The organism is Pseudoalteromonas sp. S327 (assembly GCF_005886415.1).
Classification (GTDB): Bacteria; Pseudomonadota; Gammaproteobacteria; order Enterobacterales; family Alteromonadaceae; genus Pseudoalteromonas; species Pseudoalteromonas atlantica.
This window is the reverse complement of the sequence record NZ_PNDP01000050.1, coordinates 57,277-113,492: the sequence shown is the minus strand read 5'-3', so window position 1 is coordinate 113,492 and position 56,216 is coordinate 57,277. Positions and strand designations below refer to the sequence as shown.

General features: G+C 41.1%; 48 protein-coding genes and 1 pseudogene (1 of these 49 running past the window's edge). 29 read left to right on the top strand and 20 right to left on the bottom strand.

What is annotated here, in order from left to right; translation table 11 throughout:
- Positions 1–164: 164 nt before the first annotated feature.
- Entirely contained in the window at positions 165–719 is a 555-nt protein-coding gene (locus tag CWB60_RS15700; protein WP_055016808.1) for a DUF1240 domain-containing protein, read from the bottom strand.
- A gap of 491 nt (positions 720–1,210) precedes the next feature.
- On the opposite strand from CWB60_RS15700, the gene CWB60_RS15695 reads away from it, so the two are divergent.
- From CWB60_RS15695 to CWB60_RS15675, 5 genes are all read left to right on the top strand, one after another.
- A complete protein-coding gene (locus CWB60_RS15695; protein WP_096739990.1) occupies positions 1,211–1,576 on the top strand; it encodes a hypothetical protein in 366 nt (121 codons plus the stop codon).
- 68 nt (positions 1,577–1,644) lie between these two features.
- Positions 1,645–2,025, top strand: a complete 381-nt coding sequence (locus CWB60_RS15690; RefSeq protein WP_096739989.1) for a hypothetical protein — start codon at positions 1,645–1,647, stop codon at positions 2,023–2,025.
- A gap of 146 nt (positions 2,026–2,171) precedes the next feature.
- Positions 2,172–2,927: a hypothetical protein gene (locus tag CWB60_RS15685; protein ID WP_096739988.1), complete on the top strand. Its 756-nt coding sequence runs from the start codon at positions 2,172–2,174 to the stop codon at positions 2,925–2,927.
- Positions 2,928–3,112: 185 nt separating this feature from the next.
- Positions 3,113–3,610, top strand: coding sequence for a (2Fe-2S)-binding protein (locus tag CWB60_RS15680; RefSeq protein ID WP_024034278.1), 498 nt, complete (start codon positions 3,113–3,115; stop codon positions 3,608–3,610).
- Positions 3,607–5,868 (top strand): xanthine dehydrogenase family protein molybdopterin-binding subunit, encoded by a 2,262-nt coding sequence (locus CWB60_RS15675; RefSeq protein WP_138577572.1) that lies wholly within the window; start codon positions 3,607–3,609, stop codon positions 5,866–5,868. The genes CWB60_RS15680 and CWB60_RS15675 overlap by 4 nt, the downstream gene beginning before the upstream one ends.
- Positions 5,869–5,934: 66 nt before the next feature.
- On the opposite strand, the gene CWB60_RS15670 is transcribed toward CWB60_RS15675, so the two are convergent.
- On the bottom strand, positions 5,935–6,132 hold the full coding sequence (locus CWB60_RS15670) for a CsbD family protein (protein ID WP_064386857.1): 198 nt from the start codon (positions 6,130–6,132) through the stop codon (positions 5,935–5,937).
- A gap of 273 nt (positions 6,133–6,405) precedes the next feature.
- Here CWB60_RS15670 and hrpB point away from each other — a divergent pair, with 273 nt between their 5' ends.
- Together hrpB and CWB60_RS15660 are read left to right on the top strand one after the other, a co-directional pair.
- The gene (hrpB, locus tag CWB60_RS15665) at positions 6,406–8,829 is read left to right on the top strand and encodes an ATP-dependent helicase HrpB (protein WP_138577570.1); all 2,424 of its coding nucleotides are present in this window, start codon (positions 6,406–6,408) and stop codon (positions 8,827–8,829) included.
- A 94-nt stretch (positions 8,830–8,923) separates the two neighbouring features.
- Entirely contained in the window at positions 8,924–9,388 is a 465-nt protein-coding gene (locus CWB60_RS15660) for a nuclear transport factor 2-like protein (protein ID WP_004587425.1), read from the top strand.
- Between the two features lie 82 nt (positions 9,389–9,470).
- On the opposite strand, the gene CWB60_RS15655 is transcribed toward CWB60_RS15660, so the two are convergent.
- Positions 9,471–9,686, bottom strand: a complete 216-nt coding sequence (locus CWB60_RS15655) for a hypothetical protein (protein WP_004587424.1) — start codon at positions 9,684–9,686, stop codon at positions 9,471–9,473.
- Between the two features lie 795 nt (positions 9,687–10,481).
- Here CWB60_RS15655 and CWB60_RS15650 point away from each other — a divergent pair.
- The 8 genes from CWB60_RS15650 to CWB60_RS15615 all read left to right on the top strand — a co-directional run bounded on the left by CWB60_RS15650 (position 10,482) and on the right by CWB60_RS15615 (position 22,453).
- Positions 10,482–12,209 (top strand): DUF4856 domain-containing protein, encoded by a 1,728-nt coding sequence (locus CWB60_RS15650; protein ID WP_138577568.1) that lies wholly within the window; start codon positions 10,482–10,484, stop codon positions 12,207–12,209.
- Between the two features lie 85 nt (positions 12,210–12,294).
- Positions 12,295–13,569, top strand: a complete 1,275-nt coding sequence (locus CWB60_RS15645; protein ID WP_138577566.1) for an imelysin family protein — start codon at positions 12,295–12,297, stop codon at positions 13,567–13,569.
- 8 nt (positions 13,570–13,577) lie between these two features.
- Positions 13,578–15,812: a TonB-dependent receptor family protein gene (locus CWB60_RS15640; RefSeq protein WP_138577564.1), complete on the top strand. Its 2,235-nt coding sequence runs from the start codon at positions 13,578–13,580 to the stop codon at positions 15,810–15,812.
- A gap of 10 nt (positions 15,813–15,822) precedes the next feature.
- Positions 15,823–16,863, top strand: a complete 1,041-nt coding sequence (locus CWB60_RS15635) for a sterol desaturase family protein (protein WP_138577562.1) — start codon at positions 15,823–15,825, stop codon at positions 16,861–16,863.
- A 110-nt stretch (positions 16,864–16,973) separates the two neighbouring features.
- Positions 16,974–18,881, top strand: coding sequence for a DUF1800 domain-containing protein (locus tag CWB60_RS15630; RefSeq protein ID WP_138577560.1), 1,908 nt, complete (start codon positions 16,974–16,976; stop codon positions 18,879–18,881).
- Between the two features lie 9 nt (positions 18,882–18,890).
- Positions 18,891–20,231, top strand: a complete 1,341-nt coding sequence (locus CWB60_RS15625) for a DUF1501 domain-containing protein (RefSeq protein ID WP_138577558.1) — start codon at positions 18,891–18,893, stop codon at positions 20,229–20,231.
- 256 nt (positions 20,232–20,487) lie between these two features.
- The gene (locus CWB60_RS15620; protein ID WP_055252973.1) at positions 20,488–21,201 is read left to right on the top strand and encodes a DUF1499 domain-containing protein; all 714 of its coding nucleotides are present in this window, start codon (positions 20,488–20,490) and stop codon (positions 21,199–21,201) included.
- A gap of 202 nt (positions 21,202–21,403) precedes the next feature.
- Positions 21,404–22,453, top strand: a complete 1,050-nt coding sequence (locus tag CWB60_RS15615; protein ID WP_096739975.1) for an NAD(P)-dependent alcohol dehydrogenase — start codon at positions 21,404–21,406, stop codon at positions 22,451–22,453.
- A gap of 69 nt (positions 22,454–22,522) precedes the next feature.
- On the opposite strand, the gene CWB60_RS15610 is transcribed toward CWB60_RS15615, so the two are convergent.
- Positions 22,523–23,725 (bottom strand): MFS transporter, encoded by a 1,203-nt coding sequence (locus tag CWB60_RS15610; protein WP_138577556.1) that lies wholly within the window; start codon positions 23,723–23,725, stop codon positions 22,523–22,525.
- Positions 23,726–24,095: 370 nt separating this feature from the next.
- Between CWB60_RS15610 and CWB60_RS21195 the strand changes: the two are divergent.
- The 3 genes and pseudogenes from CWB60_RS21195 to CWB60_RS15600 form a co-directional block, all read left to right on the top strand.
- Positions 24,096–24,866 (top strand): annotated as a pseudogene (locus CWB60_RS21195) (PAS domain-containing protein); the annotation flags it as partial.
- A 48-nt stretch (positions 24,867–24,914) separates the two neighbouring features.
- On the top strand, positions 24,915–25,397 hold the full coding sequence (locus tag CWB60_RS21190; protein ID WP_223230583.1) for a methyl-accepting chemotaxis protein: 483 nt from the start codon (positions 24,915–24,917) through the stop codon (positions 25,395–25,397).
- A gap of 98 nt (positions 25,398–25,495) precedes the next feature.
- Entirely contained in the window at positions 25,496–27,622 is a 2,127-nt protein-coding gene (locus CWB60_RS15600) for a TonB-dependent receptor (RefSeq protein WP_138577552.1), read from the top strand.
- 42 nt (positions 27,623–27,664) lie between these two features.
- On the opposite strand, the gene CWB60_RS15595 is transcribed toward CWB60_RS15600, so the two are convergent.
- Complete coding sequence (locus tag CWB60_RS15595) at positions 27,665–27,838, bottom strand: DUF2986 domain-containing protein (RefSeq protein ID WP_085065494.1); 174 nt, start codon at positions 27,836–27,838, stop codon at positions 27,665–27,667.
- Between the two features lie 215 nt (positions 27,839–28,053).
- Between CWB60_RS15595 and CWB60_RS15590 the strand changes: the two genes are divergently transcribed.
- Positions 28,054–29,541, top strand: a complete 1,488-nt coding sequence (locus CWB60_RS15590; RefSeq protein WP_138577550.1) for a dipeptidase — start codon at positions 28,054–28,056, stop codon at positions 29,539–29,541.
- Between the two features lie 74 nt (positions 29,542–29,615).
- Here the strand turns inward: CWB60_RS15590 and CWB60_RS15585 are convergent, their stop codons facing one another.
- Positions 29,616–30,401, bottom strand: coding sequence for a putative porin (locus tag CWB60_RS15585; protein ID WP_138577548.1), 786 nt, complete (start codon positions 30,399–30,401; stop codon positions 29,616–29,618).
- Between the two features lie 238 nt (positions 30,402–30,639).
- Between CWB60_RS15585 and CWB60_RS15580 the strand changes: the two genes are divergently transcribed.
- On the top strand, positions 30,640–30,828 hold the full coding sequence (locus CWB60_RS15580) for a 2TM domain-containing protein (RefSeq protein WP_138577546.1): 189 nt from the start codon (positions 30,640–30,642) through the stop codon (positions 30,826–30,828).
- A gap of 58 nt (positions 30,829–30,886) precedes the next feature.
- Here CWB60_RS15580 and CWB60_RS15575 read toward each other — a convergent pair whose 3' ends face one another.
- From CWB60_RS15575 to CWB60_RS15565, 3 genes are all read right to left on the bottom strand, one after another.
- Entirely contained in the window at positions 30,887–31,324 is a 438-nt protein-coding gene (locus CWB60_RS15575; RefSeq protein ID WP_126008718.1) for an OsmC family protein, read from the bottom strand.
- A gap of 147 nt (positions 31,325–31,471) precedes the next feature.
- Positions 31,472–31,609: a DUF2256 domain-containing protein gene (locus CWB60_RS15570; RefSeq protein WP_024034255.1), complete on the bottom strand. Its 138-nt coding sequence runs from the start codon at positions 31,607–31,609 to the stop codon at positions 31,472–31,474.
- Position 31,610: 1 nt separating this feature from the next.
- A complete protein-coding gene (locus tag CWB60_RS15565; protein ID WP_138577544.1) occupies positions 31,611–33,113 on the bottom strand; it encodes a cryptochrome/deoxyribodipyrimidine photo-lyase family protein in 1,503 nt (500 codons plus the stop codon).
- An 84-nt stretch (positions 33,114–33,197) separates the two neighbouring features.
- Here CWB60_RS15565 and CWB60_RS15560 point away from each other — a divergent pair, with 84 nt between their 5' ends.
- From CWB60_RS15560 to CWB60_RS15545, 4 genes are all read left to right on the top strand, one after another.
- A complete protein-coding gene (locus tag CWB60_RS15560) occupies positions 33,198–33,806 on the top strand; it encodes a flavin reductase family protein (protein WP_138577542.1) in 609 nt (202 codons plus the stop codon).
- 71 nt (positions 33,807–33,877) lie between these two features.
- Entirely contained in the window at positions 33,878–35,806 is a 1,929-nt protein-coding gene (locus CWB60_RS15555; RefSeq protein ID WP_138577540.1) for a S9 family peptidase, read from the top strand.
- Between the two features lie 262 nt (positions 35,807–36,068).
- Positions 36,069–37,523 (top strand): ATP-binding protein, encoded by a 1,455-nt coding sequence (locus CWB60_RS15550; RefSeq protein ID WP_004587406.1) that lies wholly within the window; start codon positions 36,069–36,071, stop codon positions 37,521–37,523.
- A gap of 9 nt (positions 37,524–37,532) precedes the next feature.
- The gene (locus tag CWB60_RS15545) at positions 37,533–38,207 is read left to right on the top strand and encodes a response regulator (protein ID WP_029773415.1); all 675 of its coding nucleotides are present in this window, start codon (positions 37,533–37,535) and stop codon (positions 38,205–38,207) included.
- Between the two features lie 18 nt (positions 38,208–38,225).
- On the opposite strand, the gene CWB60_RS15540 is transcribed toward CWB60_RS15545, so the two are convergent.
- Positions 38,226–39,080 carry a PA4780 family RIO1-like protein kinase gene (locus CWB60_RS15540; protein WP_138577538.1) on the bottom strand — a complete coding sequence of 285 codons (855 nt, stop codon included), beginning with the start codon at positions 39,078–39,080 and terminating at the stop codon, positions 38,226–38,228.
- A 254-nt stretch (positions 39,081–39,334) separates the two neighbouring features.
- Between CWB60_RS15540 and CWB60_RS15535 the strand changes: the two genes are divergently transcribed.
- Together CWB60_RS15535 and CWB60_RS15530 are read left to right on the top strand one after the other, a co-directional pair.
- Positions 39,335–39,610, top strand: a complete 276-nt coding sequence (locus tag CWB60_RS15535; protein WP_138577536.1) for an EF-hand domain-containing protein — start codon at positions 39,335–39,337, stop codon at positions 39,608–39,610.
- A gap of 11 nt (positions 39,611–39,621) precedes the next feature.
- On the top strand, positions 39,622–40,074 hold the full coding sequence (locus CWB60_RS15530) for a hypothetical protein (protein ID WP_004587402.1): 453 nt from the start codon (positions 39,622–39,624) through the stop codon (positions 40,072–40,074).
- A gap of 128 nt (positions 40,075–40,202) precedes the next feature.
- On the opposite strand, the gene CWB60_RS15525 is transcribed toward CWB60_RS15530, so the two are convergent.
- The 5 genes from CWB60_RS15525 to CWB60_RS15505 all read right to left on the bottom strand — a co-directional run bounded on the left by CWB60_RS15525 (position 40,203) and on the right by CWB60_RS15505 (position 45,895).
- Positions 40,203–41,504, bottom strand: a complete 1,302-nt coding sequence (locus CWB60_RS15525) for an MFS transporter (protein ID WP_138577534.1) — start codon at positions 41,502–41,504, stop codon at positions 40,203–40,205.
- 4 nt (positions 41,505–41,508) lie between these two features.
- The gene (locus CWB60_RS15520; RefSeq protein ID WP_138577532.1) at positions 41,509–43,449 is read right to left on the bottom strand and encodes a putative bifunctional diguanylate cyclase/phosphodiesterase; all 1,941 of its coding nucleotides are present in this window, start codon (positions 43,447–43,449) and stop codon (positions 41,509–41,511) included.
- 146 nt (positions 43,450–43,595) lie between these two features.
- Positions 43,596–44,435 carry a glutathione-dependent disulfide-bond oxidoreductase gene (gene yghU / locus CWB60_RS15515; protein ID WP_004587400.1) on the bottom strand — a complete coding sequence of 280 codons (840 nt, stop codon included), beginning with the start codon at positions 44,433–44,435 and terminating at the stop codon, positions 43,596–43,598.
- 90 nt (positions 44,436–44,525) lie between these two features.
- Positions 44,526–45,107: a rhomboid family intramembrane serine protease gene (locus CWB60_RS15510; RefSeq protein WP_024034245.1), complete on the bottom strand. Its 582-nt coding sequence runs from the start codon at positions 45,105–45,107 to the stop codon at positions 44,526–44,528.
- 104 nt (positions 45,108–45,211) lie between these two features.
- Positions 45,212–45,895: a type 1 glutamine amidotransferase domain-containing protein gene (locus tag CWB60_RS15505; protein ID WP_024034244.1), complete on the bottom strand. Its 684-nt coding sequence runs from the start codon at positions 45,893–45,895 to the stop codon at positions 45,212–45,214.
- A 164-nt stretch (positions 45,896–46,059) separates the two neighbouring features.
- On the opposite strand from CWB60_RS15505, the gene CWB60_RS15500 reads away from it, so the two are divergent.
- A complete protein-coding gene (locus CWB60_RS15500) occupies positions 46,060–46,983 on the top strand; it encodes a LysR family transcriptional regulator (RefSeq protein WP_024034243.1) in 924 nt (307 codons plus the stop codon).
- 12 nt (positions 46,984–46,995) lie between these two features.
- Here the strand turns inward: CWB60_RS15500 and CWB60_RS15495 are convergent, their stop codons facing one another.
- The 5 genes from CWB60_RS15495 to CWB60_RS15475 form a co-directional block, all read right to left on the bottom strand.
- Entirely contained in the window at positions 46,996–47,730 is a 735-nt protein-coding gene (locus CWB60_RS15495; RefSeq protein WP_138577530.1) for a dienelactone hydrolase family protein, read from the bottom strand.
- Between the two features lie 77 nt (positions 47,731–47,807).
- Positions 47,808–49,139, bottom strand: coding sequence for a glycerophosphodiester phosphodiesterase family protein (locus CWB60_RS15490; protein ID WP_138577528.1), 1,332 nt, complete (start codon positions 49,137–49,139; stop codon positions 47,808–47,810).
- Positions 49,140–49,194: 55 nt separating this feature from the next.
- Entirely contained in the window at positions 49,195–50,058 is an 864-nt protein-coding gene (locus CWB60_RS15485) for a carboxylate/amino acid/amine transporter (protein WP_138577526.1), read from the bottom strand.
- A 103-nt stretch (positions 50,059–50,161) separates the two neighbouring features.
- Entirely contained in the window at positions 50,162–52,297 is a 2,136-nt protein-coding gene (locus tag CWB60_RS15480) for a M3 family metallopeptidase (protein ID WP_096042068.1), read from the bottom strand.
- A 212-nt stretch (positions 52,298–52,509) separates the two neighbouring features.
- The gene (locus CWB60_RS15475) at positions 52,510–52,716 is read right to left on the bottom strand and encodes a hypothetical protein (RefSeq protein ID WP_004587392.1); all 207 of its coding nucleotides are present in this window, start codon (positions 52,714–52,716) and stop codon (positions 52,510–52,512) included.
- 197 nt (positions 52,717–52,913) lie between these two features.
- Between CWB60_RS15475 and CWB60_RS15470 the strand changes: the two genes are divergently transcribed.
- Both CWB60_RS15470 and CWB60_RS15465 read left to right on the top strand, forming a co-directional pair.
- A complete protein-coding gene (locus CWB60_RS15470; protein ID WP_024034237.1) occupies positions 52,914–53,777 on the top strand; it encodes a mechanosensitive ion channel family protein in 864 nt (287 codons plus the stop codon).
- Positions 53,778–54,186: 409 nt separating this feature from the next.
- Positions 54,187–56,216: the 5' portion of a TonB-dependent receptor gene (locus CWB60_RS15465; protein WP_024034236.1), read on the top strand. The gene runs 235 nt beyond the window's last position; the window shows 2,030 of its 2,265 coding nt (coding positions 1–2,030); its start codon is at positions 54,187–54,189; its stop codon lies off the right edge, out of view.

Sequence of the window (56,216 nt, the reverse complement as noted above, 5' to 3'; positions counted from 1 at the left end):
ATTGAATCTTGCACCACTTTTCTTTTAAATTCCTCTGTATGTTTACGAAACGCTTTTACTTTCATGAGAACTGACTCCTAAATAGGTGTCTACTTTTATGGAGTCAGATCAAAAACGAAAACGAGCCCAGAGAGGCTCGTTTTTGTGTGTATTTTAAAAAATCATCAAGGGCTATTAGCGAGTAGCTCATCTACTTTTTTTATAACATCTTTTGGTTTTGGTTCAGTCGTTTGTTGTTTTAACCAATCTATTATTTCTGAGCTGACTCTGTAACCTTTTTTAATGCAGTAGTGTTGAGAGGTAACCCATACATCTGGGGCTCCTCTAGTGCTGCCACTGTAAGAGTTACAAATAATATAGCCTTCACTTTTAATTTTACTTTCAATAAAGTAAGTATAAGTAGGAACTGAAACTAATAGTAAAATTAAAGTAATCCCACAGAGCTTATACCATTTAATTAGAAGCTCTGGCTCTACTTCAGTGTTTCTTACTTTTAATAATATTAGCCGGGTGAGCATAGCAAATGCTGGCGTGCCTAAAATTAAGCTCGGAGCAAAACTCTTTTCCTTAAAAATCATCGGGTGATTATTTAACGCCTCAAAGACAAATGCCACTTCATTATATGATGCAATCGGTAAAACTAAGGTGATGATAAAGAATAAAACAAATAAAAAAACACCCTTTATATTTTCACTTAATGTTACTCTGTCGTGTTTCATTAAATTCTCTTTAATCATCATTTAAACAAGGTAAAAAAAAGACGTCGCGGTTACACTTTATACGGCTTCGACATATGCATTATTGGCAACTCTTAGACTAACTACAATTTTTTAGCTATCTAATATAGTATATAAATTAAACATATAGCTACTCCTGCAGCAAGAGCCCCAATAAGAAAAAATAAGCTAGATTTCACTTCAAATCTTTTACAATGAAAAACGAAGTAGCAGGTTTTGTTTAGGTTAAAAAAGTAAAGTGTCTTAGATTGATTTTAAAAAGCACCAAGTAAGTTTGGTTTATATAAAATATTATCATAGGATCTCGCGTTGTGCTTTTTTATGATACTTCAGCCCATGGCACCCAAACTCGGTTAGCCAAAAAAAGTAAAAGCAAACTTGTTTTATTCGCAGGAACGTTATTTAATTTTCGCTTTGAGGTTAAACAAGTCAGACTAGCCTTTCAAATCAATTTTTAGGAACAGGAAGCTAAAATGCAAGGATCGCGTATTATTAAAACTCATGAAATCAGCTTGTTTAAAAGAGCGCTAAATTTAGCTTTATTATTTACTCATATAATTTTTTTATTTGGTGTAGCTGCCATCGCATTCGATCGTGAGAGTTTTGAGGCGATAAGTAACGCAAAATATGGCAATAGCGCTCCCTTAATGCAATCTAAATTAGCAGATATATTTGTATCTTCTTGGTTTGCTTATTTGTGCTTAGCTTTAATCCCCATAACTATAATGAAAGAACGCTTTATGAAAAGCTATGACGTTCGAATTTACTCAAATATACTAGCTTCGTTTATATGCGGATTAATAATCTATGTATTTATTAATAAGCTGTATAGTTTATAAGGTTTATTTAATGTGATTTTTAGCTTCTTTAAGCTGAAAATTTATAACTTAAAAGGAAAAAATATCTAATGGAAAATATTTTTTGTGGGTATTATGATGAGGAAGCGGAGCAGGATGTTCCATTACAACCAAACATTAGTGAAGCTATAACCTTTTTCAAAGGTTTTATTTGGGAGAATGAGAGTTCAGAATCCGCCATGAAAATTTTATTTTTTCAATCCTTAGGGGATAATGAGGCTTCATTGCAAATAAGTTGCCTAGAAAAAAAATTATGGTGCATTTCTGCCAGTGCTTCCATCCGAAGGCGCTTTCTAGGGCCCTTCTTTAAGCGTAGCACCTTTAAAATCTTTATAGATAAAAATGAAGATGAAACAGAAAATATAATACGTCTATTTTATGATAGTTCGCCTCACGAATTTGCTGCCTTTTTAAAAAATAGTAAAGGCTAAGCTTTAAGTGGGATTACATTCGTACTCCATTGATTTAAAACAATAATTATTTATTCTTTTAGGTTGTTAGATATACTTTGCCTAAAACTCTAATACATTTAATCTCTTTATAAATCTATTCTATTACTTTAGATAAAGGACTATTCATGAAGTATCTAAATTACATATTGCTTTGCCTATTCCTACTTTTCACATCGAACACATTTGCGCTTGAGCAGAAGTATCACGAGAGTGTTTTACCTGTTATTGCTGCTTTTAAAGCGGAGGATAAAACTGCGATTGCTGCGCATATTCGCTACCCTCTAAAAAGGCAATATCCATTGCCCGACATTAAAAATGAAGCTGAGTTTATTAACCGCTTTGATGAAGTGTTCGACGATGAACTAGTTGCCGTTATTGGCAGCTCTAATATTAATACCGATTGGGATAAAGTTGGTTGGCGCGGCATTATGCTAAATAACGGCGTGATGTGGGTTGATACTGACGGCAAAATTTTCGGTATAAATCGCGGAACATCTAAAGAGCAGGCATTTGCTAAACGCTTAATTGAACAAGACAAGCAATCACTCCATTCAAGTATTAATACGTATGAAGAGCCAGTGCTGGATTGGAAAACGGCTAGCTACCATATTCGCGTTGATGATTTAGGTGATAGAAATTACCGTTATGCAGTGTGGAGTAGTGATAAAAGGCCAAAGGACAAGCCAGATATGGTTTTATTTAACGGCGATGTGACTGTTAGTGGCACTGGCGGTAATCATAGTTATACGTTTAAAAACGGACGCTATAGTTACGTATTACACGTTACTGTAATTGGTTGCGATACATCGCCACCTGGTTGGCTTGAAGTATATAAAAATGATGAGCAGTTATTAAATGAGCCAGTTATAAGTGCTGAGTAGAGTCAATAAAGCCTTCTTATTTATACCTAATAAAGCTGCCACTAAATAACAGCTATAAGTTGGCGGTTCGCCGATAAAAATTTCAATAAACCAATCCTAAGTGGTAGGCTAAAAAAGTAGCAATTATTCAAACCGTTCTCGCGCAACAAGGCATTCCTTTAAAGCGCTTTGCCAAGGAGTTAAATATGATCACGCTTACCGTTAATGGTAATAAACATGAGTTTACAGGCGATCCGTCAACGCCGGTGCTTTGGTATCTTCGAGATGAATTAAATTTAACCGGGCCTAAGTTTGGCTGTGGTATGGCGCAATGTGGTGCGTGCACCATACATATTGATGGCGTAGCGCAGCGCTCGTGCATATTACCGGTGTCGGCTGTGGCAGGGCGTGCTATTACCTCTATTGAAGGGTTAAGCGAGCAAGGCGACCACCCCGTGCAAAAAGCCTGGGTTGAGCATAAAGTGCCGCAATGTGGGTTTTGTCAGTGCGGACAAATAATGCAAGCGGCAAGCTTATTAGCCGCTAACCCTAATCCCACTGATGATGAAATAGTGAGTAATATGTCGGGCAATATTTGTCGTTGTGGCACGTATCCGCGTATTCATAAAGCAATTAAGTCGGCGGCTAAAACTATTGCGGGCGTTGAATATTTTGACCCAAATGAACAAGGGGAAGAGGTATGAAAAACGACAATACGTACTTTGACTTAAACCGTCGCCAATTTTTAAAAACCAGCGCAATAGGCGCATTAGTATTAGGCACTTATTTTGTAGGCAGTGCACCAAAAGCGTTTGCAGGCGTGTTAGAGCAACCCTCTGAGCAAGCAAAACGTGCTAACTTATTTATAGCGCTGCGCCCCGATGGCATGGTTGAAATAACCTGCCACCGCTCTGAAATGGGCCAGCAAATTCGTACCGCCATTGCCCAAATTGTGGCAGACGAAATGGAAGCCGCGTGGGATAAAGTGGTTGTTATTCAAGGTAAGGGCGACCCTAAATACGGGGATCAAAATACTGATGGATCGCGCAGTATTCGCTACAACATGCAGCGCCTGCGCGAAATGGGCGCAAGTGTATGTTATATGATGCAGCACGCAGCCGCTAAATATTGGAAAGTTGAGCCGCAAACCTGTACAGCCAATCAACACGTGGTTACACACAGCTCAGGTAAATCGCTTACTTATAAAGATTTAATCGACTTAGCACTTACAATAACGCCACCAGAAGTTGATAAGTTAACACTTAAAACACGCAAAGAATGGCGTTATATAAATACCGGTATGGCGCATATAGATTTAACCGATTTAGTAACCGGTAAAGCCACATTTGCTGCTGATGTTCGCGAACCAAAAGCGCTGGTGGCTATTATTGAGCGCCCACCGGTAGTAGGTGGTGTGGTTAAATCGTTTGATGCCAGCGCCGCTAAAGCAATTAATGGCGTAGTTGATATTATTGAAATGCCTGTACCAAAAGGTGCGCCGCAATTTCAGCCAAAAGGCGGTATTGCTATTGTTGCTAAAAATACCTGGGCTGCATGGCAGGCGCGTAAAGTACTAAAGGTGGTGTGGGATGATGGTAAAAACGGCGATTATAATTCAAAAGAATTTAAAAAGTCGTTATTACAAACCGTTAATGAGCCGCAAGCGCATGTACGTGAAATAGGCGATACCGCCAGCGTATTGGCTAAATCGAGCAATAAGTTAGTAGCCGACTATTACGCGCCGCATTTGGCTCAAGCACCTATGGAGCCACCTTGCGCTACAGCGATGTATCATAAAGACCGCGTTGATATATGGGCTGCAACGCAAAACCCGCAAGCTGATATGAAAACCGTAGCTGCGTTACTTGATATGCAAGAGAGCCAAATTAACGTGCATGTCACCATGTTAGGTGGCGGTTTTGGGCGTAAATCAAAACCTGATTTTTCAGCAGAAGCTGCCTACATTTCAATGAAAGTAGGACAACCTATACGCGTACAGTGGACGCGAGAGGATGATATTCAGCACAGTTTTTATCATGCGGTATCGGCTCAACATATTGAAGCGTCATTAGATGAAAAAGGTAATATTGAGGCTTACTTACACCGTACGGCGTTTTCGCCAATTATGTCGACCTTTCAAGAAGGGGCAACGTCGCCTGCAGGTTTTGAGCTGCGCTTGGGCTTTACCGATAACCCTATAAATTCACCTAACTTAAAGCTAGAAAACGGCGAGGCACCCGCTAAAACAAGAGTAGGCTGGATGCGTTCGGTATCAAATATTTTTCATGCTTTTGCTATTCAGTCATTTATTGCTGAAGCTGCGCACAAAGCAGGGCGTGACCAAAAAGACTATTTACTTGAAACCATAGGCCCTGATCGCATTTTAGATGTAACCGAGCAAAATGCCTCGTACGATAACTATGGCGCCGATAAAGACGTTTACCCATTAGATATTGGTAAGTTACGTCATGTTATTGAAAAAGTAGCCGATATAAGTAAATGGGGCCGAAAGCTGCCAAAAGGTCGCGGGTTAGGCATTGCTGCGCACCGCAGCTTTCTAACGTATGTGGCTACTGTGGTTGAGGTAGAGGTATCGGACGCTGGTGATTTAAATGTGATTAAATCGTGGGTAGCTATTGATGCAGGTACGGTAGTAAACACCGATACCGTTAAAAACCAAACGCAAGGTGGCTCTATTTACGGTATTACCACTGCAATAAGCGAGGGTATTACCTTTGATAAAGGCCGCGTGCAGCAAAGTAATTTTCATGATTATCGCGTACCGCGTATGAGCGATTCACCACTAGAGGTAGAAGTAGAAATAATACAAAGCGATGCGCCACCAGCAGGTGTAGGCGAGCCCGCAACGCCTGTTTACGCCCCTGCGCTATGTAACGCTATTTTTGCCGCTTGTGGTAAGCGTATTAGGCAGCTGCCTATAGGTAGCCAATTAAAAGCGTAAATAACGTCCTTTTTTAGCCGTTAAACAAAAAAACCGCCAAATGGCGGTTTTTTTAGAAGTTAGCGATTAGTGAGTTTTTTCAAACTCGTCTACTTCGCGCTCTGCTTCTTCTTTAGATTTACCGTACTGCTGCTGTATTTTACCCACTAGCTCCTTACGGCTACCTTCAATTTTGTCTAAATCGTCGTCAGTAAGATCGCCCCATTTTTGTTGCGCCTTACCTTTAAGTTCGTTCCAATTACCTTTCATACGATCGTTGTTCATAAGTATCTCCTTACTTAGATTTAATTAACGTTCACTATAAAAGGAGCAAGGCGTGTACCAATAAGTTAAATTTAAATTTTTGTAATTATAATCAAGGTGTTATTTTTTTATTGGGGTAGTAGAAGTTAATATAGCGCGTATGTTCTTAAAAAATGTACAGAGCGGTCTGTAATTATTTCTGATTATGGATACGCGTAAACTCATCCGCTTTTGCGGCGCGTTTATTTTTGGTTTTTGTTACAATGCGCACAAAGCAATTTTGGGTAAATAGCAGTGCTGCCGGTTCAAAACATATATCAACAACTTTTAACTACATTACAAAGTAACCCCATAACGTTATTACAAGCACCGCCTGGTGCGGGAAAATCAACCTGGTTGCCGCTTCAGCTTATGCGCGACGGCCATTTTAAACGTATTGTAATGCTTGAGCCGCGCCGCTTAGCAGCACGTAATATTGCCAATTACTTAGCACAGTGCCAAAACGAAAATGTGGGGCAAAGTGTTGGCCTGCGTGTACGCGGCGAGAGTAAAGTAAGTAGCCATACGCGCCTTGAAATAGTCACTGAGGGTATGCTTACCCGCATGCTACAAAACGACCCCGAATTAAGCGATATAGACTTACTGATATTTGATGAATTTCATGAACGCTCAATTGCAGCAGACACTTCACTGGCCTTTGCTTTAGAGACCCAAAGTGCGCTGCGCGACGATTTAACCATACTACTTATGTCGGCCACCCTTGATACCGAGCGCTATACGCAGTTTTTTGATTGCCCGGTTATACAATCAAGCGGGCGTAGTTACCCCATAGACGAAGTATACATACCAATAAAAGATGAAAGCCGCTGGCTTGATGCTATTCCCTCTTTAATAAAACAAGCACTAAACGAGCAAAGCGGTAGTGCATTAGTATTTTTACCTGGGCAATTTGAAATAGTACGTGTGCAGCAGGCCCTTAATGATTTACCAAGTAACTGCTTAGTTGCCACATTATTTGGCGAGCAAGATAAAGCCAATCAGCAAGCGGCGATTGCCCCTGCGCCTAAGGGTATGCGCAAAATAGTGCTTACCACCAATGTAGCCGAAACCAGTTTAACCATTGAAGGCATTCGCATTGTTATTGATAGCGGCAAACGCCGCGCGGCGAGCTATAACTTGAAAACAGGCGTAACTGAGCTTACAACACAAAGTATATCGCGCTCCTCTGCTGTGCAGCGAGCGGGGCGTGCAGGGCGAATAGAGCCAGGGGTTGTTTACAGGCTTGGCTCTAAACAAACATTTGAGCGACGTAATAGCCACGATAGCCCGGAAATACTCACCTCAGACATAAGCCAACTTATGCTGGAGGCAAAACAGTGGGGCGCAAATATTAGCGAACTCACCTTGCTTGATACGCCAACAGCGCAGCAATGCACGCAAGCGGCAAACTTACTAACCATGCTTGAAGCCATCGATAAAGGTAAGCTCACTAAATTGGGCAGCAACATGCTGGGTTTTGGGGCGGATATTCGTTTAGCGCATATGCTTTTAAAAGCGCAAGCGCTTGAGGCAGAACTCCCTGGTATTTATCGCTTAGCACTTTATTTAGTGGCGCTGCTTGAGAGCCGAATAAACAGCGCCAACGAGCTAAGCTTGGCGCTACATAGCCAACAGCAAAGGCCACACCCAGTATTTAAACAGCAGTTAAAATACTGGCAAAGCCGTTTAAAAGTAACCGACAGTAACAGCGAGCTAAACACAGAGTATTTAGGTTTGCTAGTGGCATTAGCTTACCCCGATCGCATTGCAAAAAAACGCGGCAATGGCTACTTACTTGCCAATGGTGCGGGCGCTGATTTAAACACCGATTACTGGCATAACGATGACTACCTTGCTATTGCAAGCATGGGCGGCCATAAAGGCACGCGTATTTTTGCAGCCACCGCACTTAGCCCATTTGAGCTACAAGATTACTTACCGCATTTGTTTACTACGCTTACCCGCTGTGAGTTTGATGAAAAAACCGCGCGGTTTATCCATCAAGACGAAGTAAAGCTCGGCGCCATTACGCTTACAAGCCAACCAAGTAAGCAAAAGCTTGATAAAACCGAGCGCGCCAAAGCGTGGCTTAATTTATTTACCAAGCACGGCTTTGCATTATTTAATGAACAACCCGATGCGCAGCAATTATTAATACGCATGAGTTTAGCCAGTCAGTTTATGCCAGATACGTTCCCGGCAATAAGCGAGCAGCAACTTATCAAAACAGCTGATGATTGGTTAGGCGTATATTTACAGGATATAAAAACGCTGGAGCAGCTTAAAAAGTTTAACTACTTTGAAGCACTGCAAAATTGTTTTGACTGGACACAGCAAACAGCCCTAAAAACACTGTTACCGCTTAGGTTAACGGTACCGAGTGGCTCAAATATAAAAATTAATTACCAGCTAGATGGCCCCGCAAAACTTAGCGTGCGCATGCAAGAAGTGTATGGTTTAACAAGTACACCAATGCTTGCAAATGGCAAGCTGCCACTGCTTATGGAATTACTCTCGCCAGGTAAGCGTTCTTTACAACTTACGCAAGATCTTGCGCACTTTTGGGCTAGTAGTTATCGCGATGTACAAAAAGAAATGAAAGGACGTTATCCCAAGCATTTTTGGCCCGACGATCCAGCCAACAGCGTGGCAACCAATAGAGTAAAAAGCAAAATGTAGGTTTATTAACTTAAAAATATTTGTTTTATTTTTGAACATATGAATATAGTGTACCTATAAATAAATCAATACTTTTAACTACAAGGAAGAAGTGATGAAACGACTATTTATATTAGGTTTGCTATTAGTGAGTACCTTTTCGGTTAATGCTGAAGAGGCACTGGACTTAAACAAATTTGCACAACATTACTACAACACAATGACCGCCACGCAAGCGCCTAACGCAAGTGAAAAAGAGCTTGAAGCCTACCTTAATTTATTAACAGACGATGTAGGCAGCCAGCACATACCGTATCAAGTAGATGACTCTCGCACTGCAGAGGGTAAAAAACTAATGCGTAAGGGCATGCGTTTTTATTTAGGCGCGCATACCTTATACGAAAGCGAGCTGCTAAATACCTTTGTATTTAACGATAGCGGCTTTGCGATTCGTTATAAAAACCACGCTAAGGGCATTCATCCGCAAAGTAAGCAGCCAATCGAGTACACATCAGTAATGATGGAAGTAATAGAAGTTGAAAACGGTAAAGTGGCGATGATCCGTAAATATCACGAATAAAACGTAAAGTGATAAAACGCGCTAGCCATTAAAGCAAAGTTAATGGCTAATTGGGCTGTAATAGCTTTTTGTTGTTAAGTGCTTAAACTTCTTTTCCACCGTGTTGCTCTGCTAAATCATCTAGCTCGGCAGAGGTGTAATCAAACCCGCTTTCATCATACTCGTAAGTGACTTTTACACTGTCGCCGCCATTAAATAGGCGAGTTTTAACTTGGTTTACGGGCCAATCTTTTAGTACATGCACAAAGCGGTTAGCAACTTGCGAGGTTTCAAAGCGGTAGCGAATTTCTGTTTTCATAAAAAGGCTCTGTTATTGTATGGCTTAGCTAAAAGTGAGTAGTAAAATTACACTATTTAATGCATTACCACCTCTCATAATCTCTTGGGTGTGTTGATTTTTAATGGTTGAATTTGCAGCCAAACATGGGCTGCCCATTGGGTTCTTTCTAGGGTGATAAGCTCCTGTTTATTGGTTTTTACTTATTCTTACATGGATGTAAGTCATTAAAATAACGCAGGAGCCGTTATCGAGCCTACTAAGTTACAAACCACGCGCTGCGATTTAATCGCCCCTAGATTGAACAGATTTCTATCCGCCAAGGTCAACACGCCCTAGTATACCTTTAATCAATACGCTGATATAAGCCTCTAAAACAGTAAGTGAAGCAAAAAACCACACTTAAACGCTATAAGTGATGCGTTTTTAAAATAAATAATAATTATTACAAATAGCTTTTATATCTAAAAAGTTAATGTGATTTTATTATTACGTAATGTTCGCACTTAGCTTTAAGGCGCAGTGTGTCTTTCTAAAAATACTTATCTAGTACAAACAAAGCGTTATTATAAGTTATTGATAGTTAGTTGCTTTAATGAGTGGATTTACTTTGTACAACGAATGTTTTGCTAAGCAATTTACGCGCTGTTTAGCTATGTTAAAAAGTATTTTTGCCGATCTTTCTTTGTTCTAAAAACTAAAACTATTTTAAAAATAAAACAAAAAAGCAACATTTAGGTTGATTGTTAGGTATTTGTAATTAGAATAGTCGCTATTACAAATAAGAATGATTCACATACAATATTAGGATTCAACATGAATTTGCGTAAATCTCTCCTTGCTAGTGCAGTAATTACTGCAACTATGGGTTTAACTGCGTGTGGCGGCTCAAGCTCCAGCGATAGCACCGAAACACCAACCACTCCAACTGTGACTAATTCGGCACCTACCGCTATTAGCTTATCAACAGCGGCTGTAACAGAAGATGAAGTAGGCGCAGTAGTCGGTACTTTAAGTGCAACCGATGACGATGCAACAGGCATGGTATTTACACTTTCTGATGATGAACAGTATTTTGAAATTAATGACAGCAATGAGCTAACGCTTAAAAGCACGTTAGCGCTTAATGCTGAGCAAGTAGAAACAGTTGATGTAACAGTTACTGCAACCGATGCTGGCGATTTAAGTTTTACACAAACACTGAGCGTATCTGTAACTGATATTGAAGCACAAGAAGGCGTAAACGTTTACGAATTTGCCTCAACAGTTAATGCTAGTAATTCTGCGGTAAGTTACACAGGCCAAGTGGCTCGTCATGCACTTTCGGCGCAAATTAAAGCTTACATAAGCTTATTAAGTGTTGATTACATTGAAAGCGAAGGCTTAACGGGCGATGCCGTTAAAGCGCAGTTAATGGCTTATTGGAGCGATTACGAAGCCGTAAAAGATAACAGCTTTTTGTTTATTGATGGCGCAACTACGTTGCAACAGTCGTTTGCAGAAATTTCGAATTCAGGCAAAACCTTAACAGGTAAAATTGCTGGTAACGATGCGTCTAAAATGGAAGAAGATTGGCTAACAGAAGGTACATTTGAAGGCTGGAGTGACTTTGGCACTCAAGCAAAAACACCAGAAGGGCTTATTTTTCATTACTTTGATTTACTTGCCGCGAATGTAGATGCAATTGCAAGCGGTACGCAGTCTGAGGATGTAAACGGTAATGACATTACTGCGGCATACATCACAACAAGTGGCCTTGATTTAAACCAGCTTATTCAAAAGCACACGCTAGGTGCGTTAATGTTCTCGCAAGGTACTGACGATTACCTAGACGAAGGGCTTGATGAAGATAACACCGATGCAGCAGCCGATGGTACTTACAGTACTTTAGAGCATCAATACGATGAAGGTTTTGGTTACTTTGGCGCTGCTCGTCATTATTTAGAATTTAGCGACGAGGCTATTTCTGATGGTAGCGCAAGCGCTGATATTGATGGCGATGGCAAAATTGACTTAGCGAGTGAATACAATTGGGGTAACTCTACCAATGCAGCTAAACGTGATAAAGGCGCGGTAGTAGCAACTGACTTTAGCAGCGCAGCAATGACGGCGTTTATTGCGGGTCGTAAAATTATTAACGATGCTGCACCAAGTGCATTAACCGATGATCAAAAAACGCAGTTATTAGCACAGCGTGATATTGCAGTAGCCAACTGGGAAAACGCAATTGCAGCCACTGTTGTACATTACATCAACGACACACTAGCCGACATTGATACAGTACAAGGTACAGAGGCAAGTGCTGACGATTTTGCTAATTTAGCTAAACACTATAGTGAAATGAAAGGCTTTGCACTGAACTTTCAATTTAACCCATTTTCACCTTTTTACAGCGACGATAACGCAGGTAAATTTGCTGAGCTACATACATTGCTCGGTGAAGCGCCACTGTTAACAGATGCATACAAAGCGCAGTTAGTAGAGGCACGTGATTTGATGCAGGAAGTTTACGGCTTTGATGCTCAAAACGTTGAAAACTGGTAATAACCACCCGTTTTAGCACCAAGGAAGGTCAGCCCACGGGCTGGCCTTTTGCCGTTTAATTTTCAAAGTTTTTAGGGTTGAAATAATGATCAATTATGCAAAAAAAGGGGTTGTGGTTGCAGCTACTGTATTAACCCTTAGTGGGTGTGGTGAAAGTAGCTCAAGTAGCACAGGTAGTGATTTTCAAAGTAGTGATAGCGGGCAAACTACTACGCCTGCGGTTACAGAGTTTGATGAAGCACAACTCGTTGCTAACTTAGTCGATAATGTAATAACACCTACGTTTGTTTTGTTTAATCAACAAGCACAAACACAAACACAGGCCGTTGCAAATTACTGCCAAGCTGAAATACAAAGCGTACAAGAAAGCTCAGAAGAGGCCATTGCGCTGCGTGCTCAAGCACAACAAGCCTGGCTAGATACCATGGCGGGTTGGCAACAAGCCGAAATGATGCAAATGGGGCCGCTTCTTGATAACGCAGGGCAGTTACGTAACCAAATATATTCATGGCCTACTTCTAGCCGTTGTGGGATAGACCAAGACGTGGTGTATAACCAAGACGGTGTTATTAACCAAGATCAAAATCGCCCGTATGCCATTAGCGAAAGAACAGCAACACGCCGTGGCTTATTTGCAATTGGGCATGTGTTGTTTAACGAGCAATTAGCGCATCACTGTAGTGTGGCAAATGATGCCCTTGCAGATTGGAATAACCGTACAGATTTAGCGCGTCGTCAGGCTCGTTGTGAGTTTGCTGTGGTGGCAAGTGAAGATGTTTTAAGTTCGTCAGAGCAGTTATTACAAGCTTGGCAAGGGGATAGCGGTTTTGCTAACGAATTAAAAAATACCGGCCAAAGTGGCTCTCGTTTTAGCACAACTCACGAAGCACTTAATCATATTAGCGATGCACTGTTTTATATCGACACAATAGTAAAAGATAAAAAATTAGCAGAGCCGATTGGTATTTTTTCAAATTCGTGTGGCGCATCGGCGTGCCCTGAAGATGTAGAAAGCCTAGATGCGAAAAGCTCTTTAGATAATATTCGTAATAACTTAGCGGCGTTTGAAGCGTTAATTATGGGTAATTTAGACGCTGAGCAAGCAGGCACTGGCTTTGATGACTTTTTAGATGCAGAGCAAGCACAGGCTACTAAAACACGTTTAGTTGAAGGAATAGCAGCCCTTAAAGCCACTTTAAATAGCATAGATAGCTCGCTGGCCGATTTGCTAATTGATAACGAGCAACAGGTGCGTGATGTACATGGGCAAGTGAAAGTGCTGACCGATGAGCTAAAAAATGACTTTATTAATGAGCTAGCACTTGAGCTACCTACCACCTCTGCAGGCGATAACGACTAAGGGCGACAATGAAATACAATAAACTTACAATTGCATTGCTTATGGCCGTAAGTTGCCAAGCAGTGGCAGAGCAAAAAAACGAATTAGAACATATTCAAATTATTAGCCATAACGATAAATTGCGCACCGAAGCAGGCTCGGCAACTTTAATTGGCGAAGCGCAACTTGAACAATTTGAGTTTGATGATATTCATCGTATTTTATCGCAGGTGCCTGGGGTAAACATACGCGAAGAAGATGGCTTTGGGCTAAGGCCTAACATTGGTTTTAGGGGCGTAACCCCTGAACGTAGTAAAAAAATAACCATTTTAGAAGACGGTGTTTTAATTGGCCCTGCGCCGTATTCGGCACCGGCGGCTTATTATTTTCCGCTTACTACACGCATGACCGCAGTTGAAGTGTTTAAAGGCCCAGCAGCCATACATTATGGCCCGCAAACGGTGGCGGGTACGCTTAATTTAGTTTCGCGCCAAGTGCCTGATGATGCCAGCGGTATGCTTGATATTTCAGCAGGCTCCGATGGCTACAAAAAAGCGCACGCGTATTATGGTAACCGTCAAGGGCAGTTTGGCTTTTTAGTTGAAGGCGTTCACCTAGAAAGTGACGGTTTTAAAGAGCTTGATGGTGGGCAAGACACAGGCTTTGAAAAAGACGATTTATTAGTTAAATTAGATTACACACTTAATAGCGAGCAGTTTAAGCAACGCTTTGAGTTAAAGCTGGCCTATTCAGATGAGCTTTCTAACGAAACCTACCTTGGGTTAACCGAAGAAGATTACCAGCAAACACCGTATCGCCGCTATGCCGTCAGCGGCCCTGCAAATATGGATACTAAGCATACGCAAGTGATGTTTACCCACCAACTTAGCAGCGACAATTTTGCCCTTACAACCCGCGCCTATCGCAACGATTTTGAACGTGCATGGCTTAAACTCAACGCGGTTACTAACAGCAGTGGTAGTTTGTCGGATATTTTGGCAGACCCAACACGCTTTGAGCGTGAATACAGCGTTATTAGTGGCCAAGCCGATTCGGTTCAAAGTGGTGAAAGCAATGTGTTTTTAACCATGGGAACTAACGACAGAGCCTTTTTCTCGCAGGGCATACAGTTTGATGGTGATTGGCAAGTAGCTGCGTTTGGGCTAGAGCACTCACTCTCATTTGGGGTGCGTTTTCATCAAGATGAAATAGAGCGCGATCACTTTGAAGACACATACGCCATGGTTAACGCGGTTAACACCCGTACAGACACCGCGAGTGTATTTACCACACAAAATACCGAATCTACCGATGCGTGGTCGTTATATATTGAAGACAAAGTAACCTTCGATAAGCTAACACTTGGTTTAGGCGTGCGCGGCGAGTTAATGGATATGTCGTATCAAAATGACGGCCCTGGCCAAGCAAACGATTGGCAAGATAAATCGAGCCGTATTTGGTTACCTGGTTTAAGTGGCTTTTACCAATTATCGGCCAACGCAGGGTTACTTTTTGGTGTACACCAAGGGTTTGTGCCCTCAAGCCCATCTAGCCCTGTACGTGAAGGAGATGAAGAGTTTGAAAAAAGCGTAAACTATGAATTTGGTGGCCGTTACAACAACGGTAACAGCCAAGTGGAAGTAGTGAGCTTTTTTAATGATTATTCAAACTTAGTAGAAAGCTGTGGCCAGTCAAACTGTGGAATCGAAAACGAAATTGACCGCGAGTTTAGTGGTGGGGAAGTGGATGTATGGGGCGTTGAGTCTCAATTTGCACACACTTACGCATTAAATAAGCACATTGATGTGCCGGTACGCTTAACTTATACCTACACGCAAAGTGAGTTTAAAGAAGAGCTATTTAGCGAATTTACGCAGTGGGGGCATATTCGCCCGGGCGATCATTTACCGTACTTGCCTAATCATCAAGCTGCGCTGAGCTTAGGCCTTGCACATAACGATTGGTCGGTTGATGTATTAATAAAATACACCTCAGAAATGCCAGAGGCCGCTGGCGTAGCTTATACCGCTGGTGAGCTTGGTAACACCACAGGGAATGATTTTTCATTACCGTTAGCAGGTGTCGATGTACCCGCTACAACAGTACTAGATATTGCTGCGCGCTACGAGCTTGATCAATATGGGCATATTTACGCTAAGGTAGATAATCTGTTTGACCAAGATAACATTGTTAGTCGTCGGCCATATGGCGCGCGCCCGGGTAAACCGCGTAGCGTAGCCGTGGGTTACAAATATCAATTTTAAGAGGTAAGTTATGCTCGAGACTATATGGCAAACGCTTCTTCAAACGCCAAATTATTTGTTTGATGCCAATAAACGTATTTTTATTGGCTATAGCATTGCGGCGATAGTGATTGCTATGTTGCTGTATTTCTCGGGCCGTGCGCAGCAAAAAAAGCGCACGTGGCGTGGGCTGGGGCGCTATTTATTTAGTAAGCGTATTTGGCTGAGTAAAAGTGCCAAGCTCGACTACCAATTATTAATTATAAACCGTTTACTTAAAGCCGCGCTGTGGGTGCCTATAGTGTTAACTATGGTGCCTGTTGCTATTGGCGTAAGTGATGCCCTGCAATGGCTTTTTGGTGAGCGCGCAGTATGGCAGCTGCCAAGTACTGTGGTGTTAGTTATTTTTACCGTTTTATTGTTTATATTTGATGATTTAACACGGTTTTTATTACATTTAGCACTGCATAAAGTGCCGTTTTTGTGGCATTTTCATAAGGTACATCATAGTGCGTTAGTGCTCACCCCAATGACCATTTATCGCAGCCACCCGTTTGAAAGCTATTTATATGCCTGTCGAATGGCGTTAGCCCAAGGTTTTGTAGTGGGCGTTTGTGTGTATTGCTTTGGCCGAAATTTATCAATGTTAGATATTTTGGGGGCTAATGTATTTGTATTTGCCTTTAATGCGTTAGGCGCTAATTTACGCCACTCACATGTGTGGTGGAGCTTTGGTAAAAAAATAGAAAATTGGTTAATTAGCCCAGCTCAGCACCAAATTCATCACAGCGATAACCCAAAACATTTTGACCGTAACTTAGGCTCAGCGTTAGCCATTTGGGATAGAGCCTGTGGCACACTGATAAAAGCGCATCAAGTAGGTAAAATTACTGTAGGCGTTGGCAATAACGACCGCGGGCACAACAGTGTAATGGATGCGTATTGGCGGCCAATTTACGAGAACCTACATACGCCTTGGCAACGTGTGGCTAAAGCCGCTAATAAGGTGAATGTTTTTAATAAAAAAAAGCCCATTATTGAGGTTAATATTAACGACAAAACAGTTAAATAGCGCTCGGTTACAAAAAATAAAAGGTTAAATTGTAAATTTTGTGTTTCAATAATCGTATCAAACTCGGTACATACACGCGTACCTTCTTTAATTTACGATGACGATTTAACATGCATTACAAATCAGTTTTATTAGCAAGTTGTGCTTTATTGCTAAGCGCCTGTGGTGGCTCAGGCGGCGATGACACGCCCACCGTCAATTCAAATAAAATTCCTACATTGTCGGTTGCCGACATACCCAGCGAATTAACGAAAGGCCAAACCATTGAGCTAATTGCAACAGCAAGCGATGAAGACGGCACAATAAGCAGTGTGGTTTGGCAACAAACTGCGGGCACCACGTTATTGAATGAACCATTAGATGCGTTAAGTACCCGCCTTACTATACCCGCTGCGCAAAGTTATGAGCCTATAACGTATTCATTTAGCGTAACAGCCACCGATAATGAAGGGGCAACAAACACGCAAACCGTTACATTTGTAGCCAAAAACAGCATGGACATACACAGCGCCGCTAGGTTATTACACCAAGCTAGCATGGGCCCAACGCTTGCTGAAATAAACAGTGCTCAAGGTTTAAGTGAGCAACAATGGCTCGATGACCAAATAGCACTGCCAGTTAGCTACCATCGAAACTACTTGGTAAAACTTGAAGATGACGAAGACTTTAAATATATAAGCCGAATAGATGCATGGTGGAAAGCGGTGCTACAAAGTGACGATCAACTACGCCAACGCGTTGCATTTGCACTGAGTGAAATATTGGTCGTATCGGATGAAAATAGCGATTTGCGAGCACAACCAGAGGGCATGATCACTTACTACGATTTATTGCTCAAACATGCGTTTGGCAATTTTAGAGAGTTACTCGAAGAGGTAACGCTTTCGCCAATTATGGGCACGTACCTAAGCCATTTAGGGAACGAAAAAGCTGATGAAGCACTTAATATTCGCCCAGATGAAAATTACGCCCGTGAGGTTATGCAATTATTTACCATTGGCCTAGATGAGTTAAACCTTGATGGCACCGCTAAGCTAGATGCAAACGGTAATAGCATAGCAACTTACGGACAGGCTCAAATACAGGGGTTTGCGCGTGTATTTACAGGCTGGACACTTGCCGGCAGCGAAACCTTTAAACGCAAAAGCCGCGATTATATAAACCCTATGCAAGCTTACAGCGAGTACCATTCTGATAAAGAAAAAGTACTATTAAATAATGAGGTTATACCGCCTGGTTATGGCCCAGAGGAGTCGCTAAAAATAGCCCTCGATAATTTATTTAATCACGACAACGTAGCACCGTTTATTTCTAAGCAGCTTATTCAGCGGTTAATTACCTCAAACCCTACTGCGCAATATGTAGAGCGCGTTGCCCGTGTATTTAACGATAATGGAAGTGGTGTGCGAGGCGATTTAGCCGCAGTTGTTAAAGCTATTTATTTAGATGACGAAGCACGCCATTTTGGCAGTGTACTTAGCTATCAAGGTAAAATTAAAGAACCACTTTTAAAAACTGTGCAGTTTTGGCGAAACCTTAATGCGAAGTCGCAGCAAGGTTATTATAAAACGTGGAACTTAGTAGATAGCTATGGGCAAGGCCCCATGCAGTCGGGCTCTGTATTTAACTTTTTTAGACCCGATTACCAAAGTGCGGCGTTACGCACCCAAGGTTTGGTAGCACCTGAATTACAAATAGCCAACGATGCGACTTTAATAGGCACAATGAATGCCTTATTTGCAAGTTTGGTTTGGAGTACAGCCGAAGCGCATACCGAGTTAAACCCTGCAGGAATTTATGTTTATGTTCAAAGCGATATGGATTACTTGGCGCAAAATGGCATTAGCGCACTGATAGAGCAATACAATACTCTGTATTTTGCCGGCAATATGAGCGCTGACACTACACAAGCTTTGCTTGATTTAGATGCCTATTTTGACGAGGATCAGTACCGCGTGAGGGTTTCGTACTTGTTATACATGATTGCTATTTCACCTGAATTTAACGTGCAGTATTAGGAGCGCATAATGAGCTTAAATAGAAGAGACTTTTTGTCATTATGTTTAAAAGGCGGGGTATCAGCAGCCGCTTTAACCAGTTTGCAGCTACAAGCGTTAACGGGGGCAACTAATGCAATAGAACTCGGTGATTATAAAGCCCTAGTGTGTGTATTTTTATACGGCGGAAACGACTCACTTAATATGTTGCTACCCCTTGAGGGAGAGCAGCGTAGTTTATACGAGCAAAGCCGGCAAAACCTCGCAGTAGACAATCCGCTAGCGTTAAGTGTTTCTCAGCAGTTTGCAGGTGGCGTGGGTATTCATCCCTCACTTGCGCCTTTACAGAGCGTGTTTGAGTCGGATGATTTAGCCTTTGTTGCTGGCGTAGGCACTTTACTTACTCCCACCACATTAACAGATTACAAAAATAACGCGGTGCCTTTACCTAAGCATTTATTTTCGCATAACGATCAGCAAGCGTCATGGATGTACGGCCGAGAAAAAGCCTCTTTAAACAGTGGGTGGGGCGCACGTATGCTAGAGCGATTAGCTGTGGAGGATCAGTTTGCGGCAAATATCTCTCTCGATGGCACTAATTTATGGCAAACAGGCACAAATACCAGTGCCTTTGCGCTTAACAAAAGTGGCATAAGCACAATTAACGCCTTTGGAGGTTATCAGCCCCGCACTGAGCACGTTACTAACATAATGAACCGCTTGTTAGGCAATGCAAGCCATGTACTAGGGCGTGAATATGCAAATGGCTTAAATAGCGCAATTACCAACACGCAAACGATGAACATTGCGCTTGAACAAGCCCCAGCGCTTACTACCACCTTTAGCGATACTAGCTTGAGTGAGCAATTAGCCGCGGTGGCCAAAGCTATTAGTGTGCAGTCGTCGTTAAGTACACAGCGCCAAGTATTTTTTGTCTCTATGGGGGGATTTGACACCCACGATGATCAGCTTACTGCGCACCCTGCATTATTAAATACGCTAGCTCAAGGGCTCAGCGAGTTTAACAGTGCCATGAAAGAGCTAAACATGAATGATAAAGTCACCACGTTTACTATGTCGGACTTTGGCCGCACGCTAACCTCAAACGGAGATGGCACCGACCATGGCTGGGCGGGTAATCAAATAGTAATGGGCGGCGCGGTAAAAGGCCGCTCTATTTATGGCCAGTTACTTACTCAGCAATTAGAGGGCGAATACGATACCGGAGGCGGACGGTTAATTCCGCAAGTGGCTAACGAGCAATACTTTGCAACGTTAGCGCAGTGGTTTGGCGTGCCTGTTTCGGAGCTGGTTGATATTTTTCCTAATTTAAGTAACTTTAACAGCGCGACCTTAGACTTTTTTGTGTAATGATACTGACACGCCAGCCTAGGTACGTTAGTTTAAGGTTAAAGCGCCGCTGCTTGATAATAAAAATGCGTTATTTAGTTGTTTTAATTAGCTTATTTTAAGGTTTTTGAACAAAGCTTATTATTTAAAGCACTTAATTATCACTATACAGTGGCGTGAGCTGTTAATTGTAATCTAAACCCAGTGCTTGGCAGTATAATGTACTGGTTTCAACTACTTAAAATTAAAGATCACACATGATAAAGGAATCATAATAATGAAAATTTTAGTGAGCTTAGTAAGTTTAATCGCTTTTTTACTCGTTTTACTGCCAGGGCCTTTATATAAGTATGGCGTTGTTGAACTAAGTACTGCGTTTGCAGGGTTTAGATTTGGTGTGTATGTGGGTGGCGCTGCATTAGTGCTGCTTGTTATACAGGTTATTTTTATGCGTAAAACGCTTAGCATGGGCAGCACTTTAATGGCATTGGTGTTTGCAGCCATCGCGATTGCAATGCCACTGAGCATGATGAGCAAGGCTAAAAGCGTACCCGCGATCCATGATATTTCGACCGATTTAATTAACCCGCCAAAATTTGTGGCAATTGTACCGCTGCGAGCAGATGCTAAAAACCCAGCTGAATACGCAGGAGAAGAAACAGCCACGCAGCAACGCAAAGCTTACCCTGAGCTAAAAACACTAAATTATGCACAATCAAAAACAGACTTATTGGCTGCTACCGAGCAAGCGGTTAAAAATTTAGGGTTTGAGCTTGTTAATGTTAATGCGGCTACGGGCATTGTAGAAGCAACGGATACCACCACATGGTTTGGTTTTAAAGACGATGTAGTTGTGCGTATCAATGACGAAGGCAGCCAGCGCTTTGTCGATATACGCAGTAAGTCACGCGTGGGGCGAAGCGATTTAGGAAAAAATGCTGAACGTATACATTCACTCATTGATGAGATAAATACGTTACTGGATAAGTAACCAACATTTAAGCTAAAAAAGCCCAACCTTGTTGGGCTTTTTTGGTCAGGGTGCATTCACTGCGCCGGCGTTAGTGTAAACCACATCAAAGTGCATACCGGTATTATTTTTAGAGGCAGCCCTTATGGGATTGGTTTTAAAATAAAGCACTTAAATAAGCTAAAAGTAGACGACTTAAATTTTTACAGACTATGGAGTTGTTATGAAAACAGTAGGATATGCAGCAAAAAGCGAAGGTGCGCAACTAGGTGAATATACTTTTGAGCGCCGCGATTTACGCGATAACGATGTAGAAATTGAAATTTTATATTGTGGCGTATGCCACTCTGATTTACATGCAGTGCGCAATGACTGGGGAGGCAGCCGTTACCCGTTAGTCCCTGGGCACGAAATTGTAGGTAAAGTAAAAGCCATTGGTAGCGCTGTTAAAAACTATGCAAAAGGTGACACGGTAGCGGTAGGCTGCATGGTTGATTCATGCCAAAGCTGCAAACAGTGTGATAACGGCGAAGAGCAATTTTGCCAAGAAGGCATGGTAGGCACATACGCAGGTAAAGACAGAGAAACCGGCGAGATGACCCAAGGTGGCTATTCTAAACATATTGTTGTTCGTGAAGAATTTGTACTATCAGTCCCTGAAAACCTAGAGCTTTCGCGCGTTGCCCCTTTATTATGTGCAGGTATCACTACTTACTCTCCTTTACATAAGTGGGGCGTTACAAAAGGCAGCCGTGTTGCCGTTGTAGGGCTTGGTGGCTTAGGTCACATGGCTGTTAAAAATGCCGTAGCCATGGGCGCGAGTGTAACTGTGGTTGGGCGAAGTGAGTCTAAAAAAGATGACGCAGTAAAACTTGGCGCGCAGCATTATTTAGTGTCGACTGACGAAGATGCAATGAAAGCGTCGCAGTCGGCTTTTGATATTATTATTGACACCGTACCTGTTAAGCACGATTTGTCTATTTACACACCCTTATTAGACATAGATGGGACGCTAGTTATTGTTGGGCAAGTTGGCCCCGTAGAAGAGCTAAACACTGTGCCTCTTTTAATGGGTCGTCGGCGCATCGCAGGTTCACTAATTGGTGGGATAGAAGAAACCCAACAGATGCTAGATTTCTGCGGCAAAAATAACGTATTGCCAGAGTGCGAAATGATTAATATTGACCAAATAAACACCGCGTATGAGCGAATGGAAAAATCAGACGTACGCTATCGTTTTGTTATTGATATGGCATCGTTAGAGGCCCAGTAAGGTGGGTGATTAAATCCCCTTGTTAAAGTAAAAGAGCGGCTAATTGTATTAGCCGCTCTTTTTATATGCTTAACACGTTTGTGCTGCGGGTTGTTGTTTATTAAGTTGCAAGTAGCTTAAAAACCACATTACTAAGCCGCCTAAAAACAACGCCGCTGCGACATAACCTGTTTGGTTAGGCGCTGCACCTTGTGCAATAACAGCCCCGCCAACCCAAGGGCCGATAGCATTTGCGGTGTTAAACGCACATTGTACTAATGCACCAATCATTGCATGGCCCTCTGGGGCTACATCCATTAATAAAGATTGAATAAGCGTTGCCAAACCCACACTGCAACCAATAAAAAATATAACCGCATAAAGCAACCAAATATTGTAACTTGCGCTAACGTAGGCAATTGCAAATACGATGGTGCACACCAGTGCAAGGCCTGTGGTTTTAATGGCAGATTTATCGGCCGCTTTACCTAATATGTAATTACCTAACGTACAACCAATACCAAACATCACCATAGCGATAGAAATAGTGTAAGGGGCTGTTTTAGTTACATCTAAAATTGTATCGGCAATGTATGTATAAATACAAAACACGCCGCCAAAGCCAATAATAACAATACCTAAAATAGACCACACCAGTTTATTTTTAAGTACGCCAAACTCGTTAAGTAAGTTAGATGGCTTAGCGTTATCAATATTTGGCACTACTTTGTATACAAATATAAACGCAATAAACGCTAAAACCGCAGCGCCACCTAAGCAATAACGCCAGCTTAGGTTTTGCCCCACCAAGGTAACAATAGGCACGCCAACGATGGTCGCAATGGTTAAGCCCATAAATACTTTTGACATAAAGCTTGCGCGTTTACCTGAAGGGGCAATATCGGAGGCAAGCAAAATAGCGGCACCAAAGTAAGCGCCGTGAGGTAAGCCACTTAAAAAGCGAAAAATAACGAGCTGCTCTAATGAGGTTGCTAATGCACTCAAACCATTAGAAATACACATTAGGCTTAAAAAAATCAGCAAAGCTTTGCGTTTTCGCATATTGGCCGTTGTAAGCATTAATACCGGCGCGCCTACCACAACACCAATAGCATAGGCGCTAATTGCATAGCCACTTTGCGAAGGGGTTGAGCCAAACGTTTCACTGATCAGCGGCAGCATAGGCATCATTGAAAATTCCGATAATCCTAAAATAAACGTACCTAGTGCTAACACTAATAAAATAGCAGCTTTATTTAACTGATTAGATGCCGACGCAACATCTGCACTCATAGAAGATCCTTTAACTTTGATTTTAAAAATAGTGAATAGCCACACATTAATTGCGTGGAGAGTAAACATATATTAGGTGTGGAGTGTGTCAGTGAGATGGCTATTTTAAGTTAAAAAGTGTACTGCGTCATGTATAAAAAATAGTATTTTTGGCTTGTTTTACTTTTGTTAATTGCTATAAAGTGTGACTTATTAGATTAATTTATAAAAAGTTTTTACAAAGCAGCTCACTAGCAAGTGTTTAATTGCTCGCAGAAAAACTAAAAAACACCTATATTTACAAAGTTGTTACATTTATTGCTAGCTTACATATTATTTTTATATTTGTTTGTTATTGTCATCCTATTATTATTCCCTAAAGGTTTAACACATGTTTGGTCTACGAAAAGATAACGCCAAAGTTGAAGAATTGGAACGTCAACTCAATGAAAGTAAATCAGTACTATCCGCTATTTATAACCATGTAGCGTATATTGAATTTACACCCGAGGGAAAAGTTTTAGACGCTAATGATCTTTTTTTAGATACCGTAGGCTACAAAAGAGAAGAGGTAATAGGCAAGCACCACCGGATTTTTTGCGATTCAGACTACGCTAAGTCGAGTGAGTACGGCCAATTTTGGCAAGCGCTGCAAGGGGCAAACTCAACAAGCGGTACCTTTATGCGCTTTAACGCTAATGGCGAAAAGCTATGGCTAGAGGCTACCTATTTTCCTGTTGAAGTAAACGGGGTGGTTACTAAGGTTATTAAAATAGCGTCGGATATTACAAAAAATTATGTACAGCGAAAATCTCAAGAAGCGCTCACCGAAGCGCTTGATAAGGCGCTGGCTACAATAGAATTTAACCCCGATGGCACCATAATTAAAGCAAATCAAAACTTTTTATCTACGGTGGGTTATTCACTTGCAGAAATAGTTGGCAAGCATCACAAAATGTTTTGTACTGACTCTTTTTATCAAAATAACCCTCGGTTTTGGGAAGAGCTAAGCGATGGACAGTTTAAGTCGGGTAAGTTTAAACGCATAACTTCTGATGGCTCGCAAATATGGCTAGAGGCAACTTATAACCCCATTTTAGATAATAAAGGCAAAGTGATAAAAATAGTGAAGTTTGCCTCTAATATTACCGATCGCATAAAAGACAACGAAGCCGTTAGTGAGGCCGCACAAATTGCGTATGAATCGGCGGTGTCGAGTGCGCAAACGGCAAAAACGGGCTCAGATATTTTACACGATGCAATTGCAAACTCAGATGCAATTGTAAGCCAAGTACTTAAATCGGTTGATTTAATTAAAAACCTGAATGAGCAGTCAGCAGTTATCGGCTCTATTGTTTCGACCATAAGCAGTATTGCCGATCAAACTAATTTATTGGCGTTAAATGCAGCCATTGAAGCTGCCCGAGCGGGCGAGTACGGGCGAGGCTTTGCCGTGGTAGCTGATGAAGTTAGGCAGCTTGCAGCAAGCACCAGCAGTTCAACCAACGAAATTGCAACCGTAGTTAAAAACAACCAAGAGCTGACTAACGATATTTCAAAGCAAATCACCTCTGTCTCTGATTCCTCAGAGCAAGGCCGAGAGCTAATAGCGAAAGTCTCAGAAGTAATTCAAGAAATAGAACGCGGCGCAGATGCTGTTTCTGCTACAGTGTCTAAGCTTAACGCGAGTTAAGTGGCAGTAAGTTCTCAAAGTGCGACATTTTGTCGCGCTCTAAACTTGTAACTACATTATATAATTTATGCCATATATAACAGTGGCATAAATTATAAATGGCTCATATTCAACAAACTTATTTATTCTCTCCTTTAGCACTTTTATTAACTGGCCTTTTATCTCCTGCAGTATTTGCAGATGATAACACTTTAGAAATTATTGAAGTGCATGGACAGGTACACAACAAGCACTTATCGCTTGGTTCGTCAGAGGCAATGCTTAGCAATTTAGGTGTTGATTTTTCGGCTGCGGGCGGGGTGTCTAACTTACCTATTTTAAATGGTTTAATGGGCGATAGAGTAAAAGTACTGATTGATGGCGCAGAGGTTACTGCAGCGTGCGCTAATCAGATGAACCCGCCTCTTTCTTACGTATCAGCTAATCAAGTAATGGCTTACAAAGTAGTTGCTGGTGTTTCACCAATAAGCGCAGGTGGCGATAACATTGCAGGTGTAATAAGCGTTAACTCAATTTCACCACAATACAGCGAAAATACTGAGCTTGCATGGCACTCAGGCTATGTCTCGGCTAAGTACAGCAGTGTTGATAACGGCCAAAAACTAGGTGTGGGAGCACGTTTAGCAAGCGATACTGTGAGCCTTAATTACCAAGGGTCGTTTAGTGATGCCAACAGCTACAAAGATGGAAAGGGTAATGTGGTACTTGATACATTATATAGGGCTCAAAACCACAGCCTAACTGGCGCGATACGTGACGATAAACAGCAAGTTGTGATAAAGCTTACGCATCAAAAAATACCGTATCAGGGTTTTGCTAATCAGTACATGGATATGACTGATAACACCAGTTATGGCGCTATTGCCCAATATAAGCGCAGTTTTGAAAACAGCGAGCTAGAAGGGCAAGTTAATTGGCACAGCGTTAAACACGAAATGGGTTTTTTTAGTAAAGAAAAAACCGGCATGATGCCCATGAAAACAGATGCAAAAGACATAAGCACACAGCTTAAATGGCGCCTTACACTTGATCAAAATAGCTCATTACTACTTGGACAAGAATATTATAATTACCGCATTGATGATTGGTGGCCGGCGATTGAAGGCTCAACCATGATGGGGCCAAATGATTATATAAATATTAATAACGGTAAGCGTGAGCGTATTGCCTTATTTGCAGAATATGCAAGCCAAATCAATAACAAGCTCTGGTTAAATACGGGTATAAGGGTTGAGCGTGTTAATACACAGGTTGATGAAGTACAAGCCTATAACGATGGCATGAGTATGATGAATATGGGCAGTATGAGCACAATGACAACTGCCAATAATGCGCTAGCTGCCAATAACTTCAACAATGCAGATAGAGATAAAACCGACACCTTAGTTGATGTAAATGTATTAGCTAATTATCAAATTACACTTTATGACGAGCTGCAATTAGGCCTTGCCCGTAAAAACCGAGCCCCTAATTTATATGAGCGCTACAGCTGGGGTGTAAGTAATATGGCAAGTACTATGATTGGTTGGTACGGCGACGCTAATGGTTATATTGGTAACCCAAACCTCAAAGCCGAAACCGCCCATATCATCAGTGCAACGTATTCAAAAACAGCAAAAAATGATGCGTGGCGAGTAAGTGCTAATGTGTGGTACACCGATGTAAACGACTACATTGATGCAGATATTGTACGTAGTTTTAATAGTTATGGGTTAGCAAATACAACACGTAATATTTTGCAGTTTAGTAATGTTGACGCCACATTATATGGCGCAAAGCTTGATATAAGTAAGTCACTTTATCAATCAACACAGTTTGGCGAATGGCAATTAAAAGCAAACATAACGAGCACTCGTGGTAAGCGCCGCGACACTAACCAGGCGCTTTATCAAATTAAGCCGTTACATACAGCGCTCTCATTAAGCCAGCAAATAGGGATATTTGAAAATGCACTGTTGTGGCAATGGGTGGATACAAAATCACGCGTTGATGTTAACCGCTTAGAAAACCAAACCGTTAGTTACAGCTTAGTTAATATAAGCTCTAAAGCTTCTTTTGATGCGCTTACGCTGGGTATTGAGGTGGTAAACTTATTTGATACGTTTTATCAATTACCCCTAGGCGGGGTAAGTATTGCAGCGCTTAAGCAAGGTAGCAGCACGGGGTTTACTCAATTAGCTGGGCAAGGGCGCTCATTTAATATAAGTGCCAGTTACGCATTTTAAACCCATATAAAGCGTTGAGAATAGGCTGCTTGGCGCTTTAGTTTAATCAGGTGTTGGCGTAACTTGCTCGGCGTTGGTTGTTTGCTGCGCCTCTAAAGCTAGTTTTTCACGCTCTGCTTTTGATACATACGCCGGTTTATTACTTTTATGCAATTTAGCATTAGCACGTTTATCTTTTTTCTGAAATTTGGTGACAATTTTTTTGCGGCGGTTCATTAGTACTAATACTCTGATTAATTAAGGTCGCGCATTATACAACCAATGCAATGTAAGCCGCTATCTAAATTTAAAGCGCGATTGTTGTAACCCTGCCGCAAAGCGCTATTTAATACTATTGCTTGGCGGTATAATTTAGCTTTAATACCAATTTAATTATTTAAGCGATTTATTATTGCGCATTGGTAGTAATGATTCATACAAAAGGATACGTTTTGAAAAAGTTAGCTTTGCTTTGCAGTGCTTTATTTGCTTTTAGCGCACATGCACAATTACATACAAATATTGATAGTGTTGCCGATTACGCTGTTAATACTTATCAACAATCACAAATTCATACGTTAACTAATTTAGTGGCTTTTCCTACGGTAAATAAAGAGTCGGTACCCGCGCCACAAAATCCTGACTTTATTAATTTTAAATCTGTATTAAAAATGAAAGCTGCAGAGCTTGGGTTTGATTACCAAGACCTAGGCTACACCGTGCTTATAGGCATGGGAGATCAAAGCGAAAAGGTTACCGTTGTAACCCACGGAGACGTACAACCTGCCAATGCCAGTAAGTGGAAGCAAAGCCCATTTATTATTGATACCTCAGAGCCTGGCAAATTAGTCGGGCGCGGCACAGAAGACGACAAAGGCGCAATAGCCACCGCACTATACGCCATGAAAGCGATTAAAGATAAAGGCATAGAGCTTGATAACCGCATAGAGCTGATGATTTACCTAGCTGAGGAATCTGACTGGGGCCCGCTTACAGAATTTATGAAAACCTACGAGCAGCCAAAATACGCCGTAACCATTGATGCATCATACCCAGTTGTAGTAGCCGAGAAAGGCTGGAGCTTAATTGCTCCTACTTTTAATGCTACCTCAAAACAAACCGGTATGTATGTGAGTGATTTAGCGGGCGGCGCGTTTAAAAGCCAAATACCAGAAGATGCAAGCTTAGTGCTGCATAACGCAAGCGCTGTTGTTATTAACTCATTAAAAGCTAAAGCTAAAACACTTAGTGAAGTTGAGTTTAACTTTGAAGAGCATGCTGAAGGCTTAAAAATAACTGTAAAAGGGGTGTCTGCGCACTCATCAGAGCCAGAGTCGGGCGTTAATGCTATTGCACACCTGAGCGAGGTATTTAAAGACGTCGCACTTGAAAATAATAGCGATGGGCAGCTTATAAAATTTGTAAATCAATTAATTGGTTTAGATATTCATGGTAAGCAATTTGGTAATATTGCCTACGAGCATGAATTCATGGGCCCAATGAGCGTAGCCCCTACCGTAATTGAACGCGATGGTAACGCACTAACGTTAGCCATTAACGCGCGCCGCCCAGTTGGTAAAGATGAAAACTTACTTAAAGCACAAATAAACAGCGCGATTAAGGAATGGGAAACTGCAAATAACGTAACGCTTACTAAAGTCGAGACCATTATTGGTACACCCATGCTGTTAGATAGCGCGCCGCACGCACAAAAGCTGCTTGATATTTTTAAACATTTTACAGGTGACGAACAAGCTGACTTTGTATCAATAGGGGGCGGCACTAACGCAAAGCTATTTGATAATGCCGTCTCGTTTGGCCCTTCAATGCCAGGCAAACGTTATACCGGCCACTCAGAGCATGAATTTATTACGCTTGAGCAATTAGCGCTTAATTTACGTATGTATACCGCAATGATGATAGAGCTAGGTAATATGTAAGCTATAGCTGTTTTAATATAAAAGCCGCCTTGTTTAGCTGAAGTGAATCCAGCAAGGCGGCTTTTTTGTATTTACTAAAACTGAGCTACAAAACTGAGATTGTATATATCGTAGTCATCGTTATCGGTGTAATTAGCGCTAAAATAGTAGTTATCGTTAATAAAGTATTTACCTTCAACAACTAAATCTGAGTCGTATAAACCAACGCCTACTGCAACATGCTTATTAAAGTAATAATTTGCCAACACATTAAAAATTGAATCATCGCCAGCATCGAGATAGTCAGCATTTATAGTAAAGTAGCGTTCATCGTAAAGGTGAGCAAAGTAACGTGATGATAAGTCCCACGACTCTATTTCATCATCCGTCTCAACAGTAAAACCAATGTAGTCGGTGTCATTAATTTGGTGATTATATTGGGCTTTAAATAAATAAACTGTATCGCCATATTCGTAATCTACCATACGTGCAGATACTTTTAACGAATCAGCAAATAAGTAACCTATGCCAAGTGAATAGGTATCAGTATCGCCAATATTAGGCAGCTCTATGGTTGCAAAAGCATTACCGTAAAAGCCTTCTCCAAAAATCCCTTTTCTACTAAAACCATCTGAATTAAAGTAATTTAAGCCTATATTACTATCTGTATCTAGGTAGCCATAATCATCCCACACTCCCGAGCTTTGTTGCTCTTCAAAGTAATAATGCGTAGATAATCCGTACACATTATCGCTGTAATAGCGTGAATCAATTTTTGCGTAGTTAATTGTATTAAACCATTGCTTTGATGCTGATTGTTCAGCGTTTACTGACGGTGCACAGCTAAGTGCAAGCAAAGAGAGTGGTATTAAGTAGCGCATAAGTATCCTTTCTTATAATTAAATAGGTGTATCTAGAAAAGGTATTATATTAAATACTCTTTAAAATATATTTAAATAATTGTAAGTAACTGTATGTTTGTATAAGTATTTGTAGAGATGCGCTTGAAGGGGCCACTATAAATTTATGACTAATGTCATATTAACTGATGACAAATAGCACCTTTCAGGCTTAAAAATTAAGGTAATAATAACCTTACATTTTAAGAGGAGAGCAAACATGAATACACCAGCATTTTTTGATAATTTAAAACGTTACTTTGTGGCTTTGGTATTTTTGACCGCGATAAACTTAATTACATCGCCAAATTATTTATGGGTAGTATGGCCTGCTTTAGGGATGGGTATAGCACTGCTAAATGGGTTGTTAAACTCAAATAACTCAAAAAGGGTTAGGGATGAGTGTTAAGCCAAGTAACAGGTTACCCGGCTTAACGCGAAAAACCGTAAGGTTTAAAAATTACGTTTTATGCGGTTGAGTCGAGCGTTGCTTTTAGGGAGATTTCGGTATTAAGTAGCTTTGAAATAGGGCAGCCTTTTTTAGTTTGCTCACACAGTGCCTGAAATTGCTCGTTAGCAATATCTTTAATACGTGCGTTTACTTCAAGCGCTATATGGGTGACTGCAAAGCCGTCATCAACCTCATCAAGGCTTACGGTGGCTTTAGTATCAATTTTATCGGCTTTAAAACCGGCATCGCCAAGAGCAAGCGAAAGCGCCATACTAAAGCAGGCACTGTGCGCAGCTCCAACTAATTCTTCTGGGTTAGAACCAGGCTCGTCTTCAAAGCGAGTATTAAAACCAAATGGTTGTTTATCAAGTGCGCCGCTTTGTGTAGAAATACTGCCTTTACCTGTTTTAATATCGCCTGACCAGGTTGAGTTTGCCGTTTTTTTAATCGTCATCATCTTCTCCTTGCGTTGCATGTAAGCTTTTCAGGCTGAGTAAGTGCTATTTACTTAAAGCACCTAAATACAGCCTTAAAAGCCGAGTTATTCATACCATTGCAAAATAGACGCCAGCTCACGCATAGCATAAAGGATTAATACCTTTTACTTTTTATTACGTTTACAGCGCTCTGAGCAGTAAATAACGTTATCCCAATCGCGCTGCCATTTTTTACGCCACGCAAAAGGCTTGTTGCAAACAGGGCACATTTTTTGTGGTAAGTGACTTTTTTTATGTGCCATATTAATTACTTTTTGCGGTGTTTTTGTGTGTACGAGTAAGCCCTACATGCTTTTTTAATATGTTAGGAATTGCACGTTTAACATCGGCGCGCTCGCGGTATTGCCATAAACGTTCGCGCGCTTGTTTGGAGGCTTGAGTTAAATCAAGCATTGGCTCGGGGTAGTCTTCACCAAGTTTAAAGTCGTTAAACAGCGCTTCCATTGGTGTTTGTTGCCAAGGCTCGTGTAAATATTCTATCGGCAGCTTTTCAAGTTCGGGGCACCATTTTTTAATAAAGGCGCCGCTTGGGTCTTGATCTTCAGATTGCTTAATCGGGTTGTAATGCCTAATGGTGTTAATACCCGTAACTGAGGCCTGCATTTGTATTTGTGAGTAATGAATGCCAGGTTCAAAGTCTAAAAAGTAATTTGCCAAAGGTAAGCTTGCCTGCTGCCAGCTTATATTTAAATGATGCGTTACAAAGCTAACCAACATAGCGCGCATTCTAAAATTAATATAGCCCGTGGTGTTTAAACAGCGCATACAGGCATCAATAATGGGTATACCCGTTTGGCCTTGTGCCCAGCGCTCAATATCGTGTTGTACGTTGTCATCGTTTCTATAGGGGAACTGATGATACCCCGCATTGAGCGCTTTAAATTCCATCGTACTCTCACTTTCAAACTTTTGCATAAAATGGCAGTGCCAATGCAAACGCGATACAAATGCAGCAAGCGGGCGCTTCCAGCCTTTTTTGCTTGGGTGTTTTGCATGGTATGCATCAATAGCGGTTTGATAAACCTGTTTAAGGCTAATATTACCCCACGCTAAATAAGGCGAAAGCCTAGAGCAATGAATACGGCTTAAGCTGGGGCTAGATATGCCTTTTTGATATCCCTTACCGCGCTCAGCAAAAAAGCTTTGCAATATTGTGTGCGCAGTTAAAGGCCCACCTACTTGAAAGTTGTCATCATTTTGCGTGTAGCTGTCGGGTAATTTAGGTGTTTGGTAGTTATCAAGTGTAATGGTTTTTATGTTTTTCCAATTAGGAATAGCAATAGGAGCCTGCATTGTTTGTTGCCAGCGTGCGTTCCAATCTTTACGGTTTTTTTTGCCACGAATAACGCCGCCCGTTTGTGACTCAAGCCAGTTAACTTTGTTAGCTTTACACCATATAGCAACGGCTTTATCGCGTTCAAAGGTATTGTTTAAGCCAATTTCTTGATGGCTAAATATGTTTGCTATTTGGTATGTTTGATTAAGCGTGTTTAACAGTGTCAGCATGTTTTGGTTAAAAATATACAGCGCTGCTTTATAGCGAGTTAGCTGCTGATTTATTTCGCCTATCGATTGATAAACAAAACGCCAATGGCGCGAATTATAATGTGCATCCTCAAGCATTAGAGGCTCAAAGTTGTATAGCAGTAACGTGGGTAAATCATCTCTAAATGCATTTTTAAGTGGTTGATGGTCGCTAAGGCGTAAATCGCGTTTAAACCACACTATGTTTATTTTTTTGCGCATATTTAAAAAAGTGGCTGCAGTTATGAAATACTGTACGCAATAAAGCGCTTTTACGATTTGCAGTACGACGTATAAAGGAAAATTATGTTTTTAGATTTAACGCAAAGCACGCAGCACAATGTTTACTCGTATTTAGTTGGGGGTATTAGCCCACGGCCTATTGCTTGGGTAAGCACACTTAGTAAGGAGGGGATTGCTAATATTGCCCCTTACTCCTTTTTTACAGTGGCCAGTTGTAACCCGCCAGTGCTGAGCGTGACCCAAGTAAACCCACGCGACAAAGCCAATAAAGACACGCTTTTAAACCTTCAAGCCACTAACAACTGCGTGGTTAATATTGTTAGTGAAGAGCTAGTAGAGAAAATGAATCACAGCTGCGCTAATTATCCACATAATGTGAGTGAATTTGAGGCGGCAAATATTGAAACAATCGCCAGTACACACGTAACATCCCCAGGCGCCGCAGCGGCTAAAGTAAGATACGAGTGCACTTTAAGAGACGTTATTCAGATAAGCGACGAACCAAGTGGCGGCAAAGTTATGCTACTTAACGTGGTGGGGATTTATATTGACGATAACGTGTTAGTGAATGGCTATATAGATCCCACGCGATTAAACAGCGTAGGTAAAATGGGTGGAGACTACTTTAGCTCTACTAAAGATAAATTTGTACTAAAGCGGCCACAATTGTAAAATAACAGATTAACTTTATACACTTACTGTTAACTCATTAAGCGTTACTTATAAAAACAAATGGATATTGAATGTCTAAACTTTACCTCACTTTAGTATTTGCCCTACTTAGTTTTAGCTGCCTATCAGCCTCTGATAAAAAGCTACCCATAGAAGCGTTTGCAGGCTTAAAAAGCATAAGCCAAGTTAAGCTCTCACCAGATGGAAATAACATTGCGTATGTTAGAAACCTTGATGGCGATTTAGTTTTAATGGTGCAAAGCCTTACAACAGGCAAGGGCAAGCCAATTATTAAATCGGATAACCACACTGTATTTTTTGACTGGTTTAGTTGGGCAAATAATGATGTATTGTTATTGGGCGCACGATACATTAAATATCAATTTGGTGGGGTTAAGTATGCGTCTACATTAATGTATTCGTATAATCTAAGTGATGATAAAGGAATAAAACTGGCGTTTAGAGCAAACAACACGCGTGATGAAAAGCAGCCTCAGTTTTCTGACCGAATTATTAGCTTTTTACCGGAGCAAGAAAATAAAATACTCGTGCAGGGCGATTTTAAAATAGCCAATACCCCAGCTGTGTATGAACTTGACCTAACTACCTTACGCAAAAAACAAATACAACGTGCTCGTGCAGATGTAACCAGTTGGTTTGCTGATAGACAAGGCAAGGTTCGTATTGCTAAAAAAATGGATGAAACACAATTTACTTACGAGCTGTACAACGAGCAAAATGAGTCGTGGCAAACACTATTTAGCTACGAAGTATTTAGTGAGCAAAGCATTTCGATACTTGGCTTTGATAAAGACCCTAACTTTTTATACATCACTGCGCTACATAAAGGGCGTGATGCATTATTTAAGCTTAATCTAACAACTAACAAACGTGAGCTCATTTTTAGCGACGACAAGTATGATGTAGATGGCGATATTTTTTACTCCCGTAAAACTGGCGAAGTGGCAGGCTTTACGCATTCGCATTTAGAAGATGGTATTGCGTATTGGGATGAAGACTTAGACAAGCTACATCGCTCTTTACGAGCATCACTACCTAAAGATTCATTTGAAATGGATATTGTTAGCACCAGCGACGATCAGCAAAAATATGTACTGTATGTCAGCTCAGATAAAACATCAGGCGCCTACATGTTAGGTGACAGAAAGCGAGGTGACTTAACATTTTTTGCAGACGTTTACCCACACATTAACGAAAGCGTATACGCCGGTAAAGAGCACATCAGCTATAAAGCACGTGACGGGCTTATTATAGAAGGCTACTTAACGCTGCCTGTTGGCTATGAGAAAGGCGATAAGTTACCCACTATTATATTTCCACATGGTGGACCTATGGCGCGAGACTATGCAGGCTTTGACTATTGGACTGCGCTACTGGCATATAATGGTTATGCCGTGTTACAGCCTAACTTTCGTGGCTCAAGTGGTTATGGTTATGACTTTTTAATGCAGTCGATCCAAGGTTTTGGTTTAGCCATGCAAGATGACTTACAAGATGGAGCTAACTGGTTAATAGACCAAGGGATTGCTCAGCCAGATAAAATTTGTATTGGTGGCGCAAGCTACGGTGGATATGCCGCCTTAATGGCTGTTATTAAACACCCTGAAACATTTAAATGTGCGGCAAGTTTTGCAGGGGTAACTGACCTTGAGCATATTGTGAGTAAAGCCCGACACTTTACAAACAAAGACATAGTACGAAAACAGTTTGGAACAAATAGCGATAAGCTAGAGGCCAATTCGCCGGTTAATTTTGCTAAATCAATCAACAAACCTGTTTTACTTGTGCATGGTAGCGATGACAGTGTTGTCCCTATTTACCATAGTAGAGAAATGGAAGATGAACTAGATGACGAAGATAAAGATGTTACTTACATTGAACTAGAAGATGGCGATCATTACTTGTCTTATCAGCCGCATAGAATTAAAACGTTACAAGCGTTTCTCGATTTTTTTGATAAGCATTTAAAAAACGATTAATAACAAAGGCGACTTAGGTCGCCTTTTTTGAGCGTAATTTTTCATATAATGCACATTGTTTGCACTTTTACTTGTTAACGTTATACGTTGTTATTAAAGGCGCTATTTATAAGTCGCTATAATAGAACACGCAATTAATACAATTGGTATTACAGGCTATTCTTGAAAGTGCTTAGAGCTTTTAATAATACGTTTTAGCAGTAAAAAAATACGCAATAAATAACAGCTCAAATGCTTTTAGAGTCAGGTTTATAAAAAATAAATGAAAATTCATAACAAACTTTTTTTAATATTATTTAGCTTCACCTTTAGCATTATTGCGGGGCTAGTTGTGCTTATTCAGTACAGTATTGGCCAAGGTATTATTGATTTTGTAAACGCCAAAGAAGTAAAAGCATTAGAGCCATTAGCGGTACAGCTGGCTAATAAATACGCGCAAACTCCCTCGTGGGATAAAATTATAGGTAACGATCAGCGCTTTTTAAGGTTGGTTGAATCGCAATTGCAATCAAGCCAGTTTTTACCTAGTTTACGCGATATGCCACAGCGCCCAGAAATTCGCGGCGAACGCAGACCCAGACCCCCACAGCATATGGCGCAACGAGATCGACGCCCACCGCCCGAGCATGCCGCGCACTATGCACTACTGGATGAAAACCAGCAGCGTATTTTTGGTAAATTATTTGAGGATTTAAAGTACATTAAAACGCCCATAGAGCTTGAAGGTAAAACAATTGCTTACCTTGCTGTTTCAAAAAGAAAAAGCCTAGCAGATGGGTACGAGCTGGATTTTTTAAAGCAACAAACTAACTATTTATGGCTTATTGCGTTAACCGCAGGGCTACTTACCTTACTGTTGTCTTTTTTACTGGCAAGGCATTTAGTTGGCCCTGTAAAGCAAATTGCCAGTGGTATGCATAAGCTAACCAAAGGGCAGTACAGCACCAAACTTTTATTAGATAGAAAAGACGAGCTGGGCCAGCTTAGTGAAGATTTTAATACCTTGGCCTTTACGCTCGCTAAAGATGAGCAAGTACGTAAACGCTGGTTAGCTAATATTTCTCATGAACTAAGAACGCCCATGAGCATTTTACTCGGTGAGCTCGAAGCTATGTTGCTTGGGATACGTGAACCAAATAATAAAAATATTAGTTCTGCTAACGATGAAGCGCTGCATTTAAAGCGCTTGATTGACGACCTACACATGCTAAACAGCGCAGAGCTAGGCGGCATGCATTACACCATGCAACCTACCGACGTAGGCTTTTTACTTAACTCCATAGAGCAAAAGTATCACGTTATTTTTGAGCAGCACGCTATTAATTTTTACCTTCTTAATAGTGCTAACAACACCACAGTAAACGCAGATAAAACACGTATACTGCAATTGCTAGATAATATATTAATGAATGCGGTCCATTACGCCCAGTGCTCAACTATTTCTTTAAGTGCCAATAACGTAAATATTAAAGGCCAAGCCTATTTAGAGCTTATAATAGAGGACAACGGGATAGGCGTTGAGCAAACGCATTTATCGCACTTGTTTGAATATTTATACCGTGTAGACAGCTCTCGCAATCGCCAAGAGGGTGGCTCTGGTTTAGGTTTGTCTATTTGTCAGCATATTGTTAAAGGTCATAATGGCGAAATATCAGCCGAAAAAGCCAGTATTGGCGGGCTTGGCATTGTTATTAAATTACCCTTATTAGTTCAGTAGAGGATAAATATGAGTGAGCAAATACTCATTGTTGAAGATGAAATAAAACTTGCCAATTTAATGAGCGACTTTTTAACAAGTCATCATTATCAAACGCACCTTATTCATCATGGTGATGAAGTACTTAGCTGGCTTGAAAGTAATAAGCCAAGTGTTATTTTATTAGATATTATGTTGCCAGGGCAAAGCGGTATAGAGCTGTGCAAAGCGATAAGAAAGTTTTCTAATGTGCCCATTATTATGGTTTCGGCAAAGGTGGAGGAGATTGACCGGTTACTCGGACTTGAACTGGGCGCCGATGACTATATTTGTAAACCGTTTAGTTATGCTGAGCTGGTGGCGCGAGTAAAAGCAATTTTAAGGCGTGTTAATACCACAAAAGAGCCGGTAAATAATGCCATGACACTGGATGAAAGTACTTACAGTGTAAATTATAAAAATAGCAGTATAGAACTTACTAATTTTGAATTTCAGTTATTTAAGCCTTTGTATTCAAACCCTAACAGAATTTATTCACGCGATAGCTTAATGGACACCATGTACGCAGACCAACGTATAGTTAGCCACCGCACTATAGACAGCCACATAAAAAAATTACGTAAAAAGCTTGATGAAGTAACGCAAACCGACAGCGTTATTCAGTCTGTTTACGGTGTGGGCTATCGGTTTGTTCACCCTCAATAGCTAAACGTGAGCGCAGTTTTACTCATCGTCAGCGTTTTTAATACGCTCTAAACGGTCGAACTCTTCGTATTCGGCCGCTTGTATTTCATCGAGTACCGCATCTACGTCTGCAGATTCGTTACTGTCTTCAAGTTCTCCGCTTAGCACAGTGTTTGGCGTTAAGCTGGCCTCTTCAAACAGTGCCCACATTTCTTTAGCGTAATGAGTGTTTAATAGGCTAGGTGCAAACTGCGCATAATAACGGCGTATATTGTTTACATCGCGCGTAAACATTGCTTGCGCACTGTTATTGGCTGCGGCGTTTACAGCTTGCGGAAGGTCAATAATTACAGGCCCTTTACTATCAACAAGTACGTTAAATTCTGATAAGTCACCGTGGATAATACCAGCGCACAGCATTAATTTAATATAATGAACCATCATACTGTACTGCTCAATAGCGTCTTGCTGTGTAAGGGTCACATGCCCTAACTGTGGAGCAACATCTCCGTCTTCATCGCACACAAGCTCCATTAACAACACGCCATCAATACAGTAATAAGTATCAGGAACTCTGACGCCAGCGCGTGATAAACGTGAAAGCGCGTCTACTTCTGCATTTTGCCAAATTTCCTCTTCTAGTTGTCGCCCATAACTAGAGCGTTTACCCATGGCGCGGGCTTGGCGTCCGCCTCTTACTTTTCGGCCTTCTTGATACTGAGCTGCCTTTTTAAAGCTGCGTTTAACGGCATCTTTGTAGACTTTAGCACAGCGAATTTCGCCACCGCTGCGCACCACAAATACATCCGCTTCTTTACCGCTCATTAAGCGACTTATCACTTCATCAATTAGGCCATCATCAACGAGTGGCTGGAGGCGTTTAGGTATTTTCACTGCGATACAACTAGAAAAATTGGAAGATTAAACATGTATGTTAATAAGTCCTTAGTATGTTAGCTCTCAAAACAGGTGTTGAAAGTGGTTTTAAGTAATTAGTTATCACAATAACCGAAATACCGAATAAGGTAAAAATAACATGATAAAAATCGGATTTATTTTTATTTCCTTATTGTTTGCACAATGTTTGCGTTTTTTAAGCGTACTTTATATTCATACCCTTTATTAATATTTAACCCAAGGTGACCACGATGAAGCATTTTTCTACTTTTGCCGTTGCTGCATTATTATCAATGGCTTTTTCAGCCAATGTTGCAGCCAGAGGCGGTGATAACCCACCACCTAAACCTGACTTTTCAAGCATAGATGCAGATGGTGACGGTGTGGTTAGCCTTGCAGAATTTAGCGAAAGTGCGCCACCGCAAGGCGATGCGCAAACTATTTTTGACGAAATAGATGCCGATGGGAATGGCGAAATTAGCGAACAAGAATTAAGTGAACACAAGCCACCACGCCGCGCACGTTAAGGGAGAAAAAGATGATCAACAGTATTGGTAGCTCAGCGAGTTTTATGACTCAACAATCTAGCCAAGTAAGCGCTTTAACTTCAGAGCAAACTGAGTTTGTTAAAGAAACACTTGCAGAATTTGATGCACAAAACCTCAGCACGGAAGATGCGCAAAGTATTCAAGCCGCATTTGAAGAGCAGGGGATCTCGCCTACAAAAGAGTTGGCTGATTTAATGAGCGAACTTGATTTTGACGCTAAAAGTATTGGCGATGCAGGACGCCCTGAAGGACAGCGCCCGCCACCGCCGCCGCAAAACTCGCTAGAATCTGTTGATACTGACGAAGTGGTTAGCTACTTAGATGAGTTATTAACTGAGTATTCAAGCCAGCTATCTGATGAAGATAAAGAATCAATTCTTTCATCGGTACAAGAAAAATTTGGCTTAAGTGAAGGTGATTCACTGCTAAATGTAACTGCTTAGGTGTTATAACTTGAGGTAAAGCTGACTGTTTATCCTTAGGTCTTAAGTCCAAAGCCCGGCAATTATTTTGTTGGGCTTTTTTATTATACCAATTCGCTTGATTGGTCACGTATTATTGCGCATTGGTATTACTCCGCTTGAGGCAAAAAAATCGCGCTAATAGCCCCTAACAAACCGAGCAGGCTATACAACAAAATAAGCTGTGCGGTTGATAAAAATGCTTCTAAAAGCCCTATACTGCCTAACATTAAAAGCAAAATGCCAATTACAGTATTACTAACCGACACGTAATCAGTGCGTTTATTGCCTTGTGCCATATCTACTAAATAGGTTTTACGCCCGAGCCGTACGCCTTGATGAGCAATGCAAAGCAAAAAATAAAAACCAGGTATTACCCAAGCATATTCAAACAGCTGGCTATACCATGTGGCTATTACAAACACGCTCACGCCGTTTATGGTGACAAGCAACGCACTGATCACAAGCACCTTTTGGCTAGAAAAATCGCTGAGTCTTCCCCATATTGGCCCAGAAATTAAACTTGCTAAGCCAGACACGGCTAAAAATACTGCCAATAATGAAAATTCAAACTGCTGAGAGCTTGCTAAAATAATATAAAAAGGCGCGCTTAGGGCTGAGCAAAGTAAAAAGGCGCGGGTAATTACAAAATGTGCAAATTGTTTATCTTGATAAAGCAGCTTTAATTTACTTAGCGCATTTAAAAAGCCATTTCTACCGCCTTGTGTCGCGCCTTTGTATTCGTTTATGCGGCTATAAAAAAGTGCAGCAACAACCCACAAAACAGCGCCTAAACACAGCGCAATTAATACCGTATTTTGCTCTTTTTGCCCCGAAAAAAACCACATCATTAAACCAAAAGTGAGTGTTGCAAAGCCGGCAATACTTGCCGCCAGGCCACTAATATTGCCCCGCTTTTTTTTAGGAATAACTTTACCTAATACATCTTTAGCGGCAATAGAGTTAAACCCGCGGGCGAGGCTAAAGAGCACCAGCAGAGCTAAAATTGCATAGCCAGCCTGAGCGCCTTCTAGCACAAATGAAACACCAACCATAGCGCCAATACATAAAGCTTGGGCAAATGCACCGCAAACCCATACCCACTTTCTTACAGAGAGTTTACGGATAATATTGGCTATCGCTAATTGTGGTAATAAAGAGCCAGATTCTCTTATAGGCACCAGCCACGCTATAAACGCGCTTGGCACGTTTAAGCTTTGCATTAACCAAGGCAGAGTGACTTTAGGGTTGAGGAGGGCATCGGCAAATTTACTAAAAAGCTGGCTTGTTAATAAAAGAATAAAATTACCGGCCACCTCTTTGCAGCCATCTTCGTTTATGTCTTTACAGGCGCGTGCGTCTTCATCGTTGTTAAGGCGTTTATAGACTTGCTCTTTAGTGAGTTTTTTCATACTGCTAGCTACACAATTTGTTTTGCTCTTTGAGGTACGAATCTACAAAGTGTTGTTCCATAGGTTTAGAAAAGTAATAACCTTGTAGGTGAGACACGCCAATTTCTTTTAGCATGTTGGCTTGCTCTAGGGTTTCTACACCTTCAGCGACTACTATAAAATCAAGTGTTGAGGCCATTTGCACAATCGCATGAATTATACTTAAGCCTCGCTTATCCATATTTTGAATGAAACTTTTATCTATTTTTACTATGTCTACACCAATATCTAGCATGCTCGACAAGGATGAATACCCAGTACCAAAGTCGTCAATAGAAATACAAAATCCTTGTTTTTGAAGCTCTTTTACTGCTGCTAAAAAGGTGAGCTTATCTTCAGCAAACACAGATTCAGTGATTTCAAGGTGTAGGTTTTCTGGCTTTACACCGTATTGATCAACGATATTTACAACCTTAGTGACAAAATCAGGGTCTTGAAGTTGTATTACAGATACATTAACGCTCACAGCAATAGGGGGTTGTACGTTTTTAAACGTGCAAGCTTGCACACACGCTTGTTCAATCACCCATAAGCCAAGTTCGGTTATGAGGTTGTATTGCTCGGCAATGGCAATAAATTCATCAGGAAATATCGCTTCGTCATTTAACTGCCAGCGTAAAAGTGACTCAAACGAGGTCACCTTCGCTGTTTGGCTATCCACAATAGGCTGAAACACTAACCGCAAGCCGTTGTCTTTTATTGCACTTGCCAAGCGCTTACTGAGTAATTGTTCGCGCTCTTGTTGGCGCTTTAAGTCGTTGTCGTAAATATTTACGCAGCCTTTGGCAATACGTTTTTGATGGTACATGGCTAAATCTGCTGAACGAATTAACGCGCTTAAATCGCCCTCATGCTCAGGAAATAACGCTATGCCAATAGTGGCAGATACCCAGCTTTGGTATTTATATCGTTCATGCTCGGCACGAATGCTTTTAATAACCTTTTTGGCAAAATCAAATAAGTCTTGTTCATCCTCATAGGTTGTTAAAATTAAAAATTCATCTCCGCCCCAGCGGCATTTGTATAAGTGGCGGGTGCAAACGTTAGTGAGTCGCTCGGCTATTTCTTTAAGTACTTGGTCGCCAACTTTATGACCCATAGAGTCATTAATTTGCTTAAAGCCATCTAGGTCTACAAACAGTAAAGCGAGTTTTTCCTCGGGATGATCTGCCAGTTGTTTATTTGCCACTTTTAAAAAAGCGGTGCGGTTTAATAAACTTGTTAGTGGGTCAGTATTTGATAAACGGTAAATTTCTTCTGTGCGTGTTTCTACTTTGCTTTCCATTTCGTTAAGTAATTCGCGGTTTTGATTTCGTAATTTTATGGCCGTTTGGGTAAATGTGGCCGACTTATAAGAAGAGGCGACCATAATTGCCGAAAAAGTAATGCCCAAAAAGCCTAATACATAGTGGTAATAGTCATCAGATAAGGTTAGTACTATAGAGTAAGGCATTAATAAAATAATGCTGTAACACACCGAGGTAAAGCGACTACCCGAGAGCAAATTGGCTGAGCCACCAGCAAATGCCGACAAAATAGCTATTGTGGTGGTAATTTCAACGGTGGATGAGCTTTTATGAAACCACAGTGCGTAACATGACCACGAAATCGCGGTCGCTATACACCCCACCGAAAAGCGTTTTAAAAAGCTATTTGCATTAAAAGGCTGGTTAACTTCTTTGGTGTAGTTAAAGTAAATAACATCCATTAGCCTTGCTGCTAAAACAACCAGCATAAAAAAAAGCCAAATTATTTTTTCTTGATTTGTTCTCTCATCCGTTAGGTCAAATGCAAATACAAGTACAAAGCTAACTAACGCCGAAACACCAATGCCAGATAAAGCATTAGAATATAAAAGTTTTACGGCTTCTCTGCGTTCATCACTATTTAAATTTTTATATTGCACTCATTAAAGCCTTATGAAAAGTAATGCGGGTAAAGCAGGTTACATTTTATAAAAACACAATAATAAATATAGTTTAATGACAGGGAAAATGCAGATTTTAAATAAAAAAATGCCCATAACACAATGTCTTGTTATGGGCTGTTAGATTAAAAGTCGCTGGCGTTATGTCGTTCGCTAAGTTGCTCTTCTTCAGGGCCCCAGGTGCGATTAACACGTTGACCACGTTTAACAGCGGGGCGCTTTGCTATTTGCTCTGCCCAGCGCATAACATGAGTGTAAGAGGCAACATCTAAAAACTCAGCGGCGTCGTATAATTTTCCAAGCACCAACGAGCCATACCAAGGCCAAATGGCAATGTCGGCAATAGAGTATTCACTACCCGCCATGTATTCGTTTTCACTTAAGTGGCGATTTAATACATCGAGCTGGCGTTTAGTTTCCATAGTAAAACGGTCTATTGGGTATTGCATTTTTGTTGGTGCGTAGCTATAAAAATGACCAAATCCGCCACCTAAATAAGGCGCTGAACCCATTTGCCAAAATAGCCAATTACGGCACTCGGTCTTGGCTTTAAAATCTTTTGGGATTAGCACATCAAATTTTTCTGCCAAGTATTGTAAAATTGAACCCGACTCAAAAATGCGTGTTGGTGGCGTGGTAGAGTGATCCATTAGCGCAGGAATTTTAGAGTTTGGATTAATATCAACAAAGTCTGAGCCAAATTGGTCGCCTTCGCCAATGTTAATTAAATAGGCATCGTAGTCGGCATCGGTTAGGCCAAGCTCTAATAACTCTTCAAACATAATGGTCGCTTTTTGGCCATTAGGCGTGGCTAATGAATAAAGTTGAAACGCATGCTTGCCAATGTCTAAGGTTTTGTCATGAGTGGCGCCGGCAATAGGGCGGTTAATATTAGCAAATTTACCACCACTTTCGCTGTCCCACGTCCAAACTTTAGGCGGCGTGTATTCGTGTTCATTACTCATAAATAACCTCAATTTAAAAATGTAATTAATTTATATACTCATAGATAACAAGCTGGGGGCGTAAAAAATTAATTAAAGGCAATGAAAAAATTATCGTGCTTTTAATTTATCTGCTTTGGCAAGTTTATACCCTAAAAAGAACCCACTTAACGCACCAAAAAGGTGACTTTCGAACGAGACATGAAAGCGTTGTGGTAGCACGCCCCAAATAAATCCGCTGTAAAGCACTGCCACTACTAGGGCAATAACAATAGACTTAAACGAGCGCCTAACCACGCCATAGCACAGTATAAATCCCCATAAACCATAAATAACGCCGCTTAATCCAACATGAAAACTACTTCGACCAAAGGCCCACACTAATAGCCCGCCAATTAACGCAGTAAATATAAACACGGTATAAAAGCGTTTTACACTGTATTGGCAAATTAGCCAGCTTAGTACAGCAAAAGGCAACATGTTGCTAGCAAAGTGCCACCAGCTGCCATGTAAAAATGGGGCGCATAAAATACCGATTAACCCTTGAACGCTGCGAGGGTAAATACCTAAACCATTAAGCGTAATGCCAGGTAAACTATTGATCACTTGTAGTATTAGGCATATAAAAACTACGCTAAATATTGCAAATCGCGTACTGGTTATCAGTGAAGATGATGATGGGGTAGTTGGCATATAAACGCTTTAGTAGGATTGTTTTGTACCAGTATAGGAGTATGTTTTCGCTATTAAAAGCGATTTAATAAGCGCGGCGGTATGCGCCGCGCACAGGGGGTATTTTAACCTAATTTAGTTAATAGTTTTTTTGCAGCAAGCTCTGAACTTGCTGGATTTTGGCCTGTAATCACTAAACCATCTTCGAGCGCTAATACGCCCCAGTCGTCGGTTTTTTGATAATCGCCGCCTTTTTTAATGAGTTCATCTTCAACTAAAAATGGCACTACGTCTGTTAATTGCACGGCAGCTTCTTCTGAGTTAGTAAAGCCTGTTACTTTTTTACCTGCAACTAAGGCATTGCCGTCTGCATCTTTAACATTTAAAAAGGCTGCACTTGCGTGGCAAACAGCCGCTACTGGCTTTTGCTCTTTTACAAACTTTTCAATAAGTGAGATTGAATCGCTGTTATCTACTAAATCCCATAGTGGGCCGTGGCCGCCTGGGTAAAATACCGCGTCAAAGTCGCTGGCGTTTACTTCACTTAACTTTTTGGTGTTTGCCATAAGTGTTTGTGCTGCGCTGTCGTTGTCATAGCGCTTTGTTGCATCGGTTTCAAAGTCAGAAAGCGTGCTAGTTGGGTCAATCGGCGGTTGGCCACCCGCAGGGGATGCAAGTGTTACCTCTGCACCAGCATCAACAAATGCGTAGTAAGGTGCTGCAAATTCTTCTACCCAAAAACCTGTTTTTTCGCCTGTGTTGCCAAGCTCTGAATGTGAGGTAAGTACCATAAGTATTTTTTTAGCCATAACAATATTCCTTCGATTAGTGAGTAAATTAAAGCTTGGTGTTAACCAAGGTGCTGTAATAACTATATGCACTTAAAAGGATTTAAACAACGATGATAAATTTAACTTTATTGGTTTAATTATTGATACAATTATTGGGTTGAATAATCATTGGTGGGTTTGTGATGAAAGTGTCGTTTGAGCAACTTAAAAGCATGGTGGTATTTGCGCAAATTGTCGAGCAGGGCAGTTTAACCGCGGCTGCAAAGCAGTTGGGGTTAACGCGTGCGGTGGTAAGTTATCACCTTAAAAAATTAGAAACGCAATTAGAAGTTACGCTGCTAAATCGCTCAACCCGCACTATGGCGCTAACTGAGGCTGGCATTGCGTATTATGAGCGCTGTAGAGTGATCACAGAACAAGCAAACGCAGCTAATCAGCAAATAGAAAACATTAAAAGTGAGCCACAAGGAGTATTAAAAATTAGCTGCCCCGTTAATGTAGGCATGCAACTAATTGTGCCTGCAATTAATACGTTTAAACGCCAATACCCCAAAATTGAAATAGACCTGCAACTAACCGATGATGTGGTTGATATAATAAAAAACGGCTTTGATATTGCTATTCGTGGGGTCGCTTTAAGTGACTCAAACTTACAAGCCACCAAACTAACCACCATGAGTACCTGTATTTGTGGCTCAGCTGAGTATTTTGAACACTTTGGCAAACCTAAAACGCCAGCTGAATTAGCCTTGCATAAATGGGTGGTGTACCAACTTAGCAGTAAAACATTAACCCTTAGCAAAGAGGGCAAAAAATACGATGTAATACTACAAGGCGGCATAAGCACCAATAATGCCGCTGCGCGTACCGCGTTTGTAGAGGCCGGGCACGGGCTTGGGCGCATTCCGTTGTATGATGCGTGGCCTAAAGTGCAAGCAGGGCTGTTAGAAATAATACTCGATGATTATAAAACAAAAGATATTGAGCTTTATGGCGTGTTTCCACCTGGGGCGGCAGGCTCCAAAAAGCTCAGGTTGTTTATTGATTATTTAAAAGCATATTTTGTTAAACAGCATACTGCACTGGGCATGCTAAAAAGCACGTAAAACCGCACTTAATTACAAAGTACGATTAAATAATGCAACCGCTTGCTGGTACATAGTAATTGCAAGCGCGGCATCGTAACGCTCGCCCTCATCACGCATAAACGCATGCTGTGCGTTTACTTCTTGCCAGTGGTAATTAATACCCGTGGCTACACATTGCTGGTAAATTTTACTTCGGCCTTGTTGCGGTACATGTGGGTCTTGCTTACCCCAAATAAAGTGTATTTCACCTTGAATATCAGCCATGCGTTCAAACGAATTGTTACCTGCATTAGCAGTTAAGGTATCACTATGAATATCGGTGGCGTATAAACAAAGTGCAGCTTTTATGTGTGGGTTTAATGCGGCTCTGTAAGCTAAATGCCCACCAATGCACACACCCATGGCGCCCACTGTGCCAGTGCAGTAATCTTGATTTTGTACAAAGTCGATGAGTGCTTGTGTGTCGCTGTCGTGGTGCTCAAGTGGCTTTTGCCATTTATCGGCATTGCCTTTATCTTTACCCGCGTCATCGTACGCAAGTACAGTACCAATCGGGTTTAGCTCATGAAATACCTCAGGCACTAATACAACAAAGCCGTGGCTTGCTAAAATAGCAGCGCTGCGCGCAATAGGCGCGGTTTGCTGAAAAATCTCCGAGTAAAAAATAATACTTGGATATTGGCCAGCTGCTTGTGGGCGGTAAACGGTAGTACGCATTAAGCCTGTAGGGGTGGCTAGGTCGGTATTATGGTGTTGGATTATCATAAAAGCGCTCAGTTAAATAATTAATAAGGTTATGGTAACTGAGCGCAAAAAAATAAACGACCACTGATACTGGTTTTTTAAATGCTTGCAGGCATTTTATTACAACTTGCGTAGTAGCTTACGGTCGCAGGCCAATCCGAAAATATACCCATAACCCCGACATCCTGCGCGAGTACATCAACCACCGTCATCATGTCGCCATCGTTATCGATAACATCGGCGATTGATTGATAGTAGTAGCCACCGCCCTCGTTAAGAGGCCCCGAGCGCTCAAGGCTCCATGCTATCAGTTCAAGCCCTGCAGCTTTTGCGTCAATGGCGTATTGTGAGGGGGCAATATTACTTTCGTTGTCTATGGTGAGCATCATCCAAATAGGGGGCGCTAATATTTTAACGCCATCGGCTACTAACTCTTCCATACTTGGTTGCCACGTTTCAGGGTTACTTGGATCAAAGCCCGCTTCGCTGTCACGGCCATCTAAATATACGCTTTGATTTGCAAAGTCGGGGTTGTTATTTATCCAATATTTCACATCATCGAGATTAAACGATTGCGGGTACACATCACTGCTTGGTACGTCCAATTGCGTGTACTCATCAAGCATTTTTTGCGCGTATTGCTGTTGTGTCATTCCCTCAAAAGGCATGCTCACTTGCGGAGATTTTAGCTCTGGGGTCATTTTTACACCCAAGCTTTTAAATAACTCAATACTTTGTTTATGAGTTACTAATGTTCCACTTGTGGCGTATAAATCGGTGCGCCAGCTGGGCGTGCCCTGCATATATTCACCAACAGTAGTGGCTTGGGTGTTGGCGCCATCCATTTTACCTTCAAGCGTTAAAAATTCGCTCAGGCTGATATCGCTTGTGCAGCATTTAGCGGTGGCAGGCGTGCCACTGGCCGCGTTAGCTGGAGTAAAAGGCACACTGCATTTAGCAGCAAGTTCATCAATGGCTAATATACTGGTGGTGGTGTGCAAATCGCACTGAGAGTGGCGACACACGAGCTCTTTGTCGCTGGTAAAGGTTACATCGCACTCGACAATACCTGCGCCCATACGCGCTGCAGCTATATAAGACTCCTTTGTATGCTCAGGGTATTGCATTGGCGCACCCCGATGACCAATAGAAAAATCTGTACGGTAAAATGGCCCATCTGTACACGATTCTAATTTTGTTTTTAAATCGCTCTGAGCCATATCGTTAATAAGGTAGTCGGCACGAGTACCTAATTGAATATCAGGCGCCTCGCCTTTTGCAACTTCAACAATTACAGGCGTCGGTACTTCAACAACCTCAACGGTGGTATTGGTAACGACTACGTCTTTTTCTACAATTTCGACATCGTCGTCGCAGCCGCTCAGTAGTGCAAGTATTACTGAGCTTGTTATTAGGGTGAGATGTTTCATGTTTGTTCCTTAACGTTATTTTATTCAACCCTAATCGCATTCAATGACAAATTAGCTACAAGGATGTGACGTTATGTTTATTTGTCCCTATTTGATTAATTACCAGTGCTGCTAACATAATTGCACCCCCCATACTTAAGCGCATAATGTCGGCATTTTTATTCCATATAAGCACGTTAACAATAATACCGGCAGGAATAAGCACGTTGTTCATAACGGCTAATGCTCCCACATTTACTTTTGTTGCCCCTTTGTTCCATAAAAAGTAACCAAGGCCCGAGGCTACAATACCTAAATATATTAAAATACCCCACTGGGTAGTTGTACTCGGTAACTTGCTTGTATTGCCAAATAAAGCGTAGCAAGCAATTGCCACCACTAAGGCACCAATAAAAAACCAACCAAATACGGTTTTGTCATCCAGCTGATTAGTGGCCATTAAACGTTTATAAGTTACTTGTCCGGTGGCAAAACTAATATTGGCACCCTGAACCAGTAATAAACCGATGATAAAATGACTATTGAGGCTTTCCCAGCGAATAGCTACCGCGCCCATTACGGCAATAAGCGCAACCGCAAAAAAGCGAGGGTTAAAATGCTTATTAAGTGCATCGTTTAAAAGCGTTATATAAAGCGGCGTCATAACGGTAAAGAGCAACACTTCGGGTACGCTTAAAAATAAAAAGGAGTGATAGTAAAAGCTGTACATAACACCTAGTTGCACAGCGCCTATCAGCATTAGCTTAAGTGCGAGTGGTTTTGAGGTAAGTTTAGGTTTTAAAAAGGGTAAAAAAACCAATGTGGCTAATGCAACTCGTATTAATACGCTAAACCACGCATCAACTTGGCCTGCTAGGTACACACCAATTAAACTAAATGAAAAAGCCCAAAGTAGGGTAACTGCAAATAAATAGCCCATAATTGTCGTTTTTTATAATTTATAGTGTGGCTAGTTTATCTGTTATAAACAATAAAAGCCCGCAAGCGGGCTTTTATAAGGTTAAAATTAATAAACGAGGTTATTAATCAACTAAACCACGGCGCTTAAGAAGTGCGTCTGTCGTTGGTTTTTGTCCTCTAAACTCAATGTAGCTTTGCATTAAGTCGCGGCTGTTACCTTTTGATAGGATTTCTTCACGGAACTTGTCACCGTTTTCACGGGTTAGGCCACCGTTATTTTCCATATGTGCAAACGCATCGGCTGCAAATACTTCAGTCCATAGGTAGGCGTAGTAACCTGCTGAGTAACCACCGGCAAAAGTATGGCTAAAGTAGTTTGATTTATAACGCGGTGGCACTGGGTAGTAATCAATACCGTGTGCTTTTAGGGCATCGCTTTCAAACTTTTGAACATCACTGATTTTTTTATCAGAACCAAATGAGTGCCATTCCATATCAAGTAAAGCAGCTGCTAAGTATTCAGTAGTACCAAAGCCTTGGTTGAATTTTTGCGATGCTAGTACTTTATCAAGTAATGCTTGTGGAATTGGCTCACCCGTTTTGTAATGCTTAGCGTAGTTAGCAAGTACCGTAGGTTCAATCATCCAGTCTTCGTGTGCCTGTGAAGGAAATTCAACAAAGTCACGTGCAGTAGCAGTACCCGCTAGGCTTGGGTATTTAACATTCGAGAATAAACCGTGCGCAGCATGACCAAATTCATGGAACATAGTCGATACTTCGTCGAAGGTCATTAGCGTTGGCTCACCTTCAGCTGGTTTTGGAATGTTTTGTGCGTTGTAAATAACCGGTTTAGTGCCTTTTAAGCCGCTTTGGCTTACGTATGCACTCATCCATGCACCGCCACGCTTACCTTCACGTGCGTATGGGTCCATGTAAAATAAACCAATAGCGCTGCCATCTGCGTTAAATACTTCGTACGCTGTTACATCTTCGTGGTAAACAGGCAAGTCTTTACGCTCTTTAAAGGTGATACCGTAAAGCTTGTTCATTGCGAAGAATAAACCATCATGGATCACAGAGTTCATTTCAAAGTAAGGCTTAACTAGCGCAGGATCTAGGTCGTACTTTTCAGCACGTACTTTTTCTGCGTAAAACGCCCAATCCCATGGCTTAAGCTCAAAGCTTTCGCCAGAATCGTTAATTACTTTTTGGATAGCGGCCGCTTCTGCTTTGGCTTTTTCAACAGCTTTTGGTGCAAGGTCATCTAAAATGCCGTACACGTTGTCGGTTGTTTGTGCCATACGCGAAGTCATTACATACGATGCCCAATCTTTAAAGCCTAACAGCTCTGCTTTTTGTGCACGCAGGTTAGTTTCTTCAATAATGATAGGGCCGTTAGTTTTAGCAGCACGGTTTGTAGAGGCTTTAAAAATTTGCTCGCGTAGTTCACGGTTTTCAAGGCTTGATAAGATAGGTTGCTGAGTGGTATTAACCAAGGTGATCATGTAGCCGTCTTTGCCTGCTTTTTTAGCTGCGGCTGCAAGGCCTGCAATTTCACCTTCAGATAGGCCAGCAAGTTTAGATTTGTCTGTAACAACAATAACGTCTTCTTTAAACGATTTTAAAATGTTTTGAGAGAACGCAGTAGATAGCTCTGCAAGCTGAGCGTTTATTTCACGCATTTTTGCTTTTTCAGCATCGCTTAACTTAGCACCGGCTTTTACAAATTGCTTGTAGTAGAAATCAACTAAGCGTTGATCTTCAGCGTTAAGCGCATCTTTATTGTCGTAAATAGTTTGTACACGCTTAAATAACGCACCATTTAGGTAAATGTCATCAGAGTGAGCAGATAATACCGGCGCCATTTTTTTGCTTATACGTTGGTATTCGTCATCTGAAATTAAACCCGATAGGTTGTAAAAAGCAGCAGATACGCGGTTTAACAACTCACCAGATTTTTCCATCTCAACAAGTGTGTTTTCAAATGTTGCTGGTTCTGGGTTGTTTGCAATAGCTTGAACTTGCGCAGTGTGCTGAGCAATACCTGCATCAAAGCCTGCTTCGTAGTCTTTTGTACCAAACTTATCAAACTCTGGTGCCATGTATTGTAATGGGCTTGGTTTGAATAATACATTGTTTGCGTTCATATCTTGCACTTGTGCTGCGCTCTCTTTAGCTGTGTTCTGAGTTTCGTTAGATGAACAAGCAGATAGGATTAGGGCACTAGCAATAGTAGTGGCGATCAGTGTTTTACGCATAATAACTCCATAAAAAGATGAGCCGAAATAGGCTTTTCGAGTCGAAAACCCAGTTAACTTATCAAATTTTGGCGTTTATACAATAAAGTTTATCGGTATTAAGCGGGATTTAAACGCAAATTAGCTACTAAAAATGCGATTTGGAGGTAAAAGTAGCCTTAAAAATAAACGTAAGGCTACTTAAATATCGTATTGTGTGTGTTTTTTAAAGGCTAGTTATAGCCAAGAACAAAGCGTTTTTCAGAACCAAAGCTATTAGATTGCTGGCCAAATTCTTTATTAATAGTAGCAAGTGTTTGTTCTTGCTCAGCAAGAAGGCACAAAATTTTATTGCGGTAATCTAGGCTGCTTTCAAACAAATTTAAATCTACCTGCGGCTGCAAAGTAGCGAGTCTTTGATTTAGAGTAAGTTGTGACATATGTAATCTCCAGTGCTTGTACACTATTTATATAGCACTCGGTGCAATAAAGAGTTAATAAATTGTTTAAACAAAAACGTTAAACCTATTAACTTAGCGTTTTAACACTATTATGCCGTGCTAAGCTTAGCGAAGACTGAACCACACTTATTTTTACTGAACAAATAACAAACAATAAATAATACTTTGGAAAATACATGACGCTCGAACACATTCAACATTATCTCAGCTTGGTTATTTTTACCTATAACGACGTACACATCACCGTGGCTAAGGTTATACAAGTTCCTTTAATTTTATTTGCTATGTGGTTTGTAGTAACGCGCATTGGCAAACTTATTAAAAAAACACTGTTGGCAAAAAAAATCAGCCAAGACGCGGTGCACCTATTTACGCGCATTTATTTTATTTTGAGTATCGCAATATTAATTTTCACCTCGTTAGAGGTTTTAAGTATTCCGCTTACGGCCTTTGCATTTGTATCAGGGGCCATAGCCATTGGGGTTGGATTTGGTGCGCAAAACATTATTAATAACTTTATTAGTGGCTGGATTTTAATGTGGGAGCGGCCAATTCGTATTGGGGACTTTTTAGAAGTAGGTAATGCAAAGGGCGTAGTAGAAACTATTAATACGCGCTCTACCCGCATTCGCCGTAACGATGGTGTGCATATGTTAATCCCTAATTCGCAACTATTAGAAAACACAGTGACTAACTGGACCTTAATAGACGGTAATGCCCGCTCCTCGGTTAGCGTAGGTGTTGCTTATGGCAGCGATGTATTGTTAGTTAAAACGTTAATTCAACAAGTGCTTGATGATCATGATGCGATACTAACAAATCCAAAAGCCTCTGTTTTATTTGACGACTTTGCTGATAGCTCACTGGTGTTTAATGCAATTTTTTGGGTTTGTGCAGAGTCAGAAACCATGCTCAGAAAAGTACGTAGTGATATCCGTTTTAGTATCTATGCTGTTTTTGAAAAACACGATGTGGTGATTGCGTTTCCACAGCGCGATATTCACATTGATGGAGAAATTGCGTTAAAGCGTACTCAATGAATTTAGCCTTAAAAATTTAGCAAGCATTAACGGGTTTTAACTGGGCGTTTCTAGTTTGGGTTTATTTGTAAAAATACGCAGTCTGCTACTTTAAAGTGGGTTTTGAAAGAAAGGACATATGTCCGCATTGTTAGTCTTTTGCATCTAAAAGCGGGTAAAAAAGCTATAAAATGAGGTTAAATGTTGCAAAAAAGTTTACTTTTTTGTACATATTTATGCAGTAAATTTGTAATACGATGGTATAATCTTCATCGTTCGTTCAGCCTCATCACTCCGTTTTTGTACTCTCGGTGATGAGGTCCGCGCGCCATAAAGCTAGACGCGAAAAATTGTACGAGCCCGCAATGAATACATTGCGCAACACAAAAAACCGTTGAACAAGAGTGCATACAAAAGGTTTATACCCGACATGAAAGCAATCAAAAAAACTGCAATAGCGACCATAATTAATGCTGCTTTATTATCTGCAGCTGGTACCTCTGTTTCTACTCTTGCTGCTGAAGAAGAAACTGCAAAAAAAAATAACCAATTAGAAGTTATTCAAGTTACTGCTCGTAAACGTGTAGAAAATGCACAAGAAGTGCCTGTTGCTGTATCTGCATTACAAGGTGATAACCTTGATGCTTATAGTTCTGCTGGTATGGATATTCGCTTTATGAGTGCGAAAATCCCAAGTCTTTCAATCGAATCATCGTTTGGACGTTCTTTCCCTCGTTTTTATGTTCGTGGTTTGGGTAATACCGATTTCGATCTTAATGCTTCACAACCTGTTTCATTAGTTGTTGATGAAGTGGTTCAAGAAAATGCCATTTTAAAAGGCTTTCCAGTATTTGATGTTGAGCGTGTAGAAGTACTACGTGGTCCACAAGGTACTTTGTTTGGCCGTAATACGCCGGCTGGCCTAGTTAAATTTGATACTGTTAAACCAAGCCAAGAATTTGAAGGTTACGGTGCTGTTTCTTACGGTAGCCGTGGCGCTGTAGATACAGAAGGCGCTGTAGGTGGTGCATTAACTGACCGTTTATCTGCACGTGTTTCTTTGCTATGGCAAGATAAAGATGATTACATCGACAACCAAGCGCCTGGCTTTGAAGCGAAAGACGAGCAGGGCGGCTACACAGAAAAAGCAGCGCGTATTCAGTTTTTATACGAAGGCGATGACTTTACTGCTCTTCTAAACTACCACACGCGTGACTTAGACGGCTCACCAATTGCGTTTCGTGCAAACGTTATTGAATCAGGCTCAAACGATTTAGTAGACAACTACGAGCATGATGTTGTTTATCAAGATGCCGCTGTACGCAATACCCAGCAAGTTGAATCTGAAGGCGCAAGCTTAAAGCTTGAGTGGGATATTAGCGATGAATACACGCTAACCTCTATTTCAGGTTGGGAAAGTGCAGAAATATACTCACGTGCAGATATTGACGGCGGTTACGGTGCTTCTTATATCCCTGATTACATGGGTCCAGGTTTTATTCCGTTTTCTTCAGAAAGTGCGGATGGTATTCCAGAGCAAGATCAGTTAACGCAAGAGCTTCGCCTTGCTAGTAACTTCAGCGGTGACTTAAACTACCAAGTTGGTCTTTTTTACTTTGATGAAGAGCTTACAATCGAAAACTTTAGTTACGATACGTTTTCTTCACCTGCTGGCGCTTTAAACGGTTATGTTCAGCAACAACAAGACACAACAGCATGGGCTATTTTCGGCTCTGTAGATTACATCTTCTCAGATAAGTTAAAAGTAACAGCGGGTCTTCGTTACTCTGATGACGAAAAAGATTTTGTTGCAGACCGTACAATTAGCCCAATTGGCGGTGGTGCTTTATACGTAGAGCGTAGTGTAAGTGACAGCCATGTAAGCTGGGATTTATCTGCAAACTACAAAGTTAATGACGATGTAAACTGGTACAGCCGTGTAGCAAACACGTTCCGCGCACCTAGCTTACAAGGTCGTATTTTATTTGGTGATGACGTAACAACGGCTGAGTCAGAAACCGTTACTTCATTCGAAACCGGTATTAAATCAGACGTTCTTGATGGCCAAGGCCGTGTAAATGCAACGGTATTTTACTACACAATGGACGACCAACAGCTTACTGCTGTAGGTGGTGGTGCTAACTTTAACCGCCTAGTTAACGCTGATAAAACAACAGGCTACGGTTTTGAGCTAGATACAGAATGGGTATTAAGCGATGAGTTTAATGCAACATTTAACTTAAGCTACAACAAGACTGAAATTAAAGATGATGAGTTAGCTGTAGCGGTATGTGCTCAATGTATCGTGAATGACCCTATTAACGATGCAGGTTTAGCCGTACTAGATGGCAACAGCTTACCGCATGCGCCAGAGTGGATCTCTAACTTTACCCTTCGTTATACGAAAGAACTTGAAGATGGTAATTTCTTCGCATTAGGTGATATTTCTTACCGTAGCGA

Bases quoted from the DNA above. Each gene is read 5' to 3' on its own strand.
- CWB60_RS15700 (WP_055016808.1), bottom strand. From the start codon at position 719: ATGAAACACGACAGAGTAACATTAAGTGAAAATATAAAGGGTGTTTTT.
- CWB60_RS15695 (WP_096739990.1), top strand. From the start codon at position 1,211: ATGCAAGGATCGCGTATTATTAAAACTCATGAAATCAGCTTGTTTAAA.
- CWB60_RS15690 (WP_096739989.1), top strand. From the start codon at position 1,645: ATGGAAAATATTTTTTGTGGGTATTATGATGAGGAAGCGGAGCAGGAT.
- CWB60_RS15685 (WP_096739988.1), top strand. From the start codon at position 2,172: ATGAAGTATCTAAATTACATATTGCTTTGCCTATTCCTACTTTTCACA.
- CWB60_RS15680 (WP_024034278.1), top strand. From the start codon at position 3,113: ATGATCACGCTTACCGTTAATGGTAATAAACATGAGTTTACAGGCGAT.
- CWB60_RS15675 (WP_138577572.1), top strand. From the start codon at position 3,607: ATGAAAAACGACAATACGTACTTTGACTTAAACCGTCGCCAATTTTTA.
- CWB60_RS15670 (WP_064386857.1), bottom strand. From the start codon at position 6,132: ATGAACAACGATCGTATGAAAGGTAATTGGAACGAACTTAAAGGTAAG.
- CWB60_RS15660 (WP_004587425.1), top strand. From the start codon at position 8,924: ATGAAACGACTATTTATATTAGGTTTGCTATTAGTGAGTACCTTTTCG.
- CWB60_RS15655 (WP_004587424.1), bottom strand. From the start codon at position 9,686: ATGAAAACAGAAATTCGCTACCGCTTTGAAACCTCGCAAGTTGCTAAC.
- CWB60_RS15650 (WP_138577568.1), top strand. From the start codon at position 10,482: ATGAATTTGCGTAAATCTCTCCTTGCTAGTGCAGTAATTACTGCAACT.
- CWB60_RS15645 (WP_138577566.1), top strand. From the start codon at position 12,295: ATGATCAATTATGCAAAAAAAGGGGTTGTGGTTGCAGCTACTGTATTA.
- CWB60_RS15640 (WP_138577564.1), top strand. From the start codon at position 13,578: ATGAAATACAATAAACTTACAATTGCATTGCTTATGGCCGTAAGTTGC.
- CWB60_RS15635 (WP_138577562.1), top strand. From the start codon at position 15,823: ATGCTCGAGACTATATGGCAAACGCTTCTTCAAACGCCAAATTATTTG.
- CWB60_RS15630 (WP_138577560.1), top strand. From the start codon at position 16,974: ATGCATTACAAATCAGTTTTATTAGCAAGTTGTGCTTTATTGCTAAGC.
- CWB60_RS15625 (WP_138577558.1), top strand. From the start codon at position 18,891: ATGAGCTTAAATAGAAGAGACTTTTTGTCATTATGTTTAAAAGGCGGG.
- CWB60_RS15620 (WP_055252973.1), top strand. From the start codon at position 20,488: ATGAAAATTTTAGTGAGCTTAGTAAGTTTAATCGCTTTTTTACTCGTT.
- CWB60_RS15615 (WP_096739975.1), top strand. From the start codon at position 21,404: ATGAAAACAGTAGGATATGCAGCAAAAAGCGAAGGTGCGCAACTAGGT.
- CWB60_RS15610 (WP_138577556.1), bottom strand. From the start codon at position 23,725: ATGAGTGCAGATGTTGCGTCGGCATCTAATCAGTTAAATAAAGCTGCT.
- CWB60_RS15600 (WP_138577552.1), top strand. From the start codon at position 25,496: ATGGCTCATATTCAACAAACTTATTTATTCTCTCCTTTAGCACTTTTA.
- CWB60_RS15595 (WP_085065494.1), bottom strand. From the start codon at position 27,838: ATGAACCGCCGCAAAAAAATTGTCACCAAATTTCAGAAAAAAGATAAA.
- CWB60_RS15585 (WP_138577548.1), bottom strand. From the start codon at position 30,401: ATGCGCTACTTAATACCACTCTCTTTGCTTGCACTTAGCTGTGCACCG.
- CWB60_RS15580 (WP_138577546.1), top strand. From the start codon at position 30,640: ATGAATACACCAGCATTTTTTGATAATTTAAAACGTTACTTTGTGGCT.
- CWB60_RS15575 (WP_126008718.1), bottom strand. From the start codon at position 31,324: ATGACGATTAAAAAAACGGCAAACTCAACCTGGTCAGGCGATATTAAA.
- CWB60_RS15570 (WP_024034255.1), bottom strand. From the start codon at position 31,609: ATGGCACATAAAAAAAGTCACTTACCACAAAAAATGTGCCCTGTTTGC.
- CWB60_RS15565 (WP_138577544.1), bottom strand. From the start codon at position 33,113: ATGCGCAAAAAAATAAACATAGTGTGGTTTAAACGCGATTTACGCCTT.
- CWB60_RS15560 (WP_138577542.1), top strand. From the start codon at position 33,198: ATGTTTTTAGATTTAACGCAAAGCACGCAGCACAATGTTTACTCGTAT.
- CWB60_RS15555 (WP_138577540.1), top strand. From the start codon at position 33,878: ATGTCTAAACTTTACCTCACTTTAGTATTTGCCCTACTTAGTTTTAGC.
- CWB60_RS15550 (WP_004587406.1), top strand. From the start codon at position 36,069: ATGAAAATTCATAACAAACTTTTTTTAATATTATTTAGCTTCACCTTT.
- CWB60_RS15545 (WP_029773415.1), top strand. From the start codon at position 37,533: ATGAGTGAGCAAATACTCATTGTTGAAGATGAAATAAAACTTGCCAAT.
- CWB60_RS15535 (WP_138577536.1), top strand. From the start codon at position 39,335: ATGAAGCATTTTTCTACTTTTGCCGTTGCTGCATTATTATCAATGGCT.
- CWB60_RS15530 (WP_004587402.1), top strand. From the start codon at position 39,622: ATGATCAACAGTATTGGTAGCTCAGCGAGTTTTATGACTCAACAATCT.
- CWB60_RS15525 (WP_138577534.1), bottom strand. From the start codon at position 41,504: ATGAAAAAACTCACTAAAGAGCAAGTCTATAAACGCCTTAACAACGAT.
- yghU (WP_004587400.1), bottom strand. From the start codon at position 44,435: ATGAGTAATGAACACGAATACACGCCGCCTAAAGTTTGGACGTGGGAC.
- CWB60_RS15510 (WP_024034245.1), bottom strand. From the start codon at position 45,107: ATGCCAACTACCCCATCATCATCTTCACTGATAACCAGTACGCGATTT.
- CWB60_RS15505 (WP_024034244.1), bottom strand. From the start codon at position 45,895: ATGGCTAAAAAAATACTTATGGTACTTACCTCACATTCAGAGCTTGGC.
- CWB60_RS15500 (WP_024034243.1), top strand. From the start codon at position 46,060: ATGAAAGTGTCGTTTGAGCAACTTAAAAGCATGGTGGTATTTGCGCAA.
- CWB60_RS15495 (WP_138577530.1), bottom strand. From the start codon at position 47,730: ATGATAATCCAACACCATAATACCGACCTAGCCACCCCTACAGGCTTA.
- CWB60_RS15490 (WP_138577528.1), bottom strand. From the start codon at position 49,139: ATGAAACATCTCACCCTAATAACAAGCTCAGTAATACTTGCACTACTG.
- CWB60_RS15485 (WP_138577526.1), bottom strand. From the start codon at position 50,058: ATGGGCTATTTATTTGCAGTTACCCTACTTTGGGCTTTTTCATTTAGT.
- CWB60_RS15480 (WP_096042068.1), bottom strand. From the start codon at position 52,297: ATGCGTAAAACACTGATCGCCACTACTATTGCTAGTGCCCTAATCCTA.
- CWB60_RS15475 (WP_004587392.1), bottom strand. From the start codon at position 52,716: ATGTCACAACTTACTCTAAATCAAAGACTCGCTACTTTGCAGCCGCAG.
- CWB60_RS15470 (WP_024034237.1), top strand. From the start codon at position 52,914: ATGACGCTCGAACACATTCAACATTATCTCAGCTTGGTTATTTTTACC.